Here is a 57,671-nt window from a genome sequence, read left to right on the forward strand (position 1 = left end):
AATTGTTGCAATTGTATCAGTAGGTGTATTGATTGGTTTTGCCATTAAACCGGGATCTAAAAACAATGAACTTGCAACAACATCTACAGTTCAGCAAAAAGATGAAACAGCCTCTGAAGAAATACAGGCAAATAATAATGAAGAAGTCACAAACGAAACAGCAGCAGCAGAAAGACAGTCACGAGGCAACATCAAACCGCTGATCCCAAAACAGAAACAGGTTCAACAGCCAGTAACATTTAAGGATGATGAAAATGATCAAAGGCAAATACCCGTTGAAAACAAAAAAGCTGTGATGACCAAACAAAAACCAGCAGTAGAAAAAGATGAACCGGTAATAACAGGATCAGCTCCGGGTGTGGATATAAATGCATCTACAGGCGAAAGAACAAGAAAAACAAGACAGGGCAACGGAGTTTCAAATCCTGCAGAGAGTTATGAAAAAGAAGAATCCAATGAAGAACCCAAAGTAAATATTGCCAGTTATGTGAATGTAAAGACTAATGCTTACCATGTTGTTGCTTTAGGAGGGATACGCAATCTTGAACTGACCGTTTGGAATGATTCAAAATATATACTGGATTATGTAACAGTAGAAGTAGAATACCTGAAAGCCAACCAGGAAACATTTAAGACTGAATCTGTTCAATTCAGATCAGTAGCTCCGAATGGTACAGTTACCATTCGTATGCCGGATACAAACCGTGGAATGAAAGTAGTTTATAAAGTTGTGAGAGTTGAGTCGAAAGAATTTAAAAACGTTATGGCAGGATTATAACAACCAGCAAAGCATTTTATCATTTTATAGTCACCTAAACCACCACCAACATGAAACGATTCCGCAGAATTGTATTCACACTCTCATTACTTTTTATAATTTGCATTGGCGCACATCTTTATTATCTCACTACATTATCCGCTAAAGAAACGTATCCCGAAGACAGTTATTTAAAAACCGAAACAAATAAAACAGCACTTATCATAGTTGCTCATGATGATGATATGGTGGGCAGTTCCGGCACCATTAGCATGTTATGCGATGATGATTGGGAAATTTCAGAAATGTGTTTTTACCAGCAAGGTGGTTTGTATTTTAAAAAAGACAGCGCTAAAAACCCGATCCGTAAAAAATCATTGGAGAAAGTTGGAGAAATTCAAGGCTTGCACTCAGTTCACCCTGTCGATTTCAATTTCAGGAATGATATGGAGACTGAAAAATCTTATATGCCGATGCCTTACAGTAAATTCAATGAGAATTATAAAACCGATTCTTTAACCGGTTATATAGCTGACTTTATAAATAAATTCAAACCTTCTGTGATCTTTACATTGGATAATATCATGGGAGGTTACGGACATCCTGACCATACTTTGATCAGCCAGCTTGTTGTAAAGTATTGCAAAGATCATAAAAACGATTCGGGGTTTTCAGTTAAAAAAATTTATCAACCTGTGTTTCCACCTTCGCTGGCAAATAATGTAATGAAAGATATGCCTGTTTACAATGAAGCTAAAAAAGTATATCAATGCAGCGGGCCACCCCTACCAGATGTACAGGTAAATATTTATCCTTATGCCCGGAAGAAAAAAGAATCTATGCAGGCTTACACAACTGAACAGAATTCACTGAAAAAAATCTGGCCTTATTATAATTGGTATCCTTCATGGCTCTACTTTAAAATCTTTGACAGGGATTTTTACAGGATACTCGATGTAAAAGAATTGTAATTAAAAAAAAGGGCAAGTAAACTTGCCCCTTTTTTCTAATGTATCAGTACAACCTTTTCGGCGCCCCATTTATTATCACTTGTAATATATTTTACCAGGTAAGTTGAGTTGGCATAAGCCCCGATATTCACATTCCATATCCTGTCTTTATCATTCACTGATAAACGTTGCAGGATCTTTCCATTAAAATCAGCTATATAAATTTCCTTTATTGCTTTATTACTTTCAATTTTAAAATTGCCGCTTGTAGGGTTAGGATAAATTTTTACTTTCTCCGGATTATCCGTTTTTATAAACACTTGCTGTTCTGTTTTTGAATCGGCACAGGCTGGAGCCGCAATCATTTGTTTGATCACTCTTTGTAATAAACTGTTCAGTAGTTCAACATCATAAGTATCCGTTGTTGGCTTAATATGTGGCAGGCCTATCCCACTGTTATCTGTAAGAAATAAATAAGTGCCGTTTGTAGCTAATGCCATACAGCGCATCAGGTACTCGGTAGATTTATTAGTACCACTGCATGCAATAGGAACGATCCGTATTCCTTTAGCAGCTGCCTTTGCAATTAGTATCATCATTTCGTCTTTCGCATAATCATGCGGCGGCGCATCCATTATTAAAAATAAGATCCGGCTCCGGGCATCTTCCCGCCATTGCAGGCTGTCAATCGCAACACGTAAAGCATCATTCACAGCTTCAGGATGATCACCACCACCACTAGCTTTTTGCAGTTTTACAAAATTGAGTAACTTAAGCAGGTCATTTTTTAATTCAATATGTTTTGTCAGATATTCATCATTTAAATCACGATAAAACACAGAACCCACATTCAGGTTTAGATCTTTATTCTGCTCAAATGTTTTCCGTATCACATCTTCCAGTTCTAATTTTAAAAACTCAATTTCATCACTCATACTGCCTGTAGCATCCACTGCAAAAGCGATATCTATTTTATCAGAAACAAAACAAGGTTTTTTGACCTGCATTGTGTTGATACCATTTTGAAAAAAGCCGGGATTCTTTAAGTCTTTAGTTCCTGCAGCAACAAGTTTCAATTTTTGCTCAGTATTTTTTACATCAATATCTCCCCAGAGTTCTGCCTTGCCTGTATTATCAGTTATTGCAGTCCATATTACTCTACCGGTTGTCTCGTCTATCAATTCTACTTTTTCTCCGATCACGGGTGCATGATTATTATTCACCAGTTGAACAGTAATTCTTTTCTTCGGGTTTATTTTCCAGTGATCACTCCAGAGTTTAAATTCAGACTCTGTATAATCTTCCCACATCTTCCATTTGTAAAAATCATTTACTTCTCCTGCAGTAAGAATGTTTGCATAGGGTGCGGCTTTATCATAAATAGTTGTATCGGTGATCCCGATTTTTTTATTGCCTAATACAATTGCTTCATCACTTCTAAAAGAAGATGAACCTCTGATTCGTATTGGGGTACTGGGTGATGATGCATCATACCCATAAACAGTTACTCCGGCTACTTTTCCTTCTAATGCATATTCAAGTTCACCCCTGGGAGCTGGTTTACTTAAATCAGCATAACCCGAGCCAACTGTGGAAGTAGAATACCCAAGTTCTTTAGAGCTTCTTTTTGCGCCAAGTGCTGTTGTTACCACCACTTCATTTAAAGATTTACGGGTATTGAGCAATACAATTTCAAAACTTGGGTCCTTTAATGTCTCTTCTGTTATTGCTACTTTATAAGGTTCAAAACCAACGCCACTGAAATAAAGCGTATCAGGCAATTTTTTAGCAATGATCTTAAAACTGCCATCAGGTTTTGTGATAACTGCATTGCTCTTGTCTTTAAACTTTACTGTAACAGCAGAAGCGGCAAAACCACCTTCGGCTATCACTTTACCACGAATTTCCTGGGCAAAGGAAATTATTGTTACTAATAGAAAAATGCCGGTAAAAAGCAGGGAGTAGATTGTCCGCATAAACAGGATTTGACAGTTAGATGAGAAGAGCCGGCTTTTTACACAAGTGCTGCCAAAAAAATCACAAAAGGGTTCTGGCCGATGGCTTATTTTAGCCCCAAAATCCGGGATTTGAAAAAGATATTACTGTTTGGAGCCGGCCGCTCGGCCACTGTTTTGATCGATTACCTGCTCAAAGAAGCCGAAAAAGAAATCTGGAAGCTGATTGTTGTAGATGCTGATATCAACCTGGCGAAATCAAAAACCGGTGACTCTCCTTTTGCAGAAGCCATCAGCTTCGATATAAATGATGAGACAAAAAGGAAAGAATACATTTCATCGGCTGATATTGTTATTTCATTGCTCCCTCCTGCCCTGCATACTATTGCAGCAAAGACCTGTGTTGAGTTGGGTAAAAATTTATTGACAGCGTCTTATGTTGATGAAGAAATAAAAAAACTGAGATCTGAAATTGAAAATAAAGGGTTGTTGTTTTTATGTGAAATGGGGCTTGATCCCGGTATCGATCATATGAGTGCCATGAAAATGATCGATGAGATACATGAAGCTGGCGGAAAGATCACTTCATTCAAATCACATTGCGGCGGATTGGTTGCGCCGGAGAGTGATGACAATCCGTGGCATTATAAAATAAGCTGGAACGCAAGAAATGTTGCGCTAGCAGGAAAAGCCGGCGCACATTACAAGGAGAATAGCAAAGATGTTCATTTGAAATATGAAGAACTGTTTAATCCTGAAAAGGCTATTGAGTTTCCGGAGATCGGTCGGCTGAGTTATTATCCGAACCGTGATTCTTTGAGCTATATGCCGCTGTATGGTTTAGAGAATGCGCAGACATTTATCCGCACGACTTTGCGTTATCCTGATTTTATGTATGGTTGGAATAATGTAATTGAACTAAAGCTGACAGATGAGACGCAGCAATATGAAACAAACGGCAAAACATTATACGAAGTTTTTAAAGAGCATATGGATAAGAATGGTTTTGGAGAATGGTTGAGTCAGAAACTGACTGAACGGTTCACCGAAACCAAATCTATGCTGGAAAACCTTATGAAGCTGATGGAAGCGGAAGAAGAAGCAGAGAAAGAAGGAATAGAAGCACCTGGAAACTTTATGACTGCTGATGAAAAAGGCAATATTCAAGATATAGAAGTAGATGATGTGAAGAACCGAAGTGCCGCTTATGTTGCAGCAAAAATGCATGAAGCCAACCTCACACTCAAACAATTATTTTTTCTTGGATTGGATGACCAGGAAACAATTATCAATAAAGGTTTATGCAGCGCTGTGGATGTATTGCAGTTTGCTATGGAGAGAAAACTGGTTTTGGATAAAGATGACAAGGATATGATAGTGATGATGCATGAATTGGAGTTTGGAGTTGGGAGTAAGAAGTCAGGAGTCAGCAGTACTTTAATTGTAAAAGGTGATGATAATTTAAGAACAGCAATGGCAAAGACTGTTGGCTTACCATTAGGCATTGCCGCTAAATTGATTTTAAATGGTAAAATAAACCTGAAAGGCTTACATATACCAACACATAAAGAAATTTACGAGCCTGTTCTTAAAGAATTGGAAGAACATGGCATCCGGTTTCATGAAGAAGGGAATTGATCAACCGATTAGCTTCTCAATTAATTCCTTCACACCTTCTGTTGCTGGTTTCTCAATTGCAACGAGGTTCTCAATATCAGATGTATAAGGAATTCGTTTGTCAACAATATACTTTGGAATTTCCCATGGTGCATAGTTTACCAATCCTGCTGCCGGATACACAACCAATGATGTACCTACCACAACAAAAACATCAGCACTATGAACAACGGGTACAGCTTTTTCGATCATCGGCACCGGTTCTTCAAACCAGACAATATGTGGCCTGAGCTGTTCCCCATCTCCTGCCCTATCCCCGATCTTAATATCATCCCTTATTTCATAGATCAGTGATTCGTTTTTTTCACTACGCATTTTAAATATCTCACCATGCAGGTGCATGACATTTGTTGAACCAGCTCTTTCATGCAGGTCATCTATATTTTGAGTTATGATAGTGACGTCAAAATGTTTTTCCAACTCTGCTAAACCGCTATGCGCAGCATTGGGTTGTGCACCCATCACATTTTTACGTCTGTAATTATAAAATTCCAAAACCAATTGCGGGTCTTTTCTCCATGCACGGGGTGTGGCAACATCTTCTATATTATAACCTTCCCACAAACCGTCACTGTCACGAAATGTTTTTAATCCACTTTCAGCACTAATGCCGGCACCGGTAAGAACAACGAGTTTCTTTTTGCTCATTGGTCAAAGATAATTGAACAAAAAATACCATCCGCTACAGCAGATGGCATGCTTATTACGCTGACTTTATTTTCACAGGCTTAACTCTTTTGTAAATAATAACAAGGGTCAGAATTAAAAGCAATAAAGGCCAGATGGAGATCAGTCCAACAAACAACTCACCTACCCAACTCCAGCCTGAAGAAAAAGCACTGCTGATACGAGTAGAGAAAGAAGGTTTATCATTATTGACTGCAGTGGCATTCAGTATTACATAAAAAGTAAGATTAATGGTACTGTAAGAGGCTGAGTGTGTAAGATAATTTACACGGCCAGACGCTGATTCAATATCTTCCTGTACATCATTGATCTCAGATTGCACATTGAGGATCTCTTCCATATTCTTTGCCTGCTTTAGCAGATCAAGATATTTCAAACGTATTTGCCGTTTGGCTTCTATTCTCGATTTTGTATCTACAACTTCAGCAGTTACATCTTCTGAACTGATTCTCTTTTCATTGATCTTTTCAACACCGGTTGTAACAAGCGATAAAGCATTATCAAACTGGTCAACCGGAACTTTTACTACCAATGTATTCTCCAACTTATACTCGGTTTGTGTTTGCTGTTCCTGGGCGACATAACCGCCCAACTGTGTTACTTTTTCCCTGATAGATCTGTAAAAATCATTGTACTTCTTTACTTCGAGATTAAGGTTTGCCGTTTTGATTATCTTTTTGTCCCAGTCTATTTTAGGCACGGGCTGAGTTTGCTTTTTTTGTTTCTCTTGATCATCTGATTTTTTATCTGAAACCTGGAAGAAGTTACTTGTGGCAGAATCTGTAAACCCTGCCAACTGCTGCTTTTTTTCTTCACCTTTATTAACCTCTCTGTCCAGTTGCTGTATGGCCATCGCAGATTTATCGGTTTTTGATTTGCAGGCAAACAGAATTAGTGCCGCTAAAGCGGTAATAAAAATTTTCATGGCGATGCTTAAATGATTTGATAATTAGATGCTGCAAAAAGAAAATTGCATAAGCATCATTCTGCGTTGATACCAGAAACTGAAAAAAGGTAACCTTCAGGAAAATGTAAAATGTAGAATATAAAACTGTAAAATAAAAAAGTATGGGTTGTATACCGATAGACTACTAACCAGCAACAAGCATCCAGAAACCAGCTTACTTCTCCCCTGCCAATTCCATTATTATTTTCCATTCATCATCCGTTACAGGCTGACAGGAAAGACGACCTAGACGAACCAGCGCCATATTTGCAAGACGCTTATCTTTTTTAATTATATCCAGCGGGACAGGATTTTTTAATTTCTTATGCGCTTTCAGATCTACTGCTACCCAACGATCATCATCTATTGTTGGGTCCTGGTAAAACTCTTTTACAACTTTGGCAATACCAACTATATCCAGTCCTTCATTGCTATGATAAAATAAAACCTCATCTCCTTTTTTCATTGCTTTCAAATGTCCTCTTGCCGCATAGTTGCGGACACCCGTCCATGCGGTTTGCTTATCAGTTACAAGTTGATCCCAACTATAAGCAGAAGGTTCAGATTTTACAAGCCAGTATGCCATATGATTTTTTTTAGTTCACAAATCTAAAGAATCCGGTGTTACGTAAGTATAGTATCTCAATTTCAAAAATTAAAAAATTATTCGTTATGAAAATGCTGAAATTATTGCCATTGGCGATCCTGTCACTTGTTTTTTCCTCTGCTTCATTTGCACAGATGGAAAAAGAAAAAACTGTTGAAGTAGGCGGTGCAGCGATGTACTCTAGTAAAAATATTGTAGAGAATGCCGTTAACTCAAAAGATCATACTACACTCGTTGCCGCTGTAAAAGCTGCTGACCTGGTAGAAACATTGAAATCTGATGGCCCGTTTACCGTATTCGCACCTGTAAATAGTGCATTTGACAAATTACCTGCCGGTACTGTTGAAAATTTACTGAAACCTGAAAACAAATCAATGCTGGCTGGTATTCTTACCTATCATGTTGTTGCCGGAAAATGGGATTCGAAGTCAATTGCTAAAATGATAAAAGCCGGTAATGGTACTGCTGAAGTAACTACGGTTGCCGGTGGTAAACTCTGGATCATGATGAATGGAAATGATGTGATGCTGAAAGATGAAAAAGGCGGAATGGCGAAAATAACTATCAAAGATGTGAACCAGAAAAACGGTGTGATACATGTAATCGACGGCGTATTGATGCCAAAATAAATTTATCCCTCTTGAAGATTTCTGAAGCAGTCCCGCAAATGGCGGGATTGTTTTTACCAGCCATTAGCCAGTACATCGGCAATATGCATGGTTTTGATCTTGTGGTTTTTGTTTTTGATATAGCCTTCAAGATGCATGAGGCAGGAAACATCGGTGGAAATAATATAGTCAGCCCCTGTTGCTAATGCATTTTCAACTTTCTGTTCACCCATCGCAATGGAGATCGGCTCAAACTTTACAGCAAATGTTCCGCCAAATCCACAACAGGTTTCCACATCATTCATTTCACTTAGTTCAAGTCCTTTTACATGCGAAAGTAATTTTCTCGGCTCTGTTTTTATTTTGCATTCACGCAGACCTGCACACGAATCATGATAAGTAGCTTTACCATTTAATACAGCACCTACATTTTCTATCTGTAGCACATGTATCATAAACTCGGAGAACTCATAGATCCTTTTGCCTACATCAACCATTTCATGATGCAACGATGAGTTGTCGAGCAGTTTACTGTAATAGTTTTTTACAAATCCAACACAGCTTGCACTGGGTGCTACGATGTAATCACTGCCTTTAAAGTCTTTTACAAATTTGCCACATACTGCTTTCGCTTCATCCCAAAATCCGGCGTTGAATGCAGGTTGTCCACAACAGGTTTGTTTCGTATTATAAGTAACGGTACAACCTGTTTTTTCCAGCACTTTTATCATATTAAATGCTGTCTGCGGATACAACTGGTCAACAAAACATGGTATGAATAATTGTACGTTCATGCAATTGAAATCATTTTAAGTGCTGTCACAGCAGCCTCTTCACCTTTATGCCCGTGCCTTCCTCCTATTCTTTCTTTGGCCTGCTCATCGTTATTTACCGTCAGCACTCCAAATATAGTAGGAACAGGTAACAATAAATTTAATTGTACCACTCCATCTGTTACGGCGTTACATACATACTCAAAATGAGGAGTGTCGCCTTTTATTACACAGCCCAATGCAATGAATGCATCAGGTCTTTCTTTCTTTTTGCAATTCAACCAATGATTTTTTATTGCAAAAGGAATTTCAAATGCCCCGGGAACTGTTATTGTAATAATCTTTTTTACCTCATGCTTTTCCAGTTCATTCCTGCATCCTCTTTCCAATTCATCTACCACAGCAGCATTCCACTCGGTCTTCACCAAAACAATACAGGCATCCTTTTTTTTAGGGATGCCTGTATTCATTAAATTACTTTTTGCTATATCTGCCATATCAATTTTCTGTATTGTAAACTCCCAACTCACCAAGCAGGGCATCTACTTTTTGCGAGTATTCAATTGCAGCAGGAAATTTTTCTTTTATTTCTTTAAGTAACTCAACAGCATCTTTAGGTTTGTTCAGTTTTTTATATGCAGTATATGCAGCGGCATACAAACCTGCAGCGGCACTTGTTTCGTCTTCTTCAAAAGCGGCAGCGCTTTTCTTATAGTTTTCATACGCATCCTGGAACTTGCCGGTTTCTCCATAAGCATCTCCCAGCAAACTATAAGTACGTTGCATTACAGGCTTAGAACTTGTACTGAATTTATTCAGGTATTTAATTGCGTTGGCATTATCATCAAGCCTTATATAACAAGCCCCGGCGTAATAACAAGCAAGGTTAGCATTCTTAGTGCCACCATATTGGCTTATCACTTTCAGAAAACCAGCGTTTATACCATCGCCATTCAGCGCCAGTTTAAAAGAATCAATTCTGTAATACTCTTCTGCCTTGAACATTGCATTAGCTGCTTTCTTTTCTTTAGGTGCTTTAAAAAAGTTTTCATACACCAGCCAGCCACCGCCAATTAATATTATTGCTGCACAAACAATCATTATAGGTTTCTGGTATTTGCCCCAGAAATCTTTTGCTTTTGCAATCATTTGTTCACCGGAATCCATATTCTGCACAACTTGCTTATCTGCCATCTTGAAATTTATTTTTTATAAATGAAGAATTGTTTTTAGTCGGTAATGAAAGGATAATTTTCATCCATGTAAACATCTTTCAGCACTTCGCTGTCATCCGGCCATGGGCTTTCTTCAGCAAATTTTACTGAGTCAGCCACTATCGTATCCACTCTTGCATTGATCGCATCGATATCAGCCTGTGATGCCAGGTTATTAGTGAGTATTGTTTTCAATACCATCTGTATAGGGTCTTTGTCCTTATACTCCTCCACCTCATCCTTGCTACGGTATTTTTGCGGGTCGCTTATTGAGTGACCTTTATAGCGATAGGTTTTCAGTTCAAGCAAAGTAGGACCGCCCTTCTCTCTTGCTCTTTGCACTGCTCTCGATACTCCATCATGCACAGCTTCCGGGCTCATTCCATCAACAGCATCACCCGGCATATCGTATGCATCGGCCAGTTTATAAATGTCAACTACGTTACTGGTACGTTCTACTGAAGTACCCATTGCATAGTTATTATTCTCGCATAAAAAAACAACCGGCAACTTCCATAACATGGCCAAATTGAACGTTTCATGCAAAATTCCCTGGCGGGCTGCACCATCTCCAAAGAAGCAAAGAACCACATTATCGGTGCCTTTGTATTGCTCGGCAAATGCCAGTCCGGCTCCGGTGCCAATCTGTGCACCCACAATGCCGTGACCACCAAAAAAATTCACATCCTTACCAAAAAAGTGCATACTACCACCTTTACCTTTTGCACAACCGGTGGCCTTGCCATAGAGTTCAGCCATACAGCTATTCACCGATACACCTTTTGCAATTGCAAAACCATGGTCACGGTAAGCTGTAATAAAAGCATCCTCTGGTCTGGTGGCTGTCATACATCCAGCAGCAATAGCTTCCTGCCCTATATAGGCATGAAAGAAACCGCGGATTTTACCTTCCATTTTATACTTTTCTTCAGCGATCAGCTCAAACTGGCGGATGAGCTGCATAAGCTCATACCAATAGAGATAAGTTTCTTTAGAAAAACGGGTTGCCACTTGCTTTAAGGTTTGTGTTTTTTCTGCCATAAACTGATAAGTTTAAGCGGCAGCAAAAATAAGGGAAACCCTCCAAATTCAGAAGGTTATAAATGAGCGGAAATTTTGGGGTTGGGTCGGCAGAAATACTACTATTTAACTACAGTGACGACGCTCCGTTCATCGGCATCAATTCTATTCGGCAACAACATTGTCATTTCTCCACAAAAGAAGATAGTCTCCGTGTATTTTGCTTCGTTCAGTACTACTAATGAAGTATTGAAATAAAAAAACAGATAGTTTATATTTACTAAGCTTTTCCAAACTACATCATTGACCACCAGTAAAATTAACAGCAATGAAAGTTTTTATTACTTACAGTCGATCCGATCAGGAACAGGTTAGTTCTTTTGTACGTGACCTTGAAGAGCTGAACCACGATGTTTGGTTTGATCAGGACCTGAGTGGCGGACAAAGTTGGTGGGATAATATTCTTTCCAAGATCAGGGATTGCGAACTTTATATTTTTGCCATTACACAGGAGTCGATTGATTCAACGGCATGCAAAAGAGAAATGAAATATGCTGAATCGCTTCGCAGGAATTCATTGCCAGTATTATTCAGTAATAAAGTTTCAATGGCAATGGCGCCGCGATATATATCGCAGATGCAATTTATCAATTACACTAACCCCGGTGATAAGACAGCATTATTCGCATTGCTAAAAGCCATAAATAATTTACCACCTGTTCAAAGCCTGCCCGACCCACTACCAGCGCCACCTGATGTTCCTATATCTTATCTTGATACAGTAAAAGAAAAAATAGAGGCCCCATCGCTTGATAAACGTGACCAGACAGAACTCCTCGGCGATTTAAAACAAAGATTAAACGACCCGGATACAAAAAGAGAAGACGTTATACATCTGCTGAAAAAATTGAGAAGACATGATGATCTGCTGGCATCTATAGGCGCAGAAATAGATGTAGTGTTGCGTGAAGTACAAACAAATGCACCATCACAGCCACAATCCCAGCAGCGTTACAGCGATGAAAGAAAAAGCACTGCCCAACCACAATCAGCCCCACCTGAACAAAATTTTTCACAACCCAACTCTGGCCTCGCCGTTAATACAGTTGCTAAAAAAGATGATAGCTGGAAAGGCGGCACAATGACAGCATTAGTTATCGGTTCACTCATTATTCCCTTGCTCGGAATTATTTTTGGGATCATAGGGCTTGTAAACGGTGGAGGGAAAAAAAGCCAGGGTGTTATTTTATTGATCGTGTCAGTCGTTGGTATTCTTATTTGGTCATCATTTAGTAGCGACCTGAGTAGCGGATATTGATTGTATTGCTGTAACTACTGGAAACGATCTTTAAAGTAAACAATGTAAATTATTCTCCCGGATGGCTACAGAGTTTTATTTTGCAGTTTCATGCTGCAGTTGCAAAACATATCGCTTATCCAATTCAAAAACTATAGCCAGCAATCCTTCCGGTTTGATAAAAAAATCATTGGAATAGTTGGCAATAACGGCGTGGGTAAAACCAACCTGCTCGACGCCATTTATTATCTCTGTTTTACCAAAAGCTATTTCAGCAGGATTGATGCAGTGAATGTGCAGCAGGGGCAACAAGGTTTCAGGTTGGAGGGTGAATTTAATTTTACTGATAAACCAGAGAAAGCAGTTTGCATTTTAAGAGAAACAGGCAAAAAAGAATTTTCGTTAAACAGCGGGCTGTATGAAAAGCTTTCACAACATATCGGCCGGTACACCTGTGTAATGATTGCTCCGGATGACGCACAACTGATAACCGGCGGCAGTGAAGAAAGGCGCAGGTTTCTGGATGCACTTCTCTCCCAGCTTGATGCAGAATATTTACAGCACCTTATTACTTACAATAGAATTCTACGTCAAAGAAATTCATTGCTTACTTCTTTTGCAGAAACGGGTAACCGTAACCTTGCATTACTGGAAGTATTGAATGAACAACTTGTAAAACCTGCTAAAGATATTTTCCTGAAAAGAAAATCATTTCTCTCAATTTTTATTCCCAAAGCATTAAAGCTCTATTCAGAAATTGCCCAAAAGAATGATGATGTTACTATCAGCTTTGAATCAGACCTGGCTTCTTCTTCTTTTGAAGAACTTTTGAGAGTGTACCAGCCAAAAGATATTGCTGCACAAAGAACCACTACGGGTATTCATAAAGATGACCTGGAAATAAAAATGAATGAACAGCCATTTAAAAATATAGCATCACAGGGCCAGCGAAAGAGTTTATTGTTTGCTTTAAAGCTGACCGAAATGGAGATTTTAAAAAATGAAAAAGGCTATGCTCCTATCCTGCTGCTTGATGATGTATTTGAAAAATTAGATGAAGAACGGATCAACAACCTGCTGAAAAAAGTTTGTACTGAAAATGACGGGCAGGTTTTTATTACGGATACCAATGAAGAAAGGCTGAAAAACCATCTGCAACAAATAGGTTGTGATTTTTCTATTGTTTGTTTGTAATCATGCAAGAGGTGACAAGCAATCTTCAATCTAAACATATAACTTCGCAACATATATGGGAGAACACTCTTTACAGGATGCCATGAAACAATTTTTAAAAGGCAGCAAGATACGCGGCTCTATACAGGCTATGCAGATTGAAGAAGTGTGGGAACACCTGATGGGCAAAACCATTGCCCGTTATACGGATAAGATCCAGTTATTCGGGAATAAACTGATCATTACTACTCATGTAGCCCCGCTGAAACAGGAGTTGAACTTTCAGAAAGAAAAAATAAAGCAACGTGTCAATGAAACATTGAAAGAAAACATCGTGACTGAAGTGATCATTCAGTGATTCAGAATATAGCTACTTCCCTGTCATCGTCAAACACTTCATTGCGCATCAGCATCACTTCCTGTAATAGATCATCTGCAGAAATAATTCCTTTAAACTTATGTTGATCAAAAACAGGAACCTGGCTAATATGATGCTGACACATCAATTTCATGCAATCTTCTACTGTATCATTTGCAGATGCAACCGGTAAGTTTGTATTCATCAATTCATCCACACTTATTTTATCAGCCGTTTTTTTATTCAACATCCCTTTACCTGCAATCTCATGTTCGGTGAGTAACCCGAGAAAATGATCATCATCATCCACCACGATGAGGTAACAGGAATTCTCGCAGTTCATCTTACTCAATGCATCTTTTAATGTACAACCAGACAATATGGAATTGAAATGATGTTGCTTCCTGGCAAGAATCGGTGATATTTTTTCCATAATGATAGATTTTAACTCTATTAAGTTACGGCAAGAATCCTTCCAAGCAACCTGATTTTTATCAACCTTTTTAAAAATGTGAATTAGCTGACACGAACTCTCGGGTCAACCCAGCCGTAGAGAATATCGGCGAGCATGTTTACAAGTATAAAGAAACAGGCAGAAATTAAAATGGAACCCATTACCACAGGGAAATCAAGTTTTTCCAATGCATCAACTGTTACTTTACCAATCCCTTGCCATCCGAAAATATATTCAACAAAGAATGCACCGGCAAGCAACTCGGCAAACCAACCTGTGATGGCTGTAATAACAGGATTTAGCGCATTGTGCAAACCATGTTTCCAAATCACTTGCTGTCTTGTCAATCCTTTTGCATATGCAGTGCGGATATAATCCTGGTTCAGCACATCAAGCATGGCACTGCGGGTAAGCTGTGTAATGATAGCCATTGGCCGGATACCTAATGTGATGGCAGGAAGAATCAGGTTTTTTAAAGCCAGCGTTTTTTCTCCTGTTACTTCATCGATCGTTGTCCAGCTTCCCGTAATATTGAGTCCCGTCCAATCACTCAATACAAAACCAAAAAGATAAGCGATAACAATACCCATAAAAAATGATGGTGCAGAAATACCGAGTATACTTGTGAAAATGGCAGATGTATCCCACCAGGTATTTTGTTTTACCGCAGCCAGCACTCCCAACGGAATACCCAATAAAGTTGCGATCAACATGGCTGTTAGTGCAAGTAGTAATGTACCCGGCAACGCTTGCATCAGAATACTTCCTACATCTCTTTTGGATTGATAGGATTTACGCAGGTAAGGAACTTTAACGCCAAACTTTTTTTCCCCGCCTACAAAAAAACCTTTCAGCTTTTTTGTTTCAATATCATTCTTACTATGAACACAGATCGGTGAAACATCATTGAGATAGTAAATGAACTGTTTTAAAACCGGTTCATCGAGATGTAATTCTTTACGAATATTGGCTTGCGTTGTGGAATCACTGCTTTGTCCCGCGATCATTTTTGTAGCATCACCAAAACCCTGGAAAAGAAAAAAAACGAGTATTATCACTCCCAGCAAAACAAGGAGCCCATATAAAAATTTTCGTGCAACGAATTTGAGCAAAGTTTAATTTTTATTGATAGTATCAGCAGTATTCACACCCGGAGTTATTTCCAACTCTGGCTCTATAATTTCCTCAACTGGTTGTGTCGGTATTTTTTCAAGCACATCTTCCGCTTTTCCAAACTGTCTTGCACTCCATTTGCCTTCGATCGTTCCTTTTTGTAAAATAAAAAGACAAGGATTACTACGTGCCGCTGTTCTCACATTAGTTACATCACATTTAAATATTTGTATTTGAGAAAAAGCAGTTGTTGCTAAAGCTGCAACCGCCTCACTGTATTTGGTAGTAACCATATACAGAGGAATATTTTTTTGTTTTGCTATTTTATAAATAGCAGAGAACCGGCTGCTCCACTCTTTTACAGGTGTAGAAAAATCTTCTGCAAATAATAAAATAGCATATGGTTTACTTAATACAATTTGTGCTGAATCAGTATCACCAGTGCCGGTTAGAGTAAATCCTTTTATCGGCGGCACATTGTTCTTTCCCTTGCGGATAAGTTTATCGTCGCGTTTAATGTATTTGTAAGTATTAAGATCTGCCGGGAGCTTATCAGCAGTAAATTCCACTTGAGTACCCCCTTTTTCATAAACATAAGTAATGACCATACTATCCGGAATTGCATTCGCAGGCATTTTCATTTGCTCCGAAATATTATTTCCTTTTTTAAATGGCAAACAATCGAGTACCGGCAAATAGCTTAACGTATACCATTGTATGCCGAATGAAAGAACGGTTACTGTAAGCATAGCAAGCAGTCCTGTCCTATTTGATAAAGCAGATACAATTTTTTTCCTGAAAAAGAACAACAGTAAAATTAAAACTGTAAGTATAACATCTTTTGTAAATGAAATATCGGGTGTGATAGGCAGGCAATCACCAAAGCAACCACAATTGGTAAATTTAGGTGAGCCATCAGCCTTGGTAGCAAGCCATGCATAACCAGTAAGAAAAGTAAAGAAAACGATCATCAGTAACAACAGCCAGCTAAAGAAGCGCATCTGCCAACCAATAATAACTGCAAAGCCGGCAATTATTTCCAGCGCAATCATTATTACTGCCAGCAGCAATGCATGTTCATGAAAAAAATCAAAAACTGAAATAAAAAATCCTTTCAGGAAAAAAGAAGACCCTGCCAGCCCTTCATTCCACACTTCAAAAAACTCCTGCATCTTATAACCCAATCCATGTGGGTCATTGGCTTTTATAAGACCAGAAAAGATAAAAAGTACACCAACAAATATTCTGACTGCCAGTAATAATTTCTTCATTTGATTTATTTGACCTTTATAACTTAATCATTCAATAACATAGTTAACCAATTCCCACACTTCTTACCTTCGCTCAAATGTACACTCTAAACTGCAAAGGAAGAATACTGGCTATTCAGCATCCGCTGGTGATGGGTATTATTAACATTACGCCTGATTCGTTTTATACTAATAGCAGGGCAACCGGTATTAATGAAATATTAATGCAGGCAGAAAAAATGCTGAATGAAGGAGCCGATATTCTTGATATCGGTGGACAAAGTACAAGACCAGGCAGTGAAAAAATTTCTGCTGATGAAGAATTGACAAGAGTAATTGAACCTATAAGGGCTATTACAGAAAAATTTCCAGCGGCTTTTATTTCCATTGACACTTATTATGCTGCTGTTGTAAAAGAAGCTGTGCAGGCAGGTGCATCGATCGTAAATGACATCAGCGCAGGAAGCCTCGATAATAAGATGATTGATACAGTTGCTAACTTAAATGTTCCGTATGTGCTGATGCACATGCAAGGCACACCACAAACCATGCAAAAAGATCCAACTTATACTGATGTTACAAAAGAAGTACTTGATTTTTTTATACAGAAAAAAAATGAACTGAATAAAAAAGGGATCAAAGATGTGATAATTGATCCCGGTTTTGGTTTTGGAAAAACGATTGAGCATAATTTCGAATTGCTCTGCAATCTTCCTGTATTTAAAATGTTGGATGCTCCTATCCTGTTGGGTATTTCAAGAAAATCGATGATCAGTAAAACGCTGGGTATAAAAACAGATGATTCATTGAATGGCACAACCGTTCTCAATACAATCGGCATGATGAATGGAGCATCAATACTTAGGGTACATGATGTAAAAGCTTCAAAGGAAGCAGTAAAACTTTTTGAAGCTACCAATACCCGAAAATAATTTTTTCTATTTTTTCTTCGGTTGTGGAACTGGATTTGGAGTATTAGATGGGGCTGGAGTTGGAGCCGGCGCTTTTTCCTGTACATCCTCTACCTTAATATCAAATATGAGATGTTCATTGGGGCCAATTGCAGGGGGATTACCTGTTGAACCATAAGCCAATGATGAGGGTATATAAATTTTTGCAACAGATCCTTTTCTTAATAACCTTATACCATCGGTAAATCCTTTTGCCATCCTGTCTACATTTATTGTAAATGATAGCGGGCCTTTACTGATAGTAGCAGAATCCATATTACTCTCAAACACAGTCCCGGAAAATAAACTACCCCGGTACCGTACCGAAACATAATTTCCTGAATCGATAAGATCTCCTGTTCCCGGTTCAATGATCTTTACAAAGGCGCCTGAAGATGTTTCCTGTACTCCTTCAATTTTATTTTCATCCAGGTATTTCTTTACTGCTTCTTTTTCAGCAGGAAGATTGGCGAGTGATGCTTTTTCCCTGTCAGCGTTGGCAGCAGATTCGGACTTGAATATATCCAGTAATTTAATAGTAACGATCAGCCTGTCTCCTTTTTTAATTTCCGGCGGCAACTGCACACCCTTTTTTAAAAAAGTATCCAATGATTGAAATACAATGACACTATCACCTTTCCGCATTTTTGTCCACAATTCTGATATATCATACTTATTACCAAAACCATTTGCTTGCGCATAAGCAGGGTCTTTACCGAATGTAGTATTGTATACACTGTCATTTACTTTATTCTCTATATGAAATTTTATATAGTCACCCGTTTTTACTGAATCTCCTTTTCCATCGCTGAAAATTTTATATACTAATCCGCTGCCGGTTTTCTTATACTCCAGTTTGCCGCATGATGCAAAAGCAATGGTGGTTAAAATAAATATTATAAAAGCTGAATAACGCATAACAAATAATTATTGTAAGAGTTCTTTATTTTCTTTTATTACAAGTTTAAACTTTCTCACTGTTTCGTCCAGCGAATCGGTACTGCGTCCACCGGCTGCGGCAAAATGCCCGCCCCCGTCAAAATATTTTCGTGCAAAGCTATTGCAATCAAAATCACCTTTGCTGCGAAAGCTCCATTTTCTTTCCTCATCCCTGTCGATACACAAGGCTACTAGTTTTATTCCCTGTATTGATTGCGGATAGTTTACTAACCCTTCTGTATCACCGGTCTTGATATAATATTTCAATACATCGGCTTTAGGTACTGCTATAAGCACAGTGTTGTATTCATAAAAGACTTCCATCCGGTTCAACAATACATGCCCGGTAAACCGCAAACGGTTTTCCAGGAAATTATCAAACAATTTATCATGCACATGTGAATGCTCAAGTCCACGTTCCATTAAATGAGCTACAAGCTTATGCACTTCGGCATGGGTTGATGGAAAACGAAATGAACCTGTATCGCCTATAACACCTGCATAAATACATTCAGCAATTTCAATTGTGATCTTATCCCCGTTACCTGAACCTACGATAAGATCATAGATCATTTGGCAGGTAGAACTTTTTACCGTATCACTTATTCCATATTCGAAAATTTCTTTTTGTGGTTCACGGTGATGGTCAATTAAAATTTTTGTACAATTTAGTGACTGCAACTTCTTTTCCATTTGCTTAGTACGATGCAGCGCATTAAAGTCAAGACAGAAAAGCCATTCTGTTTCATCCAATTTTGGCTCAGCTATTGATCTGTTTTTTTCATAATCAACTACTTCCTTCGCTCCGGGCATCCAGTCCAACCAGGCTGCCCAGTTGGTAGGCGAAATAACATTCACTTTATGGCCAAGACTTTCCAGAAAGTGTTTCAGCGCCAGGGAAGATCCCATAGCATCAGCATCAGGTTTCTGGTGCATGACAATTGTACATTTCCGTGGCTGGGCGAGTAAGGGATAAATATTCTCAATGGGTTGCATACAGGGTTGCGAAGATAAGGGATTCTTGTTGCTGGTTTCTTTGTACTAGTTGCTTGACATCTGATATCAGGATATTGAGATATTATGATATTTTAAAAGCACTCTTAGCTATATCAATATAACAATTTAGCAACCTAATATCTCAATATCCTAATATCCCAATTAACCCCTACTTTTGCGGCGCAAAAACAAATACGTACTATGAGCAACAGAACACTTACAATGATCAAACCGGATGCCATGAAAAAAGGTTATGCCGGTGGAATTTTAGACATGATGATCCAGGGTGGTTTTCGTGTAGTGGCTTTGAAACAATTACAACTGACACCTGAAAAAGCCGGTGAGTTTTATGCAGTGCATAAAGAAAGACCTTTCTATGGTGAACTGGTTGAGTTTATGAGCAGCGGCCCCATCATTGCTGCTATACTTGAAAAAGAAAATGCAGTGGCTGATTTCCGTAAACTGATTGGCGCTACCAATCCTGCCAATGCAGAAGAAGGAACTATCCGCAAAAAATATGCATCAAGCGTGGGAGAAAATGCTGTACACGGAAGTGACAGTGATGAAAACGCAAAGATCGAAGGCGATTTTTTCTTTTCAGCTCTTGAGAGATTTTAAAAAAGATTTACTTTAATTGTATTTGCGAAAGTTTTTTGTTAACAAAAGACTTTCGTTTTTTTTATAAAATGCCTGATATGAAATAGTTTAAAAAAATTGTTTTGCCGACCGGGGCTTAGAAACTTTCGCATATTTTTGAGTTGTGCGTCAGCATAGACCGACTCTACGCAAGACAACAAAAAGACTTTAAGCAACTGAAATAACGAATGATATAAGTATGAAACAATTTTTAATTTTTATTGGCGGTATGGTTGCAGGAGCTTTACTCTTGTATGCAATCGGGTTTAGGAAAGAAAGTTCCGTAAGAGAACAACTAGGACGGGAACTAATTGAAACGCTATCACACAACCTTACAAACCAAGAGGCAGAAGTTCAATACATAGAAGTAAAAGGTAAAAAAGGAAATGTGACTTTACACACAGGTATGACAAAAGATTCTGTAAGGATACTTGTAGGCAAACCTGATAATGTTGAATTACGTTCTTACGGGAATGCACTTGAAGACTGGGGTTATAAGATTAGGAATAATTATGTGCCTGACTTAGAAATAAATTTTGAAGCTGGAAAATTAAAGAGCCTGCGACAGAACTAATTACATAAATCAAAACTGAAATATGGAAGGACTGCTTTTAATACTTTTTGCCATTGCAATCTTTGTATTAAAACAGTTTGTTTTTGAGCACAGACGCAAACAAAGGCGTGACTATTATCGCAATGACTATCTAAAATCGGAAGCATGGAAGAGGAAATGTTATGTTGTGATGAAGAGAGATAATTGGCGTTGCGTATTTTGTGGTGGTCGGGCGACACAGGTTCATCATAAGAGATACGCAAAATACAATATTGGGAAAGAACCAATTGAATGGCTTGTTTCAGTATGTAATTCGTGCCATGACAAACAACATCAATGACAAACCGAAAATGCCGAACGCACAATTTTCAATCAGCTGCGGCTCCGGGCTGGACATTATAAAATACCAGCACAGCAGCAAGCTCTGGCCGTTGCCTGCAAGTGTAGAACAGACCCCACTTCTATGACAAAGAAAATAATATTGATAGCTTGTGTTTCTCAAAAGGGTGACAAAAAGGCGAAGGCGAAAGATTTATACATCAGCCAACTTTTTAAAAGCAGTTTGGCATTTGCTAATAAACAAAACCCTGACAAGATTTTTATCCTTTCAGCACTTCACCATCTGCTTGACATTGACCAAGAAATTGAACCATATAACGTAACACTAAGTAAAGTTCCAAAAGCAAAAAGAAAACCAGGACTTAAAATATTGACTTCCGAAGAAAAAGTAAATTGGGGTAAGAAAGTTGTAGAGCAACTTTCCAAACAAACAGATTTGCAGAATGATGAATTTATGGTTTTGGCAGGACAAGAATATATCAAACCAATCATAAACTGTATTCCACACTTTCAAAACCCATTAAACGGACTAAGACAAGGTGAAAGAGTAAAATTCCTTAACAAAAATAGACAATGAAAAATAGTGCTTTAGAATTACATCAACTTTTCAACCAGCAAAAAAGGTTTACGTTTCCGTTTGACAAATTCATTAACGAAATTCCAAAGAATGGTATTTACATTATTTTTGAAAGTGGCGAAAAATATCAAGCCTTTGACAGAATTGTAAGAGTTGGTACACATACAGGAATTAACCAACTACGTTCCAGACTTAAACAACACTTTGTAAAAGAAAATAAAAATAGAAGCATCTTTAGAAAAAATATTGGACGCTGTTTTCTGAACAAAGACAATAGTGCTTATTTAAATCTTTGGGAACTTGACACGACTTCAAGGGTTGACAAAGAAAAAAACTTAAAATTGCTTGACCTGCCTTTTGAAAAGGAAATTGAAAAAATGATTAGCAATTACGTTCAGACCAATCTTTCATTTTGTGTGTTTGAAATTGACACAAAAGATGACCGACTTTTTTGGGAAAGTAAAATAGTTTCAACATTAGCAAAAGCATCAGATATAAAACCAACAGACAAATGGTTAGGCAATCACTCAACCAAGGACAAAATAAAAGCAAGTGGACTTTGGCAAGTGAACGAACTTTATAATGACGCTTTAACTGAGACAGAATTAGAACAACTAAAAGCAAAATTCGGGTGACAGAAAACACCTGCAGGCAACAAAAGTATTTGCAAAATCATTTCACTCAAATCTCTTTTGTCTTTGTGATCTTATTATCAACCGGAGTTACCTGGTATCCTTCTTTCTTTAATAAATTAATTACACCATTCTTTCCGGGTAAATGACCGGCTCCAACAGCAATCACCATTGATTTTTTTGGCAACAGGTCTTTTAATTTAGCAACCCAGTTCCTGTTTCGGTTAAACAATAAAATATCATAATACTTCAGCATGCCGGGTTCTGTTTTTATCATCAGTTCTTCCAACTTAGAAAGATCCTGTGCTTTGTAGGCATCCATCAATGCTTCCGTTTCATTATTCTTTGCCCCTGCTTCCGAACTATCAATAAAAGCCAGTAACTGTGCCGCCTGCATTTTATAAGGTATACTGTCGAGAATGCCCGCCTGGTATTTTATAGTTTCAAGACCGCTTATCTTCTTTTTATTATCTGCCGCTTGCTCCATTACAACCTGCTCGATAGCGATTGCATCATCGCATTCCATACCGCCTTGCTCAAGCAGACCGCTTGCAAGCATAGGTTTAAATTTCTGCAGCATATCAAAAGGCAGCATACTGCTGGTCTTTTCAAAATACTTTTTTACTCTTACAAATTCTTCAGGAGTGTACAGATCTTCAAGAGTTGTATCGCCAAGCATGGTCAAAGAACTCAATGCCCCCATCATTTCAATAATATTGCTCATGTCGATCTCAAGATATACCTCGTCACATTTTGCAATTGCATCTTTAAAATTATTGCTTAGACCCGCATCGGCACCGCAGATCATATGAATAGTGCCATAGAGGTAGGAAGGTTTTTCCAAGCCCTTGCCACTGATCTTCCAAAGTAATGTGTTGTTAGCATTTGAGGATTTGCTCTCGGTTTTTGTTTTTGATGATTGAGAACAGGCTGTCACACATACCAACGCCATCATCATGCCTATACTTATTCGTTTCATGGGTTCCAAGTTTTATGCAAGTTAAATGGATATTGAGAGATTACGATATTGGGATATTGGATATTCAGATATTTTAATTTCGATGACGGCTGAAAGGATAAATTGTTAAAGGGTTTGATTTCCGAATATTTAATATCTCAATATCCAATATCAGCATTTTCACCAAAATACCTCGCTCCAGTGACGAGAGAACTTAATTCCCCATTTTACATTCAATTCATGGGAAGGAATAGACAAACCAAGTTCCTGTTTTATTGCGAGCAAAGGAAGATTTACACCTGCGCCCAATGCAGCAGAAATAGTCCCCTGCACACGGGGATTAATTTCAAGCAGCAGGTATTTTTCTGCGGCAGATTGTTTTACCTGCAAACCAATATTGCCATGCAGTTTTAATTCATGAATGATCTGAGAACAATAGCTGATAATGGATTCATTTTTTATAAACTCACCTTCCACACTTATTCCATTGATCATTCTCTTTCTTGATCGAGGTAAAGCAATTATTGTTTCTCCATGATTGGCAAGACAATCAATAGAATATTCATCACCCGGCAAATATTCGCTTACCAGCAACTCCGGAAACAAACCTGAAGAAAGAATTGCTACCGCTTCTTCAAGTGTCATATATTTTGAATCAGGTTTATGATTTAATAACAGATCAAGCTTATTGATCTTGTTGCTTAGAATTCTAAACCCGCGGCTGCCATTGGATACAGATGGTTTAAAACAAACTTCTTTCTCCGGATAACCTAATTCTTTAACAGCCATTTCAAATTGTTCAACCGTTTCAACAACACGATATACAGGCAGATCAATTCCCCGCCATTCAATAAATTGGTAAAGCCGGCTTTTATTATTTGCTATCTCCAGTGATTCTGCTGATGAAACAAGCAGCTTTACACCATTTGCTTCAAATTCTTTTACATGCTGAGATAATGGAATTAATTCTCTTGTTACCAACGGCATCAGCACATGAATATTTTTTTCCCTGCAAACAGATAAAATTGTTTCAATAAAATTTTCTTTGTGTGCATAAGGGATCGTTACAAAATCTTCTACTAGCCTGCGGCCAACTGCATCGGGGTTTGCATCTGCGGCTATTACCTGGATATTCGGATTCTGAAACAGGCATTTCAAAATACCGGCAGCTCCGGGAGCACCGGCGCCGGTCATTAATACATTGATACCCCTGTCCCCTAAAGGGGAACTTAGATCTATTTTTTCTTTTTTGATTTGCATAGTTTGAAATTCGAAAATAATCAGAAACATCAATCCTATGTTTCCCCTTTAGGGGGACAGGGGGTTAACTACTGCTTCTTCACCATACATCTGGTTCTTAAATTTCAATGAAGGTGAAGAAATAAAATTCCCGATTCCCAATTCACTCCACTTTTCATCCACAGCTTTTATAGTTGTATCATCAGCAACAATAATATTCGGCCAATCACGGTGAAAATCATCCAGCTCTTTTGTTTTTCTTGTTCCATCTAATCCCATACAAGCTCCGGTTGATCTATGGCTTATCACAGAATCTCTTTTCGGATCAAGATTATTGCAAAAACGCCATAAAGCAATTGCCAGATCATTTGCATTCACCGTATGCTCCACATATAAAATTATTTTGATGCCTTCAGTTTCTTTCAATGCGCAAATCTGTTGATGTAATTCTTTTATATGCCCCTTCCTGTTTTTCTCAACAGAAATAATGATGCAGGGTATCTCTTTTAGAAGCAATTCAGCATTCACAGATTTTATTTCTGGAAAACTATTTTTTAAATTTTCAATATTCAAATTCTGAATCCTGAATCCTGAATCCTGGCTACTGTCCTTTTCCTCTTCAAACTTAAAAGTTCCATCAATACACATCTTTCCTCCAAAGCCCAGTTTGCTGCAACTATGATCCAACACATCCATCGGTCCCTGTGAAAAATAAATATCTGTAGCTGGATTCAGATTTTTAAAAACAACTCTTGCTAACTCTTCGTAGTTCTGAATTTTTACATCGCCGCTTGCAAGCACCAGTATTTTATTAAACATCATTTGCCCGGCACCCCACATTGCATTCATTACTTTTTGTCCCTGCCCTGCATAGTCTTTATGAATTTTTGTAATGACGAGATTATGAAACACACCTTCAACCGGCATATCCATATCAGCGATCTCCGGCACCAGTGTCATTTTTATAGGTGCTAAAAAGATCCGTTCAGTTGCTTTGCCAAGCCAGGCATCTTCCTGCGGCGGTATACCAACTATTGTTGCCGGGTAAACAGGATTTTTTTTATGTGTAATAGCAGTAATATGAAACCGGGGATACCAATCGGGTAATGAATAATAACCTGTATGATCACCAAACGGTCCTTCCCAAATCAATTCTTCATCGGGTTCTACATAGCCTTCAATAATGAAATCAGCATCAGCAGGCACTTCAATATCCGGTTGTGTTATACATTTTACAAGCTCCACTTTTTTCTTTCGTAAAAAACCTGCCAGCATATACTCATCTACATTTTCAGGCAATGGTGCGGTAGCAGAATAAGCATAAACCGGATCGCCGCCTAATGCAACTGCAACCGGCATACGTTTATTCATTTTTTTATATTCATTAAAATGTTTGGCAGATACTTTATGCTTGTGCCAGTGCATACCTGTAAGTGTTGGTTCAAATACCTGCATGCGATACATACCAACGTTACGTGTATTTGTATTAGGATCTTTGGTATGAATAACGGGTAATGTTACAAATGGCCCACCGTCTTTTGGCCAACAAGTAATGACAGGTAGTTTTGTAATATCAGGATCTTGCATCACCACTTCCTGGCATTCGCCCCTGCCTTTTTTTACTTTCGGCATCCAGGAAGCAAACTCACTGAGCTTTGGCAGTAATTTTAATTTATCTAATATTCCTTCTTTCGGTGAAGCAAGCATTTTAAATAAACTCTCGATTTCTTTTGCTACATCATCAAGATGATTCACACCAAGTGCCAGGCACATTCTTCTATCACTTCCATATGCATTCATCAGCACCGGAAAATCATAGCCTGTGTTTTCAAACAATAATGCTTTACCTCCACCGGGTTGTTTGCTTATGCGGTCAGTGATCTCGGCCATTTCCAGTTTAGGATTAACATAAGTCTTTATGCGAAGCAATTCGCCTTCTCTTTCCAATGTTTCAATAAACTGTTGCTGATTTCTATATGCCATGCTATGGATTAAAATGCAAAGTTAACTGAGAATCGATTGCTGATAAAAGAAAAGCCGTTCCGACGATACTATCAGAACAGCCTTTGTTAAAGTTCAAATATTTTTAAAATACATTAGTGGGACAGCCCATTTTGGATTTACCTCCGCCGCCGCCTCCTCCACCATTTCCATTTATGCGGAATGTAAAATGTATGCCAGTGAAATAATACCAGTCTTTATTATTGGGGCTTCCTCTTTCAAAACCTTTTGTAGGATAGCTAGGGCTACCAGATACTACTTCATCACCACGGTAACTCATGTCAACAGACAACTGACCTTTTGCGACTAGTAAATCATTCGGGTCTGCATAAAAACCACTTACATCATCAAAATGATCGGTAAATAATTTTCGCATCCCTAATTCAAGACCTATCCGCAAATTATCATTGATAGCATATTTAATACCGCCGCCAAAAGGAATAGCCATTTGAGTGAGCTTATAAGGTTTAGTTGGGTAACCGGCAATTCCCTGCCCTTCTGTACTCAACGGTTGCAAAAAAACTTTGTTCTTTGCTGCATCAAATGCATAAGGATTGTATTTCGTCAATGCCAACCCTATAAAACCATAAGGTGATAATTTTCTTTCATACAAATTGAAAAGATAATATTCACCAACAAGACTGAATTCATGCACCTGTGTTTCAAAAGCAAGATTGCGGGCAACCAGTTCAGGTTTATCACTGAAACGATCGGCACCGCCAACAATTGCATATGTATACCCGGCGCGGAAGAAAATCTGTTCAGTAAATTCATAATTGGCCGTAATCCCAATGGCACCATTGGTTACTTTCTTTGGAAAAATTTTATCTGTAAGATCTCCATTGTATGCCGCAAGCCCGCCAAATACACCGATATGTAATTGCTGAGCTTCTGACGAAGCAAGTACAAACAGACAAATAATTAAAGAATGCAATTTTTTCATGGTCAGTGATTAAAGCCTTTACAAAGGTATCTCTCAATCAAACTTGTCACACAAGGAATAACGAATTTAAAAATTGAAAATTATCCCCCTATGTTAATGACTACAACTAAACTTTTGTGAAAAGCCCTTTGTATTCAATACCTAATCCCGGTAATTCGGAATACGATATCTTACCAAAATCATACCCAATTCCTGCTGCAAGGTCCTCTTCGAGCAATAAAGGGCCATCCATATCCACATAGTCAATAAATGGAAGCAGGTGAGCTACAGCTGCAGAACCGATAGTAGATTCATTCATACATCCCACCATTACTTTCAAATTCAGTTTTCTTGCCTGTTTTATCATTCGCAAAGCTGGTGTCAAACCACTGCATTTAGTGAGTTTGATATTGATACCATGAAAATGTTCAACGCATTTTTCAACATCCTTTTCAAACACACAGCTTTCATCGGCAAACAAAGGCAAAGAAGATTCCTTGTATAAGATTCTCATCCCTTCCCAATCATCTTTTGCCAGTGGTTGTTCCACCATTTCCACACCCAGGTCTTTTAGTTGGGGAATCAATTTCAATGCAGTTTGTATATCCCATGCTGCATTTGCATCTACTCTTAGGATAGAATCCGTTTCATTACGTAAAGCTTTTACAATTGCAATGTCATCTGCTGTACCTACTTTGATCTTATAAATGGGCCACGGCTTTTCTTTCAACTTTGCCACCATTTTTTCAATACTGTCTATACCGATAGTATAATCCGTCAAAGGATTTTTTGAAATATCTCCATTCCATAATTCATAGAGCTTTTTCTTTTTGAGTTTGCCATACATATCCCATGCAGCAATATCCAACGCACAAACAAGAAACGGATTTGCCGGGATCAAATGATGGAGATAATGCCAATAACGCTCCGGTTCTGTGAAAGCAAATTTTTCTGTGAAGATCTTTTTTCGTTCAAAATCTTCAACCATTTTTTCTACCGTAATATTATAGTACCTGATAGCCGGTGCTTCACCATAACCTTTCAGACCGAAATGCTCCAGCTCAATAACTAATGTAGGCTGATGTGTTTTTGTACCTTTTGAAATGGTGAATGGATGACGGAACTTGAGATTGAATGGATGAGCAGTGATCTTCATAACACTTAATGTGCGGATTTAGTAATGTGCGAATGTGCGCATTTTTTTTGGAATGACATTGTTTAAAGTAATTCGCACATTAATCAATTCGCAAATCTGCACATTTATTATCGTCCTGAATGTTCTATGTATCCACGCAGTTCTTCATTAAACTCTTTTTCCTTCAGCAGATCTTCCAGTGTAATATGCATACGGAAATTCCAGTAGTGATTGGGGTCAGCAGGAATATTGATCCGTTCTTCATGAGGATTCTCACGGCGCAAGTCTTCACTCATTCCTAATAAATCCTGCAACTGGAAAATACTCCACATAGCAGGCGAATTAAGATGCTGCAAAACAATTGCACGATTTATCCATGCTTCACAGAAATAAGGAGCCTCGCCCCACTGCTGTAAAATATGATTGTAAAAATGTTGTGTTTTTGCCCTATCCTCTTCCCACCAGCCGCGAATAGTACTCATATCATGTGTAGATGGAGTGATCACAGATAAATACGGCGCATCATTCGGATGAAAAAATTCAATACCTGTTTTTTTAGGCATCCGTTGAATTTCTAAACTCAGCATGCCCAACTGCTCCATTACATCCGGCACACAATGCGGCACCATTCCCAGATCCTCACCACAGATCATCATATTAGTGGTTCGTTTGAGGTGAGGCAATTTCTGCATCGCTTCGCTGTACCAGAAATCATCCTGGCGTTTGAAGAAATAATTTACATACAGTTCTTTCAGTTTTTGCTGTACATCATCAGGCAGACACCTGAATGAAGCAGTATCTTCCATCGCAATGCGAAAATGAAAACGGGTTTGCTGTGAATCCAATTCTTCAAATAAAATAATATTTGAAACAAGATCAAACAATCCTTCTTTGAGTTTTTTGTTTTCATCCGTCAGTTCTTTATCACCAAAATATTCCTCTACCTTTCTTTGAGTGGAAAATTCAGGTTTCAAATTCATTGAACCATCTTCTCCAATTAAAATAAATTCTGACCTTACCTGTTCAGCCAGCTCACCAAAATATTCGTTCAACACATCATCAGTGATAAAAGGTTTACAGTAACGGTCGTAATCAAACGGAATAAAATTTTGTCCGAACTCACCGATATGAATGGCTACGGCCGGAACAAATCTGCCCATTATACCTTCAATACTTTCCGAAGGAATACTCCAAATGCGGAAAAAGCCGAGTATATGATCGATGCGGAATGCATCAAAATAATTACTCATCTGTGCAAAGCGTTGTTTCCACCAGCTATAACCATCTTTCTGCATTCTTTTCCAGTTGTAAGTAGGCAGGCTCCAGTTTTGTCCTTTCACAGCAAAATGATCAGGAGGTGCCCCCGCATAGGTATCGAGATTATATAACTCAGGTTCTACCCATGCATCACATGCATTGCGATAAATGCCTATAGGTATATCCCCTTTTACAACAATTCCTTTTTTATGTGCATAATCAGTTGCTTCTTTCAGTTGAGTGTGTAAATGATATTGAACAAAATAATTAAAGGCAATTGCTTTAAATGAATTGGAACCGGGAGAGATCAGTTTAGCAACTTCTTTTTCATTATAAGTCTTATACATTTTCCATTTGCCGAATTCTATTGTCTTGTTTTTATCACGCAAATAGCAAAACACAGCATACGGAACCATCCAATGTTTATTGTCTTCAAAAAAAGATTTGAAATCATCCTGTTCAAAAACTTCTTCCGCAGCCAGTTCATAAATTTCTTTTAGTACACCCGTCTTTACTTTCATCACCATTTCATGATCCACTCCTGTTTCCTTATTCAGCTTCTTCTTCACCTTATTTAATGACTCCAGTTGATCGGCATAATCTTTACCTGCAACAGTTTCAAGATTGATATAAGCAGGATGCAATGCAAATGCAGAAATAGCAGCGTAAGGATATGAGTCAGATTTTTTATAGGTAGCCGTTGTATCATTGATGGGGAGCAGCTGGATCATTTTTAATCCTGTGGTCTTTGCCCAATCCACCAGCTGTTTCAGATCATTGAATTCACCTATACCCAAACCATCTTTACTGCGTAGCCCAAAAACAGGGATAGCAACCCCTGCCCCACGAAAGGTATTATTAGGCAGATGTACAAATCCATCATGCACAATAGTAGCTCTGCCTTCAATTGGTTTTATATTCAGAAAACGGTTTTGCCCATCTTCAAATTTTATAAAATCATTTTTGGCAATATTGTAAACACCATATTTATAAGTAAGTGGGAATTCGGATGCGGGAACATTTGTATTGATATACCACCAATCACCGAATTTTGAAAGGACCAATGGATTTACTGTATCCCATTTACCCAATTCGTTACCGCTGCCTGCAATGGCTATCACTTCATTCTTCTTAAGTAACGGAGCTTTTACACGAAACAACTGACCGGATTCAAATCCTTTTTTCGTTTTCTTCTCTTTATGAAGTTTATGAAATAATACTTCACTGAATGGTCGGGTAAAAAAAATATTTTCATACTCACCCGTATGGTTCCATGTATCAATGATATCAATAGCTGCTACATTTGAGTTTTGTAAATAAACCTGGCGTGCCGTCTCCCCTTCATTCACAATTATACCTTCAGCGGTTTTGAGGAAATAACTGTATTGAAAATTCTTTTGACCTTGAGTAATATCAAGTTCCAGCTCCCATGCTTCGGAGTTGAGATATTTAAGTGGCAATTCTTTTACATCGAGTTCACCAATGCCAGCCATTGACTTTATGTTCATCCATAAGGTCTGACCTAACTCTGTATGAAAGCGCAGAAAAAAATGAAGATGCATTTTAGTTGGTTCGTTGTGAAAACACTCATTCCTGCGCTGCAATCACAGGGATAACGAAAATAAAAAAATATGCGAATGAACAATGTTTTATATTCATGTTAATTTGAATTTCTATGAGTGCAAACGTTTTCAGCTGGAAAAAACTTTTCTTTTTCTGCCTTGGACTGGCCTTGGCCAGTATGTTTTGCATGAAATGGATAGAATCTGAGTTTATAATTAATGGCAAATTATTTACGATTATAGATCTTGAATTGAAATTGGACAAACAGGAATTGATAAACCTGCTTTCGGGCCTGGATGATAAAACAAGAACCGTAGTCGGCTACCATCTCCATTTTGATTTTCTTTTTATGGCCGGTGTTTTCCCGGGGTTGGCCTGTCTTTGCATGATGGCGAGAGAAAGAACCCGAAATAAACTGGTTCAGTCATTACTTCTTTTATTTGCCTTGCTGCAGTTTTTCGCATGGGGCTTTGATATTTATGAAAACCTGAATCTGATCAAATGGTTGAATGACCCTGCGACAGTTGATGGGATAGATTTCTATCATTTGCTGGTAAGGCTCAAATTCCTTTTTGCTTTCGGAGCTTTACTTGTATCATTGGTTGCTTTTCTTTTTTTTAGAAAAAAAACCACAAATATTCAATCCTGAATCTGCAATTCAGTTCTCTCCCTTACATTTGCATCAAATTTTTAAACATGACCAAGACCAATTCAAAGAACAAAGCATTATGGTGGCTTGTATTTCTCGGATCAACTGCTGCTTTATTGTTTGCAATATATACTCACTGGGAGTGGTTGACATTGATCCTTCCTTTCCAGACAACTGCTTTCGTAAAAGCACTTGACATTATGTAACTATTCACATCTGTTGATATTTAAATGAGTCAGTCACGCCTTTGGCGTGACTATTTTTTTGCCTTCCTCGGATAGATTGAATATTTTTATACAAGAAATTATTTCAAAAACCTTCCTGCCCTGCGGGAAAAATTCCAAACTATGAGAAAATATATTGCTCTTTTTTTCGCCATCTTATTACTCACTCCATCAGTAAATAATTTAACCGCTGCCGTAATAGTCCCGGTGTCCATTACAGCATCCGAACCAACACCTGAAGAAATAAAGGCTGCTGCAGCGAAAGAGTTTAAATCGCTTTCAAAAAAAGAAAAGAAAATGCGGCTGAAACATCTTAAAGCCGAATTGAAAACTTTAATGGCTCTTAAAGAGCAGGGCTATGAAACTGACACAAACACTTTTCTTTTATTGATACTTGCCATTTTATTACCTCCCCTGGCTGTATACCTACACCAGGGAGAAATCAATACTAAATTCTGGATCACATTAATTCTCTGGTTACTGGGTTGGGTTTTCTGGGGAGCATTAGCATGGGTACCAGCATTACCTGCAATTATATATGCAATACTTGTTATTTTAGGCAGCGCATAAATCAATTTTATTTTTTTAGAGCCATCCATTTAACGACGGATGGCTTTATTTTTTCTGCTCTTCCTTATTAGCATTTATTAATCACTTAAATTCATTCTCAAATATATTTTATGAATAGAGGCAGAAGAGATTTTATCCGCAACAGTTCGTTTACTATCGCAGGTTTAGGTTTACTACAAAGCGATCTCTTTTCAGTATTAAAAGACAAAGGGCTGCTTGGTATTCAGTTGTATTCTGTAAGAGATGCTATGAGAATCGACCCGATTGGCACATTGAAGCAACTGGCAGAAATGGGATACCAGTATGTTGAACATGCCAATTATATAGACCGGAAGTTTTATGGCTTCCCAGCTAAGGAGTTTAAAAAAATACTACATGACCTAAGGTTGAAAATGCCGAGTGGACATACGGTAATGGATAAAAACCATTGGGATGAAACAAAGAAGGATTTCACCGATGCATGGAAATGGACCGTTGAGGATGCAGCTGAAATGGGGCAGGAAATTGTTATCAGCCCATCGCTGAATGAGAGTATGCGTAAAACTGCCGATGACCTGAAGCAGTACATGGAAATATTTAATAAAAGCGGGGAGCTTTGTAAGAAATCGGGTATGAAATTTGGCTATCATAACCATGATTTTGAATTCAGTACAAAGCTTGGCGACAAAACTGTATACGAATTGATATTGGAAAACACGGACCCCAAATTAGTGGTCCAGCAGCTGGATACCGGGAATATGTACCACACAGGTGCCCGTGCACAGGATTGGCTGAAAAAGTATCCCGGACGTTTTAGAAGCATGCATGTGAAGGATGAGATAAAAACGGATAAAGGAGAAAAGGACGGCCAATATGAAAGCTGTATACTGGACAAAGGAATTGTAAATATTAAAGAAGTACTGGAGCTTGGCGAAAAAGTTGGCGGCACAAAGCATTTCATTATCGAACAAGAAAGCTACCAGGGTAGATTACCGTTGGACTGTATGAAAGATAACCTCATCATTATGAAAACATGGGGCTATTGATCCGGGTTTAATAAACACATATGTAGAAAAGAAAATATGAACATATTGAGGATTAGGAAGTAATTTTATAAAAATTTATTCAATGAACTTATTTGTCGCTGGCCTCCCCTATGATTTAGATGATGCAGAACTGGAAGAAATTTTTGAAAAGTTTGGAAAAGTAGTTTCAGCAAAGGTTTCTATGGACAGGGAAACAGGTAAAAGCCGTGGCTTTGGATTTGTAAAAATGGAAAATGCTGCCGATGGCCAGGAAGCTATCGAAATGCTTAAAGGAATTTTTCTTGGCAAGAAAGAACTGATCGTAAAAGAAGCTGAGGATAGACCAGGTGGTGGCGGTGGGCAACGTCCGGGTGGAGATAGCCGTGGTGGCGGTGGTGGTTTCAATAGAAGACCACCAGGTGGAGGATACGGTGGTGGTGGTGGATATAGCGGCGGCGGAGGCAATGACAGAAGAAGATATTGAAGTAAGACCGGGAAGAGAAACACCTGATACAAAAAAGGATTAAAAAAGAAAATATTGATTCCTGTTATACGCAAGTGTAACAGGTTTTTTTTGCTTGTTACAAAAATATTTTGCGCAACCAAATTGTTGCATATATTTGCAACCTAATAGTTGCACGAAAATTTTAAATCTATGAGACGTGATGTTTTCCAGGCAATAGCCGACCCGACACGAAGAGCCATATTGGTATTGGTAGCAACACAAGCTATGACACCAAATGCAATGGCTGAAAAGTTTGACACTACAAGGCAGGCTGTATCTAAACATATTAAAGTGCTCACTGAATGTGAACTGGTAAAACAACAGCATAACGGCAGGGAGATCTATTACTATTTAAACGCAAAAAAAATGAAAGAAGTCGCTGACTGGCTTGAACCATTCCGCCAAATATGGGAAAGCCGCTTTAACCAACTCGATACTCTTTTAGCAACGCTCAAAAAGAAAGGCAATGCAAAATAATAAGGTCCGCATTGAAAGAATTTTTGATGCACCGGTAGAATTGGTATGGCAGGCATGGACAAAACCTGAATTGCTGATGCTTTGGTTTGGATCTGATCCAAATGGAACAGTACAGAAAGCAGAAGTTGATCTAAGAGTTGGTGGTGCTTATGAAATTAATTTCAAAGATTCTGATTTAACAGAACATGCATGTCATGGTATATTTATTGAGATAGTTAAAAAAAGTAAGCTTGTATTCAGTTGGGAATGGAAAAGCGAACCGGGTCATATTTCGCAGGTGGAAGTAAACCTGTTTGCTTTCGGAGAAAAAACCAAAATGATCTTTGAACATAAAAACTTAAATCCTGATTCAATTCATAACTATGAAAGCGGCTGGATTGGTGGCTTCAATAAAATTGATAAAGCATTAAAAACAAAACAATGAAACAAACGACTTACAACGTTGCCCCAGGCGGCAATCAAATGCATGCAGAAAGAGAATTTGATGGCTCACTTGAACAGGTATGGAGTGCATGGGCAGAACCTGAGCTTTTGGATCAATGGTGGGCTCCTCTCCCATATAAAGCTGTAACTAAGACGATGGATTTCCGTGAAGGTGGTCGCTGGCATTATTATATGCGTGGCCCTGCAGGTGAACAGCATTGGTGTATGCTCAACTATTTTAAAATTGAACCACAAAAACGTTTTACAAGTGATGATCTGTTTTGTGATGAAGAAGGAAATCCTAATAAGGAACTTCCAACAATGCTATGGGATGTAATGTTTGCGGGCACTGGTGCATCCACTAAAGTATCAGTAAAAATAAATTTCAAGAGCAAAGAAGACCTGGATAAAATTGTAGAGATGGGCTTCAAAGAAGGATTCAGTATGGCACATGAGAACCTGGATAAGCTATTGGAGAAAGCAAAAACATTAGTTTGATCTACAGGAAGACAACACTCCTCTCCTTGATAATATCTTATACTTCGTGTGGAATCATTACGAAGTACTGCAGGTATAATAAAGGTATCATTCGATACCTTTATTATACTTAAAAATGAAACAAGCCTGGAACAAAACCAAACACCTGGTGACTGCACTGATTTATATCATTGGCATACTGGTTTTTGTAACTCTGTTTGATATTGTTGTTGCTGTTCTCAACGGCCGGTTTTATTCTGATGCAGCCTTTGTTGCTTTATTCGGAGTATCAGGTGTATTTGCTGCTTTCCTCGGTTATGGTGCCGGGATGGATACTGCCGAGACAAAAAATAAAATCACACGTAGAAGCCTTGGATTGTTACTCGCCATTACAGGCTTGTTATTTATTTTTTTCTTTTCAGAAATTGAAGGCGGTGAATACAGAATACCATTTAAAGCCTATGGCATTACTATAGTAGCAACAAGTCTGTTTCTTCTTAGTGGAAAATTTGATGATTACTAAACATGGATTGATCAAAGAAAAAACTAATCCCTGAATTCCTGGCTGATCATCAAACCATAAAATCCGCCATCCAATACCCCAATTCCCAACCGGTGAAAATGAGGACTTAAAATATTTGCTCTATGACCGGGAGAATTCATAAGGTTATTATGCGCTATTTCTAAGGTTTGTGCTAATGCAAGATTTTCCCCGGCATCCAGGAAACGAACATTTGCATCCCGCATTCTTTGAAAAGGATCTTTACCCTCAAGATCATTATGAGAAAAATATCCTTTTACAAACATATCCTGTGAATGTGCTCTTGCTACCTGTGTCATTTCCGGATCGGCCTGCAATATTTGTAATCCATTTTTTTGTCTTTCCTTATTTACCAGTACCAACATTTCTGCTTCCAGGTCTGCCCTCACCTTAGCTCTATCAAATTTGTATGGAAGATTGACTTTTTCATGTGATTCAGGATGTTGAATCGTAAGACTGTTCATTGTTTGCCTGATCGCATCATTCATTATAGGCGCCAGTTTCCGGTTGGCCCAGTCTGCCTGCATTGCAAGTTGTGGTCCGAAACGACTCTCACGAATATTATTCGTAAGGCCATCTCTAAGAGGAAATGAAAGCAACAATGCGGAAAATATTATTGCATAAATGCCTCCATTGATAATGCCGGGAATGATACCCAGGAATTTGTTGATACCATTTTCATTTGCCGCTGCTGGAATGTTGCGGGCAATAAGATTTCTAATAAATCCAATAAGTATCCTTGCAACTAATGCTGTTAAGAGAAAAGCAAGCGGTAAACGCCATACACCGAGATTGCCAATTTTATCAAGCCCGATCGCTGTATAGGGATAAAAAAGATAAGCAAGTACAAAACTGCTTAGCCATGTAATAAGATCTAATACGCCGAGGATAAAGCCACGGTAAAAACCAAGAATTACCGCTATGATAATTATAAATAGAATAATAAAGTCTATCCAATTCATATAAAAGGATCAAAAATTAAATCCGGCGAAAATCTTACAAAAAGCCCGCCGGAAATGTTGAGTGTTGTCACGGTGAGCAACGGGTAAGACTTTCCTATGCAATATGATTTAAAAACAAAGGCAAACCCGATTTCCATTCATTATCGATATAGAGTTCAAAAGAATAGCGACCGGGTTTTTCAAATTTTGTTTGTCCAAAATTAAAAACAAGGGTAGCAGCAGTGTATTGCCCGTTTTGTGGTTGCGTAACATTCATTTGTGCTTCTATGGGTTTTAGCACCTCCTTTCCCATCAATAAAACGTAACCGCATATCACGAATACCAATTTCTTTTTCTGAAAAACGAAGCCTGCATGCAACTGAAAAATTTCCATGAACATAAGGAAACTGCTTTGAATTGATTGAGTCAAATGTTCCTACTACAGTTAGCTTGCTATTATTGTCCTGTGCAAAATCACAAAGAGTAAAAATTTCTATTTCCATATTAATTAGTTTATTGACCACATAAAATAAAAGCCCCTAAATTTCTTCAGAGGCTTTCTATCAAAATCGATTTTAAAAATCCTAATTCTTATTTCTTCACCTCTTCATGCGGAATATCTTCTACATTATCTTCTTTCTTCTTATCATCAAAAGCCGATCCAGTATCCTGTCCATCGCCTTCTGCCTGTGGCGGTGCTTGTTCCTGTGAAGCTTTATACATATCCTCACTTGCTGCCATCCATGCATCATTCAGTTCTTTCATGCTTGTATCAATAGCTGCTAAGTCTTCTGCCTTATGTGCTTCTTTTAATTTAGCGGCTGCAGTTTCAATTACTGTTTTCTTTTCAGCCGGTATTTTATCACCGTATTCTTTTAATTGCTTCTCCGTTTGGAAAACCAAGCTATCAGCAGTATTCATTTTTTCTACTTTCTCTTTTTCTGCTTTATCGGTTGCTTCATTTGCTTTTGCTTCAGCTTTCATTTTTTCCACTTCTTCTTTGCTTAAACCAGAACCTGCTTCAATATGTATCTTCTGCTCTTTACCTGTGCCTTTATCTTTTGCTGTTACATGCAATATTCCGTTTGCATCAATATCAAATGTTACTTCGATCTGCGGTATACCACGTGGTGCCGGCGGAATGCCATCCAGGTTAAATATACCCAGGCTCTTATTATGTTTTGCCATGCTGCGTTCACCCTGCAATACATGTATCTGTACTCCGGGCTGGTTATCGCTTGCTGTGCTGAATGTTTCTGATTTCTTGGAAGGTATGGTTGTGTTAGATGGGATCAATGGAGTCAACACACCACCCATTGTTTCAATACCGAGTGTAAGCGGAGTTACATCGAGCAGTAACACATCTTTTATTTCACCGGTTAATACAGCGCCTTGCACACATGCACCTACTGCAACTGCTTCATCCGGGTTGATACTCTTGTTTGGCTTTTTGCCAAAAAATTTCTCCACCAGTTCCTGCACTTTAGGGATACGTGTACTACCACCTACTAGAATTACCTCATCCACTTCAGATGGTTTCAAACCCGCATCTTTCAATGCTTGTTCACAAGGTTTCAGGCAACGCTCAAATAATTTATCAGAAAGCTGTTCAAATTTTGCTTTGCTTAATTTCTTTACTAAGTGTTTAGGCACACCATCAACTGCTGTGATATAAGGAAGGTTGATCTCTGTTTCTGAAGATGAACTTAATTCAACCTTTGCTTTTTCAGCAGCTTCTTTCAAACGCTGTAAAGCCATCGGGTCTTTGCGCAAATCAATTGCTTCATCATTTTTAAATTCAGCCGCCAGCCAATCCATGATCACTTTATCAAAATCATCACCACCGAGGTGTGTATCACCGTTGGTTGATTTTACTTCAAACACTCCGTCGCCGAGTTCCAATACAGAAATATCAAACGTACCACCGCCGAGGTCAAACACTGCTACTTTCTGGTCTTTGTGTTTTTTATCCAGCCCAAAAGCCAGCGCTGCGGCAGTCGGTTCATTGATGATACGACGAACATTCAAACCTGCAATTTCACCGGCTTCTTTGGTAGCCTGGCGCTGTGCATCGTTGAAATAAGCAGGCACGGTTACTACGGCCTCATTCACTTCATGTCCCAGGTAATCCTCAGCCGTTTTCTTCATTTTCTGAAGGATCATGGCGCTGAGCTCCTGTGGCGTATATAAACGGCCATCTATGTCAATACGTACGGTATTATTGTCACCCTGTACTACCTTATAGCTCCAGTGGCTTTTTTCCTCATCCACCTCATCAAAACGGCGGCCCATAAACCGCTTAACACTCGTAATGGTGTTTTGCGGGTTGGTGATAGCCTGGCGTTTGGCCGGGTCACCCACTTTACGTTCGCCATTTTTCAGAAAAGCCACTACAGAAGGGGTCGTACGGCGGCCCTCATCATTGGCGATCACTACTGGCTCGTTACCTTCCATTACGGCAACGCAGCTATTTGTTGTTCCAAGGTCAATTCCAATTATCTTTCCCATTTGTATATGAATTTTAAGTTCAGGTCTTGATAGTCAATGATAGTGCCATTGGCATTCGTAGTGCTAAATTGTCAGAAATAGCGGTGGATAACGGTTTAAATCGGTCAGGCTTTGAGTTTTGCAGGCGGATGGCTTTTCCCCATTGATTCACATTTTATCTTAATCAACACTAACTTTGGAATAATGGAATGGCTTTGGATCATAGTGGGAATAATTCTTTGCATAGTGGGTATTGCAGGAAGTCTTTTACCCTTATTGCCCGGTCCGCCTATCGCCTATGCAGGATTATTGATTCAACAATTGAGAGACCCAAATCCTTTCACTACAAAGTTCCTTTTAATATGGGCTGCCATCGTAGTAGTTAGTTTAGTTCTTGATTATCTCATTCCTATTTGGGGAACCAAAAAATTCGGGGGAACGAAATATGGAGTATGGGGTTGTACACTCGGTTTTCTCGCTGCTTTTTGGATGGGGCCCTGGGGTGTTATCATCGGGCCATTTGCCGGCGCATTTATTGGTGAAATGATCGGCGGCCAGGATTCAAAAAAATCATTCAAAGCTGCCCTGGGTTCTTTTGCAGGGTTTCTCCTTGGTTCATTTCTAAAACTGGTGATCTGTTTCTTTTTCTTGTTTTATATAATCAGAACTATACCTATATAAATCAAAGCAAGAATCAATAACCCTTTGAAAAGTTCATCTCTTACCTTAGCTTTCACAACCCAAATAAAACTGTATGGCCAATACCATTTCCCAAAAATTAAAAATAAAAACCGGTGATACTTTGCTTACGGTAAATGAACCTTCTGAATTTCAAAAAGGATTGATCGGGCTGCCTAAAGGAGTGAAAATAGTTGAATCAGGAAAAGAATATAACCAGGTGCATTGGTTTGTCCTTAACCGGGCACAAATGGAAAAACAGATGAGTAAAGTAATGAAGCTTTTGAAACCGGCTGTGATGGTCTGGGTATATTATCCGAAAGGAACATCGAAACTTCAAACAGACCTGAACAGGGACAAAGGTTGGGATTGTTTACTCGCTGAAGGAGATAAACTCACCTGGATAAGTTTGATATCTTTTGATGATACATGGAGCACATTTGGTTTCCGTGCAAAAACAGAAGCGGATAAAAAGAAAGAAACAAAACCGCGGCAGGAAAGAGAAATATTTAAATGGGTAAACCCTAAAACGAAAGAAGTTAAACTTCCGGATGATCTGGCAGCAACATTAAAGAAAAACAAAAAGGAAGCGGATTATTTCAATTCACTTTCATTCACCAATAAAAAAGAATATATCGAATGGATCGTAACTGCGAAAAGAGAAGAAACAAGAAATGAGCGAATAACCGAAACGATCGAAAGACTCGCTAAGCAATGGAAGAACCCGAGAAACATATAGGTGAATGATGAATTGTGAATGGGCAATAGAATTATTGGAAACAAACCATTCACTATTCACCATTGCCAATTCACAAATAAAAAACAAGAAATCATGCACATCATCACCTACATTCATTTTCCCGGCGAAGCCGAAGCAGCAATTAATTTTTACAAAGAAGTATTAGGAGCCGAAGTAATTATGAACTCAAAAATGGGTGATGGCCCGATGGAAGTACCGCCACACCTGAAAGATAAGATCATGCATGCACGGCTAAAGATTGGTGAAACCATTCTTTATATCTCCGATACTTTTGACGAAAGTAGAATTGTAAAAGGCAGCAATACTTCACTTTCAGTGCATGTAGATACTCCCGCTGAAGTAGATCCTTTATTTGCCAAGCTTTCTGAAGGTGGGCAGGCAACGATGCCACCTAGCGATGTATTCTGGGGCTCCCGGTTTGGTATGCTCACTGATAAGTTTGGTATTCATTGGATGGTGAATTGTGAATTAAATAAATAAATTTGTATCGTCTTGCAAACACTCACCAACGATACTTACCTGCGGATAGTAAATGCCAAACTGTATATTGACGAAAACTATCATGAGTCAATCGATCTTGAACAGGTTTCAAAGAAAGCATTTATCTCCAAGTTTCATTTTCACCGTTTGTTCCGTCGTATTTATCAAAAGACACCGCTTGAATACATTACAAGAAAAAGAATAGACAAAGCCAAAGAGCTACTATCAGAAAATAAGCCAGTGGGAGAAGTATGTAATGAAATTGGATTTGAAAGCATTACTTCATTCAGCATCTTGTTTAAAAAAGAAATTGGGTTTGCGCCACAGTACTATCGCAATATGGCATACAAGAAAAAGATGGAACAAAAAGCCCAACCGAAGAAAGCGATTCCTCATTGCTTTATTGAAAATTATAAACTGGATAGATCGTGAATGGTGAATAGTGAATTGTCAATAGTTAATAAATGTTTCGAAATTCACAATTCACCATTGACCATTCACAGTAAAGCAAGAATCAATAAGTCTTTACGCTTTTCGAATCCTATATTTACTTTCTAAATTTTATTTTATGGTAACCAAACTTTCTCATACTTCTTTCTTCGTCACCGACCAGGAAAAAGCGTATGATTTTTATGTAAATAAACTTGGCTTTAAAGTCAACACTGATGTTAAAATGGACAATGGGATGCGTTGGCTTACACTCAATCCGCCGGAACAACCAGATCTTGAAATTGTATTGATGAATGCAGCAGGTGATCTAAGTCAAATGGGTTGGGATGATAATACACAAAAAGCATTAAAACTGCTGCTTGAAAAAGGTGTTATGGGCGCAGGTGTTTTACATACACCTGATTGCCGGGCCACCTATGAAGAGTTAAAAGCTAAAGGTGTGAATATTACGGAACCCAAGGAACAATTTTACGGTATTGAATGTATTGTTAATGATGGATGCGGTAACTGGTTCAGTATGACACAGCCTAAGGAAATGCCCGCAGGCGGATGGCAGTAATTTCCTTAATACTTCAATAAATTTTTGCGATGCCATACTAATTGTATGGCATCACTGTTTATATTGCTGAAAAGAAATCCAACCGATGAACGGAGCGCCGCAACAAAAGATCCATAGTAGCACTAGAGATGGTATAATAAAGATCATTTTCTTTTTACTAACCAGTGGCGGGTTGTTTTCATGCTCGCCGAAGATCAATCCCGATAAACCTAATCTCAGCCGCACCAATTTTAAATTTGATTCATTACCCGAATCGCAGATCAATATTCCTGTGCAGGTAAACCTGAATCCTCTGTTTGCTTATGCAGAAAAAAATGTTGACACGGTTTTCACTTCTCCTAATTACCCGAATGACTGGATCTATGAAGGTTGTGATACACGATATAAATATAGTTTCCGGCGCAGCCCATTGCAATTGAAAGCTGCAGTGAACACTTTGCAGTTGGGATTTACAGGTTACTATAAAATTACCGGTAGTACCCGTGTATGTATGAGCAGTACTGCTGTTTCGCCCTGGACACCGCCCTGCCGCTGTGGTTTTAATGAGGATGAACGAAGGGTGAATATATTATTTACAAATGCAATAACTGTAACCCCTGATTTCAAGATCAACCTCAATATAAAACGTGAAGAACCTGTTGCACTCGATAAATGTGAAATGTGTTTTTGGGGACAAGACATTACAAAGATGGTAATGAAAGGATTGAGATCGGAGCTTGATTTTGCAAAGGATGAACTGATAAAAAATTATGGCATTACTGATATCAGATCAAAAGTACAATTGCTGTGGGATGAGTTATGCAAAATATATACGCTGCCGGGATTAGGATATTTACAATTGAACCCCCAACGTATGCAGGTAAACAACCTGCTTGCTCAGGGGGATTCTTTGAAAATTTTTATGGGTCTTTCAGCGAAACCTGTAGTAAGTTTTGAAAAACCAATAGAAGTTCTTTCTACTGTTCCTTATTTACAAACGGTGAACGGGCAAAGCGGTTTTAATATTTTCCTTGACGCGGTGTTGAATTATGATTCATTGAATTCATTGCTGAATGCAAATATCAATGGGCGGCAGTTTGATATTGATAAAGGACCTGTGAAAAAGAAATTTGTAATAAAGCAATGCAAATTGATGGGTGCAGGCAATGAAAAAATAATTGTAAAGGTTGTGTTTGGTGGTGATGAAGAAGGTACCGCTTATCTCGTTGGGAAACCTGTATATGATGAACAAACAAAAATGTTTGAAATAAAGAATATGGAATTTGATATTAAAACCAAGGATGCCTTGCTTAAAGCAGCCGATTGGTTATTTAACCGAAGAATTTTAAGTGTGATCAGCCAATATACCCGGTTCGATCTTTCGCAATACATCAATAATGCAAAAACAATGATGAATGCACAACTGAATAAGGAATGGATTCCAGGGATACGTAGTGAAGGAGTCGTGAATGATTTAAAACTAACCGGCATTTTTCCTTTGCAACAACAATTAATAATAAGAAGTAACTGCAGCGGCTATCTTGCCGTAAAAGTGCAGACAATACCCTTCAGCTTTTAATCCGGTTTTGAAATTTCCTCTACAGGTGTAGCCCTAAATGTAAAGTAGCGCTGAAAAATATAGCTGAAAGCAATCAGCAAAACAGTAGTAATGATCTGCGCAAATGTGGGATAGATAAAAAGTATTTCAACAAAGAATTTCAGCAATGCATAGTTAAGAAAGAGATTAATAAGATATAAAAGAAAATATCTTACGATCTGCACTTTACCTTTCATCCGGGAATCAGTGAAGACCACATATTTCATAAGGAAGAAACCAAAAGGAAAAGCGATAAAGAAAGACATGAACAACGCTCCGCTGTAAGGCTTGAATTCATAAAAGCCAAGATCAAGGTTCTGTTCCCTGAGTACGAACTTGAAAAAGACATACCAGGCCGTAAATCCAACAAATGTATTAAGCCCTCCACAGGCTGCATAACGAAAGGTCTGCAGGTTCATTAAACTGCGGAAAGGCGGATAGAAAAAATCTACCACTGGTATCACAAGGTCTCTTACATTATGAATATGTCGGCGCATAAAGGCGCAAAGATAATCCGAAAGTTTATAGTTTTTGGTTTATGGTTTATAGTTAATGGTGCAGTAAATTTGCCGGCTAACTACAACTAATGTCAATCGTAAATAAAATAAAGGATTCAGTACAGGTATCACTGGCACAATTGTATAACCAAAAGGTTCCTGTTGAGGGTATAACAGTAAATGAAACAAAGCCGGAATTTGAAGGTGATTACACCGTTGTTCTTTTTTCATTTGTAAAGTCTTTAAAAAAAACGCCGGAACAATTAGGAAATGAACTGGGTGAAAACCTTGTGAAAAATAACCGCGAATTATTTACAGGCTTCAATGTTATAAAAGGCTTTCTGAACCTCACCGTTGCAGATCCATACTGGACAGATTTTCTTCAAACAAATTTCGGTAATAGTAGGTTTGGCAGCAAACCTTCGAACGGCAAAAAGGTAATGGTAGAATACTCCTCTCCTAATACTAATAAACCACTTCACCTCGGGCATCTCAGGAATAATTTTCTTGGATGGAGTGTGGCTGAAATTCTGAAAACAAACGGTTACGAAATAATTAAAAGCTGTATGGTAAATGACCGGGGCATTCATATTTGCAAAAGCATGATCGCATGGCAGCTTTTCGGAAATGGCGATACTCCTCAATCAACAGGCATTAAAGGAGATCATTTTGTTGGGGACTATTATGTAAAATTCAATGATGAATATAAAAAACAGGTAGAAGAATTAGTAACAGGTGGAATGACAAGAGAACTGGCGGAAAAAGAAGCTCCTATCATGAAATCTGCACAACAAATGCTGGTAGATTGGGAAGCGGGCAAACCTGAGATAATAGATCTATGGGAAAAAATGAATAGCTGGGTGTATGAAGGATTTGATATTACTTATAAAAGGATTGGAAGTGATTTTGACATTATATATTATGAAAGTCAAACTTACCTGTTAGGCAAAAAAGCTGTGGAAGCAGCTCTTGCAAAAGGAGTTTTTGTAAAAGAGGATGATAATAGTGTGTGGATCGATTTAACCGCCGAAGGTCTCGATAAGAAAATTGTTCAGCGAAAAGATGGTACATCGGTATATATAACCCAGGACATTGGGCTGGCACAGCAGAAATATGATAAATATAAAATTGATCAGAGTATTTATGTGATTGGTGACGAACAGAACTATCATATGAAAGTGCTTCAGCTAATTTGTAAGAAACTGGGACTTCCCTATGCCGATGATATTTACCACCTGAGCTATGGAATGGTGGAATTGCCAACTGGTAAAATGAAAAGCCGCGAAGGCACTGTTGTGGATGCAGATGATATAGTAGATGAAATGGTAATGGTTGCAAAAAATAAAACCGAAGAACTTGGGAAAGTAAAAGACTTTACCACAGATGAACTGAAAGAGCTTTATGATACGATCGCATTGGGTGCATTGAAATTCTTCCTGCTTCGTGTTGATCCTAAAAAGCGAATGGTTTTTAATCCTGAAGAGTCAATCGACTTTCATGGATTTACAGGACCATTTGTGCAATACACTTATGCAAGGATAAAGTCTATTTTAAGAAAAGGTTTAGAGATCAGGGATCAAGGGCCAGGACCCGGAAGTTTATTTCCATTAGAAAAAAATTTACTAATCAAGCAAGAACAATATCAAACAATACTTGAGCAGGCAGCCGCAGAACACAATCCATCTGTAATTGCCATTTATGCATTTGAACTGGCAAAGCTTTTTAATTCGTTCTACACAGAACATTCAGTAATGAATGCAGAGAGTGAAGAAAAAAAACAATTACGTCTTCAGCTAAGCCAGATGACCTCAAATATAATTGCATCGTCCCTGCACTTAATGGGAATAAGAGTTCCTGAAAGAATGTAAGACAGTTATTCAGTTCGCAGTCAACAGCCGGCAGTTTTTACAGTTTACACTATCATAGTTACCTGATTAAAAAAGAAAAACCGGAAAGCGAAGACTTTACGGTTTAAAAGTATTTGACTGTTGATTGCAAATTGCTGACTGATCGGCTGCACTACATTCCCATAATCTGCTTCTTCTGCTTCAGGTTACTAAGCGAAGGATCCATTTCAATGGCTTTATCACAAAGTGCAACGCCTTTCTCTTTCTCTCCTTTTTTCTGGTAGGACATACCAATCATATAAAGTGCTGAAGCGTTTTCCTTGTCATACTCAAGCATTCTATCCCAGTAATCAATAGCCATTTGATATTTGCCTTTAAAATAGTAGCCTTCAGCAATCATGTTCAGGATATTCAGATCGCTGGGGCGTTTAATAAGAATTTCATTCAGGATACTTACACCTTCTTCAAGCTTACCTGCGTTCAGGTAAGCAATACCGAGGTTCTCCAGGTAATCATTATCTCTTTTGTAGCCTTTCTCTGCAGCAAGCAGAATATATTTTAAGGCGTTCTGATCATCATGTATAGCATAACAAATCAACCCCATCTCATACATCCAGAAATTCTTTGTTGAATCCATTTCGATCGCTTTTTTGAAATAAGGGATCGCCAGTTTATAGTTCATCATATCGGCATAGCTATGAGCTATGAGATAAGGAATCTCTGCATTAGCCGGATCTTCTTTTGCTGCTGAGTTTAAATATTTGATGGCTTCACCATAATTATCATCATCATAATGTATACGTCCAATATAATAATCTACTTTTTCAGCAGGATCCAGTTCTTTCAATTTCCTGGCATATGGAATAACATCTGATTTCAATTTCAGGTTATACGAGAGCATCATCAGTTGTTTGTAGTTAGCTGCTGTTGCATCACCCAACTCAACCAATTTTTTAAAGTTTTCTCTTGCCTCATTATATTTTCGTAAGTCAAGACAGCTATTGGCCAGTTCAGTAACGATATTTTTATTGCTGGCCTCGTAACGGATAGCTTTTGAAAAATTCTTATAAGCTTCCATCTTACGGCCATTTTGTTTTTCCAATAATCCTTTCTGGTAAAAATATTCGGCACTGTCTGTGTTAACAGGTATAGCTTGTACCACTGAAATAGAGCTGATCTGTGTGGCTGATGTTTGGCTGAAGCCTGCTAATGTTGCAAGCATGGCCATTGCAGTGAGTAAGTAGCGGTTCATAGGGTTTGTTTTAAATTGGACTACAGTATTGAACTGGTTTCTTAACACAAGATAAAATTTCATTAATACTAATCAAAGCAAATCGTAAGGATAAAAGTAATCGCAAAAATCATTCCTTGTATAAGATTTTTGACAATTTATTGCTCCAAACCAAGAATACTGTTGCCTTATTTGCCAGCTAAATGAAACTCATCTACATTGATAAAACGGCCATTGATTTAGAATATTTTACGCCCAAATCTTTTATTAATGCTTTAGGTAAATTTTCTCCGTACAAATCCGGAAAGATCCTCATCGTTATTAGTAAAAGAAGCTGATTGGATTGTAATCACTAATCTGAACTTCGTTGGAGATAACTTCCTTTACTTTTATAAAATGCTGCAATGCAATACTTATTCGACTAACACTTGATACAATAAGTGCTCTCCAACTGGTTGTTACTTAAAATAAAAGGCGATAATGGGCAATTTAAACCTACCTTCGTCCCGACAATTTGAGTTTTATAGCTCCTGTAATCGAACATTATTTGTTTTCAGATACTCCTTCTTTTACTCTGCATTTTTCTCAAGTATTTCTTATTTCTAAATTTTTACAATGAACATTTATGTTTCAAATCTGAGCTATGCAACTTCAGATCAGGATTTAATGCAATTATTTACCCCATTTGGCCAGGTTTCATCTGCCAAAGTAATTATGGACAAGTTTTCTAACCGCAGCAAAGGCTTTGGTTTTGTTGAATTATCCGACTCAGGAGATGCTGAAAAAGCTATCAAAGAACTTAATGGCACCATGAATGATGGCCGCCCCCTGGTAGTAAATGAAGCAAAACCAAAGAAGGATAAATGGTAAAAATCGTTACCTTTCAATAACTATTTTAAAAGCCGATCGATTCATTTTAATTATTTAAGCTTTTTTTCTTATGACATCTGATAAAATTGAAGAGTATATTGAACAAAAGAAAAGGAAAGATATTCCGGTAAATATTCATTTTAAAGACCGGAATACCGTTGCAGGAGTTTTTATCCAGGCTATTGATTACGAAGAACTGAAATCAAAAAATTTCTGGCGCATCGTAAGCAGTGCTAACCTGGATGAATGGAAAAAGACAAAGAATACAGGACTGGCACGTATTTTCAATGGGCTATCTTTTACCCGCCTTACCGATGAAAAGCCATAGCCGTTTATTTGATTTTTTATTGACGTTTAAAATAAAAACTTAATTACCGACAATGTTCAGACAGACCTGGAAAATATACCTCCCCGTAATAAACATATTAATCAAGAAATCAGCCACGGGTGAACAATCGCTTTCGATGAATCACACCGATTTTGAAAGAGCAGCCGGCGGCCGGAAAATAAAATTCAGTTTCTCCGCTATTGAAATTAATAACGGACGTATTCCTATCTCATCCAAACTCATGCCGCTTGCAAGTGATCTTGTAATGCTGCTGCAGGAAGATGATCAAAGTAAAAAATTACTTGCCAACCGGAAGTTTGAATTTGCAATGAGCAATGATTTTATGCTTGCGATCAGGGATATTACTGTTGCGGTTGAAACCAATTAGATATTGACCGATAACAGAACTTTTTACAATAGCCATCGGGCTATTTTTTTTGGATAAAAGCCAAATTAATCATTTAAGGAGTTAACTTTAATACAAGAATTTACTCAATCCATCACTAATCGTATTTTGAATATGCATCGTTCAGTTATTACCGGAACAGGTTCATATATCCCTCCTTTTATACAGTCCAATAAAGATTTCGCAAAGCATCTTTTTTACAGCGAAGACAAAGAGGCGCTTGATAAAGATCCTGAGGAGATCATTGAAAAATTCAGGCTGATCACAGGCATAGAAGAAAGACGATATGCCACCGATGAGTTGAATACATCAGACATCGGATATTATGCCGCCAAAGCGGCTCTCGATGATAGCGGTACTGACCCGGAACAGATCGATCAACTAATTGTGGCGCATAATTTCGGAAATGTGTTTAAACATACTATTCAAACTGATGCAGTGCCATCCCTGGCAAGCCGTATCAAACATGCTTTAGGGATAAAAAATCCTAACTGTGTTGCATATGATATTTTATTTGGCTGCCCGGGTTGGGTGCAGGGTTTAATTCAGGCTGATGCTTTCTTTAAAGCAGGCGTGGCAAAAAAAGCGCTGATCATAGGAACAGAAACTTTGTCCCGTGTAATAGATATGTATGACCGTGACAGTATGATATTCAGCGACGGTGCAGGTGCAACTGTTATAGAATTTAATGAAGTAGCAGCTGAAGGACCAGGTATACTCGGTGCCGCAGCGCAAACACATTCTTTAGAAGAAGTTGATTATATTAACATGGGTATAGCCTATAATCCGGGTAGCGATCCTCGTGTACGTTATATAAAAATGAAAGGCCGCAAGGTTTATGAATATGCTATGAAATTTGTTCCTGCTGCCATGAAAGAATGTCTTGAAAAAAGTAATGTAGAAATAAAACAGGTGAAGAAAGTTTTCATTCACCAGGCAAATGAAAAAATGGATGATGGAATTATTAAAAGACTTTACCAACTGTACGGCATAAAAGAAATACCAAAAGACATTATGCCTATGAGCATACATTGGCTTGGCAACAGTTCTGTTGCAACAGTGCCTACTCTATATGATTTGGTGATAAAAAATAAAGTAACCGGTCATGAATTAAAACCCGGCGATATCGTTTTGTTCGCTTCCGTTGGTGCCGGCATGAACATAAACGCTGTTTGCTATCGCTGCTAAGTCGTTTGTACCAATTATCAACCTAGTATTTTCACATTCACTGCAACCGGGCCCCGGGGGCCGCCTTCAGTTTCAAAACTTACTTTATCGTTCTCTTTTACTGGTCCAGGTAAATTATTGATATGTACAAAAACACTTTCCTGGGTAACCATGTCTTTAATGAATCCAAATCCTTTTTCCTGGTTGAAAAAAGTGATTTTACCGGTCCGTTCCTGCGGTTCTGATTCCACATACTTTGGAACACCAATTTCGATATCCTCTGCTTTTATTTCCACTTTACGTCGTGGATCTGGTGGTTTTGAAGAAATATTTCCATTTTCATCCACATAGGCCATCATGTCATCAAGGCTCTTACCTTTCGATGCATTATCCTTTCGTTCCTGCATTTTTTCTTTTTTGTCCTTTTTTTCTTTTTGTTTTTTCTTTTCCCGTTCCTTTTTATTCCATGATTCAGCCATGTATAAATAAATTTTTAGTGATTAAATTATCCGCTGGTTATTGAGAATTGCGAAAGCTAATGAGAGAGAAAATTTTGCTTTTTGCCCGGCAGATTTATATAAAGGTAGTCTTTTTCAGGCAGACCCCTTTTTCAAACTTATCTACCGCATAAGATGTGAGTAATTTCTTAAATAAAAGATCATGGCAGGGTTAAGTTGCCTGCAAAACACATTCGGTATAAGTTCCGATTTCGGCCGCGGTAACCTGCTTCAGTTGCTCACGAAGCTCATCAACCGCTGAATTCTTTACAAAAAACTCCAGGATGCATGCATACTGGCAGTTTTCATAATATGCTTCGTAAATATTAAGCTTTACGTCTGGCATCAACTGGTTGTAAGATGAAAAATCATGCGGTCTGTCAATAAGAAATACAAAGACTTTAGATTCATCCGCTTTTGCTTTTTTCAATTGTTCTTCCTGTATAAGCAGGTAACCTCCGGCTTTTTTTGCCCGGATTTCCACTTCAGCAATTTTTGCAGATCTTTTGGGTCTGAAAAAAACAAAGCTGAATTCGTCAGTTACAGAATAATGCTGAGCTATATATTTAAACCCATTTTTTGCAGGCGTCTGCTGAAGCGTCACTTTCACATCATGATTTTCGGAACGAACAAATCTTTCCCATTCACTAATAAACTCACTGCTTTCCAATACTGTTTCAAAAAAAACGAACTGTACAATTTTGTCTTCTGGCATTTCGGGAAGGTAGGCTTATTATTTCGCCCCACCTATTTAAACAATTGCCGTTCGTGTTATTGATAGATCATGAACTTCCTTAAAATAAAAAACCAGGCCACTATAAAATGACCTGGTTATATTTTTTTAATCACCTGTTTTTTTATTCGCAAGTCAACCCGGCAACTGAAGGAGCTATTTCAACTCCGTTTGCATCTTTCACTGACCAGCTACCTGTGATCACTCCACCGGTATTAGTTGAATTCCACCTGATCCTTATTCTTACTCTTTCACAAGCTGACATACTTCCTTGAATTTTTATTATCCTGTTGCTGCTTCCTCCTGGTGTAGATTGTGAATAGGTTAGATTTTCACCGCCTTCTAAAAATTCAATATCAGCATTTGCACCAGTAAAATTTGTAAGGCCTCCCTGCATTTTTATATAACTCATATCACTTTCTGCGGTTAAAGTATATATCGCTTCACGTTCAGTACCGCATGATATTGCATCACCTTCAAAAGTTGTAGCACAACGGGCTGCACAAATTTCAAATAGGCTATACCAGCAGTTCATGTTAATTGGTGAGTTCTGTCCTTCCTGGTGAATGCCAATAGAAAGTACATCACACTTTTTCCAGCCAGTAGGCAATGGGAAAGTAAATTCAGCTGTTGCGCCGCTTGCTAAGGTTGGAACAGATCGAACGACTCCGTTAACTGTAGCACTAACAAGATCTGAAGCATTTGTATTCTTACCGCTTTTTACATAAGTAACTTTTACTACCAGGTCTGTTGCAGTATTATAAGCTACATACGTAACTGTTTTCGTATGAAAGTCAGAATTAGGTCCACCCCAGCTTGAGCTGCACATTGCAGAACGTTCAACAAAAGGACCGGCCGGATTAATACAATCGGATGAACAGTCCATTAAACGTTGTGAAGTAGTTATTTCCTGGGTTGCATTTATTGATGGTACGATGCCAAATGCATCGGCCGAATCATTTGTACCGAGGTCTGTTTTTTTACAGGAATAAATAATTAAAGATGCGAGAACCAACCCCTTTGCAAGGGTAGAGAAACGATTAGCTTTCATGAGTATGGGTTTACGAATTAAAAATTAAATACGGAAATATTCAGGGTATTTTTCAGGTGGGATATTGGTAGATCAAACAAGTGAATCGCAGGACAAAAGTAGCAGCATCTACGATGTATGCAATAGGAAATATACGGATTGATTAAAATTTTTGCTTCTGCAAAGGTTTGCAAAAAGATTTTTCCGTCATGCCGATCAAGTCAGCTAAGGCTGCAATTTCCCAATGACAGACAATATCAACATAAATACCCCAAATCGCCATTTTTCCCCTTCAACCCCTATCTTTGCCGACCTCCAAAGAAAGGCTTTGGGGCATATTATAACTCAACGTTTTACCTAATATCAGATTATGGACAAATTGATTTACCTCGTTCCTGTTATGGGTGCCATTGGCTTGCTTTACACACTTATAAAATTCAATTGGGTGTCGAAGCAGGATGCCGGCACCGATCGTATGAAAGAAATCAGCAATTATATTGCTGAAGGTGCTATGGCTTTTTTAAAAGCTGAATGGAAAATACTTACCTATTTCGTTATTATAGTTGGACTACTGCTGGGTGTTATGAGTATGAGTAATACACACAGTCACTGGAGTATTTCGCTTGCATTTGTATTTGGCGCTGTATGTAGTGCACTCGCAGGTTATATCGGTATGAAAGCGGCTACTAAAGCCAATGTACGTACAGCACATGCGGCACGTACAAGTTTAAGCAAAGCATTAAATGTTTCTTTTACCGGTGGAGCAGTAATGGGACTCGGTGTTGCTGGTTTAGCTGTAATGGGTTTAGGTGGTTTGTATATCATTTTAAAAATGGTATTTGCTCCTGAAGCAGCGGCTAACAGCGAAGAGATGCTGAGAACAATTGAAGTATTAACTGGTTTTTCTTTAGGCGCTGAATCAATTGCATTATTTGCCCGTGTAGGTGGAGGTATTTATACAAAAGCTGCTGACGTAGGCGCTGACCTTGTTGGTAAAGTAGAAGCAGGTATTCCTGAAGATGATCCACGCAACCCGGCAACTATTGCAGATAATGTAGGTGATAATGTTGGTGATGTTGCAGGAATGGGTGCCGATCTTTTCGGCTCTTATGTTGCGACTGTATTAGCAACAATGGTATTGGGACAGGAAACAATTTCAATAGATAATTTTGGCGGCTTCGCACCTATCCTGTTGCCAATGATGATCGCAGGTGTTGGTATCATCTTCTCTATCATCGCTACTTTTTTTGTACGCATCAGCGAAAATGCAGGTGTAAACACAGCTACAGTTCAAAAAGCATTGAACATGGGTAACTGGGGCTCAATTGTATTAACGGCAATTGCATGTGGCGGATTGGTATATTATATCTTACCCGAAACAATGATTTTACGTCATCATGAATTTACCCGCAATGGTGTACTCGGCGCTATCGCAGTTGGTTTGACTGTTGGTACGCTAATGAGTATGATTACAGAATACTATACTGCAATGGGCAAACGCCCTGTTAATTCTATTATTAAACAAAGTGGTACCGGGCATGCTACCAATGTTATTGGTGGTTTGGCTGTTGGTATGGAATCTACATTTTTACCAATACTTGTTTTGGCTGGCGGTATCTATGGTTCGTTTGCATGTGCAGGTTTATACGGTGTGGCAATTGCTGCTGCAGGTATGATGGCAACAACCGCAATGCAATTAGCAATTGATGCATTCGGTCCTATTGCAGATAACGCCGGTGGTATTGCTGAAATGAGTGAGCTACCAAAAGAAGTTCGTGAAAAAACGGATGTACTGGATGCAGTGGGCAATACTACTGCTGCAACAGGTAAAGGTTTTGCAATTGCTTCTGCTGCTTTAACAGCATTGGCTTTGTTTGCAGCATTTGTTGGCGTAGCAGGCATTACAGGTATTGATATTTATAAAGCAGATGTATTGTCTTGCTTATTTGTCGGTGGAATGATCCCATTCATTTTCTCTTCATTGGCTATTCGTGCCGTAGGCCAGGCTGCAATGGCAATGGTAGAAGAAGTTCGCCGCCAGTTTAAAACCATTCCGGGTATTATGGAAGGAACTGGTAAACCTGAGTATGATAAATGCGTTGCGATCTCTACTGATGCATCTATTAAAAAAATGATGCTGCCAGGTGCTATTGCAATTCTTTCTCCATTGATCATTGGTTTTATATTTGGACCAGAAGCATTGGGTGGCTTTTTAGCCGGCGCAACAGTAAGTGGAGTATTGATGGGAATGTTCCAGAACAATGCTGGTGGTGCATGGGATAATGCAAAGAAAAGTTTTGAGAAAGGCGTAGAAATAAACGGACAGATGTATTATAAAAAATCTGAACCACACAAAGCATCGGTAACAGGTGATACTGTTGGTGATCCTTTTAAAGACACTTCAGGTCCTTCAATGAATATCCTCATCAAACTGATGTCGATCGTTTCATTGGTTATTGCTCCTACCCTTGCAAGTCTTCATCATACTAAATCAGGAGTTGCAGAAAATAAAGTTTACATACAAGAAATTCGTCAAACCAATACTGATAATACAGCAACTGCTGAATTTAAAAAAGATCCACTTGCAGAAGCATTGGAAAAAGATGGATTAATCTCCGGTGACTATAGTCTTGAGATAAGAGGGGGTTCAATAATTTTGAACGGAAAAACGCTTTCTGATTCTATATTTAAGAAATATATGCATCTCATACCAATTGATACACTTTCGATTCATTAAGTAAAAAGAACAAAGAAGAGTCCCGCTGAAAAGCGGGATTTTTATTTCAATATGATTGCTCCTAATGCAGGTAAGTTCACAGTAACCTTATAAAGTTTGCTTTTTTTATCTACCAACTCAGAGCGGATATCAGGATTATAAATATCACCTGTACCCCAGTATTTTTTTGAATCACTATTGAAGAGTTCTTCTGTATAAGCTTTTCCTTCTACATGCACATCCCAGTCATTTCTTGTAACTGGAGTAAGATTTAGTATAATTAAAAGGTCATCTTTTGTTTTCTTGCCTTTACGTCTATATACTACTACACTCTCTGCCCTGTGATTCAGATCTACCCATTCAAACCCATACAAATTAAATTGGTTTTCGTGTAAAGCAGGTTCTGCTTTTAATAAGGCGTTTAAATCAGTAACACAATCCTTCAATGATCTATGTGAATCATGTTGTAGTAAATGCCAATCGAGTTCGCTTTTGTAATTCCATTCACTTGTTTGTCCAAACTCACAACCCATGAATAATAATTTAGCACCGGGATGTGTCCACATATATGTATATAACAATCGCAGGTTCGCAAATTTTTGCCAGTCATCACCCGGCATTTTATAAAGCATCGGGCTTTTGCCATGCACTACTTCATCATGACTGAAAGGCAACATAAAATTTTCATCATAATAATACATCATGCTGAATGCAAACTTATCCTGGTGATGCTGACGAAACAATGGATCGAATTTGAAATAATCAAGCGTATCATGCATCCATCCCATCATCCATTTCATACCAAAGCCTAACCCTCCGGCAAATGTTGGCTTGGAAACTCCAGGCCAGTCTGTTGCTTCCTCAGCAATAGTTTGTGTATCGGGAAAATCACGGAAGATCGTTTCGTTCAGATCTTTTATGAATGCAATGGCTTCCAAATTTCCATCACCGCCATGTTCGTTAGGTTCCCACTGTCCATGCGTTCTTGAATAATTTAATTTCAGCATAGATGATACCGCATCTACACGTATGCCATCGATATGAAATTTATCAAACCAATATCTTGCACTGCTGATAAGAAATGATTTTACTTCTCCCCTTTTATAATTGAAAATATAACTGTTCCAGTCAGGATGAAATCCTTTGCGCATATCTGCATACTCGTATGTATGCGTACCATCAAACATAAATAGCCCATGTGTGTCGTATGGAAAATGCGAAGGCACCCAATCGAGTATCACACCAATTCCTTCCTGGTGAAAGGCATCAATGAGTTTCATCAATCCCTGGGGATCACCAAAACGTGAAGTAGCTGCAAAATAACCGCAGCACTGATAACCCCAGCTTCCATCGAAAGGATGTTCCATTACAGGCATCAACTCCACATGGGTAAAACCCATTTCTTTTACATAAGGCACCAGCCGTTCTGTTATCTGTGCATAGGTGTTGTAAGTTTCTTCATCCGCCGGATCCGGTCGCTGCCAGCTTGCCAGGTGCACTTCATACACACTCCAGGGAGCATCGAGTGAATTATGCTTTTTTCTTTTCTTCATCCACTCCTTGTCATTCCACTCATAAAATAAATCCCAGGTTATACTGGCTGTATCAGGTCGTTTTTCCCAGAAGTTGGCAAACGGATCGCCTTTCGCCTGTTCTCTTTTTTTATAGCCAACAATATGATATTTGTAAACTTCTCCGAGTTTGAAATCAGGAATGAACCCTTCCCAGATGCCACTATTATCCCAACGGGCATAGAGTTCGTGCATATGCGGGTACCAATGATTAAAATTGCCGACAACAGAAACAGAGCTTCCATTTGGTGCCCATACACAGAAATAAATACCCCATATACCGTTTACTTCTACGGAATGTGAACCAAATTTTTCATAAAGGGAATAGTTGGTGCCTTGCTGGTAGTTCTTCACATCTTCATCCGTAAGCATTGAATAATTCCACACCGCTTTTGAGGTATCTATAAAATTTTCTTCCTCATATTTTTTCTTATCTGGCTT

General features: G+C 38.4%; 60 protein-coding genes (2 of these 60 running past the window's edge). 32 read left to right on the forward strand and 28 right to left on the reverse strand.

Going from position 1 to position 57,671, the window contains the following annotated elements; translation table 11 throughout:
- On the forward strand, positions 1-778 hold the 3' portion of the coding sequence (locus E6H07_15600; protein TMI62828.1) for a DUF4339 domain-containing protein. It extends 695 nt beyond the left edge of the window; only the last 778 of its 1,473 coding nucleotides appear in the window; its start codon lies beyond the left edge, outside the window; its stop codon occupies positions 776-778.
- Positions 779-828: 50 nt separating this feature from the next.
- Positions 829-1,728, forward strand: a complete 900-nt coding sequence (locus E6H07_15605; GenBank protein ID TMI62829.1) for a hypothetical protein — start codon at positions 829-831, stop codon at positions 1,726-1,728.
- 35 nt (positions 1,729-1,763) lie between these two features.
- Here the strand turns inward: E6H07_15605 and E6H07_15610 are convergent, their stop codons facing one another.
- Complete coding sequence (locus E6H07_15610; GenBank protein TMI62830.1) at positions 1,764-3,683, reverse strand: VWA domain-containing protein; 1,920 nt, start codon at positions 3,681-3,683, stop codon at positions 1,764-1,766.
- Positions 3,684-3,764: 81 nt separating this feature from the next.
- On the opposite strand from E6H07_15610, the gene E6H07_15615 reads away from it, so the two are divergent.
- Complete coding sequence (locus tag E6H07_15615; GenBank protein TMI62831.1) at positions 3,765-5,300, forward strand: saccharopine dehydrogenase; 1,536 nt, start codon at positions 3,765-3,767, stop codon at positions 5,298-5,300.
- Here E6H07_15615 and E6H07_15620 read toward each other — a convergent pair whose 3' ends face one another.
- The 3 genes from E6H07_15620 to E6H07_15630 form a co-directional block, all read right to left on the reverse strand.
- Positions 5,301-5,987, reverse strand: a complete 687-nt coding sequence (locus tag E6H07_15620; protein ID TMI62832.1) for an NAD-dependent deacylase — start codon at positions 5,985-5,987, stop codon at positions 5,301-5,303.
- A 55-nt stretch (positions 5,988-6,042) separates the two neighbouring features.
- A complete protein-coding gene (locus tag E6H07_15625; protein ID TMI62833.1) occupies positions 6,043-6,951 on the reverse strand; it encodes a DUF4349 domain-containing protein in 909 nt (302 codons plus the stop codon).
- A 196-nt stretch (positions 6,952-7,147) separates the two neighbouring features.
- A complete protein-coding gene (locus E6H07_15630) occupies positions 7,148-7,558 on the reverse strand; it encodes an EVE domain-containing protein (protein TMI62834.1) in 411 nt (136 codons plus the stop codon).
- 86 nt (positions 7,559-7,644) lie between these two features.
- Here E6H07_15630 and E6H07_15635 point away from each other — a divergent pair, with 86 nt between their 5' ends.
- Positions 7,645-8,208 carry a fasciclin domain-containing protein gene (locus E6H07_15635; GenBank protein TMI62835.1) on the forward strand — a complete coding sequence of 188 codons (564 nt, stop codon included), beginning with the start codon at positions 7,645-7,647 and terminating at the stop codon, positions 8,206-8,208.
- A gap of 53 nt (positions 8,209-8,261) precedes the next feature.
- Here the strand turns inward: E6H07_15635 and E6H07_15640 are convergent, their stop codons facing one another.
- Genes E6H07_15640 through pdhA form a run of 4 tightly spaced genes read right to left on the reverse strand, consistent with a single transcriptional unit; the run spans position 8,262 to position 11,185 of the window.
- Positions 8,262-8,981: a (Fe-S)-binding protein gene (locus tag E6H07_15640; GenBank protein TMI62836.1), complete on the reverse strand. Its 720-nt coding sequence runs from the start codon at positions 8,979-8,981 to the stop codon at positions 8,262-8,264.
- The gene (locus tag E6H07_15645; GenBank protein ID TMI62837.1) at positions 8,978-9,457 is read right to left on the reverse strand and encodes a 6,7-dimethyl-8-ribityllumazine synthase; all 480 of its coding nucleotides are present in this window, start codon (positions 9,455-9,457) and stop codon (positions 8,978-8,980) included. The genes E6H07_15640 and E6H07_15645 overlap by 4 nt, the downstream gene beginning before the upstream one ends.
- A 1-nt stretch (position 9,458) precedes the next feature.
- Positions 9,459-10,154: a hypothetical protein gene (locus tag E6H07_15650; protein TMI62838.1), complete on the reverse strand. Its 696-nt coding sequence runs from the start codon at positions 10,152-10,154 to the stop codon at positions 9,459-9,461.
- A gap of 35 nt (positions 10,155-10,189) precedes the next feature.
- Positions 10,190-11,185, reverse strand: coding sequence for a pyruvate dehydrogenase (acetyl-transferring) E1 component subunit alpha (gene pdhA, locus E6H07_15655; protein TMI63088.1), 996 nt, complete (start codon positions 11,183-11,185; stop codon positions 10,190-10,192).
- A gap of 337 nt (positions 11,186-11,522) precedes the next feature.
- Here pdhA and E6H07_15660 point away from each other — a divergent pair, with 337 nt between their 5' ends.
- The 3 genes from E6H07_15660 (at position 11,523) to E6H07_15670 (ending at position 14,022) form a co-directional block, all read left to right on the forward strand.
- Positions 11,523-12,512, forward strand: coding sequence for a TIR domain-containing protein (locus E6H07_15660; protein ID TMI62839.1), 990 nt, complete (start codon positions 11,523-11,525; stop codon positions 12,510-12,512).
- Between the two features lie 90 nt (positions 12,513-12,602).
- Positions 12,603-13,685 carry a DNA replication and repair protein RecF gene (gene recF, locus E6H07_15665; protein TMI62840.1) on the forward strand — a complete coding sequence of 361 codons (1,083 nt, stop codon included), beginning with the start codon at positions 12,603-12,605 and terminating at the stop codon, positions 13,683-13,685.
- Positions 13,686-13,740: 55 nt separating this feature from the next.
- The gene (locus E6H07_15670) at positions 13,741-14,022 is read left to right on the forward strand and encodes a DUF721 domain-containing protein (protein ID TMI62841.1); all 282 of its coding nucleotides are present in this window, start codon (positions 13,741-13,743) and stop codon (positions 14,020-14,022) included.
- A 1-nt stretch (position 14,023) separates the two neighbouring features.
- Here the strand turns inward: E6H07_15670 and E6H07_15675 are convergent, their stop codons facing one another.
- From E6H07_15675 to E6H07_15685, 3 genes are all read right to left on the reverse strand, one after another.
- Positions 14,024-14,455 (reverse strand): CBS domain-containing protein, encoded by a 432-nt coding sequence (locus E6H07_15675; GenBank protein TMI62842.1) that lies wholly within the window; start codon positions 14,453-14,455, stop codon positions 14,024-14,026.
- Positions 14,456-14,538: 83 nt separating this feature from the next.
- A complete protein-coding gene (locus tag E6H07_15680) occupies positions 14,539-15,588 on the reverse strand; it encodes an ABC transporter permease (protein TMI62843.1) in 1,050 nt (349 codons plus the stop codon).
- Between the two features lie 3 nt (positions 15,589-15,591).
- On the reverse strand, positions 15,592-16,860 hold the full coding sequence (locus E6H07_15685) for a DoxX family protein (protein ID TMI62844.1): 1,269 nt from the start codon (positions 16,858-16,860) through the stop codon (positions 15,592-15,594).
- Between the two features lie 77 nt (positions 16,861-16,937).
- On the opposite strand from E6H07_15685, the gene folP reads away from it, so the two are divergent.
- Positions 16,938-17,771, forward strand: coding sequence for a dihydropteroate synthase (gene folP, locus E6H07_15690; protein ID TMI62845.1), 834 nt, complete (start codon positions 16,938-16,940; stop codon positions 17,769-17,771).
- Between the two features lie 6 nt (positions 17,772-17,777).
- Here the strand turns inward: folP and E6H07_15695 are convergent, their stop codons facing one another.
- Both E6H07_15695 and E6H07_15700 read right to left on the reverse strand, forming a co-directional pair.
- Positions 17,778-18,707 carry a hypothetical protein gene (locus E6H07_15695; protein ID TMI62846.1) on the reverse strand — a complete coding sequence of 310 codons (930 nt, stop codon included), beginning with the start codon at positions 18,705-18,707 and terminating at the stop codon, positions 17,778-17,780.
- Positions 18,708-18,716: 9 nt separating this feature from the next.
- On the reverse strand, positions 18,717-19,724 hold the full coding sequence (locus tag E6H07_15700; protein TMI62847.1) for a bifunctional oligoribonuclease/PAP phosphatase NrnA: 1,008 nt from the start codon (positions 19,722-19,724) through the stop codon (positions 18,717-18,719).
- 201 nt (positions 19,725-19,925) lie between these two features.
- On the opposite strand from E6H07_15700, the gene E6H07_15705 reads away from it, so the two are divergent.
- The 4 genes from E6H07_15705 (at position 19,926) to E6H07_15720 (ending at position 22,464) form a co-directional block, all read left to right on the forward strand.
- Positions 19,926-20,342 carry a nucleoside-diphosphate kinase gene (locus E6H07_15705; GenBank protein TMI62848.1) on the forward strand — a complete coding sequence of 139 codons (417 nt, stop codon included), beginning with the start codon at positions 19,926-19,928 and terminating at the stop codon, positions 20,340-20,342.
- Positions 20,343-20,559: 217 nt separating this feature from the next.
- On the forward strand, positions 20,560-20,934 hold the full coding sequence (locus E6H07_15710; GenBank protein ID TMI62849.1) for a hypothetical protein: 375 nt from the start codon (positions 20,560-20,562) through the stop codon (positions 20,932-20,934).
- Between the two features lie 442 nt (positions 20,935-21,376).
- Positions 21,377-21,829, forward strand: coding sequence for a hypothetical protein (locus E6H07_15715; GenBank protein TMI62850.1), 453 nt, complete (start codon positions 21,377-21,379; stop codon positions 21,827-21,829).
- Entirely contained in the window at positions 21,826-22,464 is a 639-nt protein-coding gene (locus tag E6H07_15720; GenBank protein ID TMI62851.1) for a hypothetical protein, read from the forward strand. Before E6H07_15715 ends, E6H07_15720 begins: the two co-directional genes overlap by 4 nt.
- A gap of 46 nt (positions 22,465-22,510) precedes the next feature.
- Here the strand turns inward: E6H07_15720 and E6H07_15725 are convergent, their stop codons facing one another.
- The 6 genes from E6H07_15725 to E6H07_15750 all read right to left on the reverse strand — a co-directional run bounded on the left by E6H07_15725 (position 22,511) and on the right by E6H07_15750 (position 31,535).
- Positions 22,511-23,440, reverse strand: coding sequence for a TraB/GumN family protein (locus E6H07_15725; GenBank protein TMI62852.1), 930 nt, complete (start codon positions 23,438-23,440; stop codon positions 22,511-22,513).
- Between the two features lie 159 nt (positions 23,441-23,599).
- Positions 23,600-24,709: an ATP-grasp domain-containing protein gene (locus tag E6H07_15730; GenBank protein ID TMI62853.1), complete on the reverse strand. Its 1,110-nt coding sequence runs from the start codon at positions 24,707-24,709 to the stop codon at positions 23,600-23,602.
- An 18-nt stretch (positions 24,710-24,727) separates the two neighbouring features.
- Positions 24,728-26,641, reverse strand: a complete 1,914-nt coding sequence (locus tag E6H07_15735; GenBank protein TMI62854.1) for a menaquinone biosynthesis decarboxylase — start codon at positions 26,639-26,641, stop codon at positions 24,728-24,730.
- Between the two features lie 103 nt (positions 26,642-26,744).
- Positions 26,745-27,602, reverse strand: coding sequence for a hypothetical protein (locus E6H07_15740; GenBank protein TMI62855.1), 858 nt, complete (start codon positions 27,600-27,602; stop codon positions 26,745-26,747).
- Positions 27,603-27,708: 106 nt separating this feature from the next.
- Positions 27,709-28,737, reverse strand: a complete 1,029-nt coding sequence (locus E6H07_15745) for a dipeptide epimerase (GenBank protein ID TMI62856.1) — start codon at positions 28,735-28,737, stop codon at positions 27,709-27,711.
- A gap of 107 nt (positions 28,738-28,844) precedes the next feature.
- The gene (locus tag E6H07_15750; GenBank protein ID TMI62857.1) at positions 28,845-31,535 is read right to left on the reverse strand and encodes a 4-alpha-glucanotransferase; all 2,691 of its coding nucleotides are present in this window, start codon (positions 31,533-31,535) and stop codon (positions 28,845-28,847) included.
- A gap of 113 nt (positions 31,536-31,648) precedes the next feature.
- Between E6H07_15750 and E6H07_15755 the strand changes: the two genes are divergently transcribed.
- From E6H07_15755 to E6H07_15790, 8 genes are all read left to right on the forward strand, one after another.
- Positions 31,649-32,185 (forward strand): hypothetical protein, encoded by a 537-nt coding sequence (locus E6H07_15755; GenBank protein ID TMI62858.1) that lies wholly within the window; start codon positions 31,649-31,651, stop codon positions 32,183-32,185.
- A gap of 560 nt (positions 32,186-32,745) precedes the next feature.
- Positions 32,746-32,979, forward strand: a complete 234-nt coding sequence (locus tag E6H07_15760; GenBank protein ID TMI63089.1) for a YqaE/Pmp3 family membrane protein — start codon at positions 32,746-32,748, stop codon at positions 32,977-32,979.
- 110 nt (positions 32,980-33,089) lie between these two features.
- Positions 33,090-34,004: a sugar phosphate isomerase/epimerase gene (locus tag E6H07_15765; protein TMI62859.1), complete on the forward strand. Its 915-nt coding sequence runs from the start codon at positions 33,090-33,092 to the stop codon at positions 34,002-34,004.
- Between the two features lie 82 nt (positions 34,005-34,086).
- Positions 34,087-34,467, forward strand: coding sequence for an RNA-binding protein (locus E6H07_15770; GenBank protein ID TMI62860.1), 381 nt, complete (start codon positions 34,087-34,089; stop codon positions 34,465-34,467).
- A gap of 171 nt (positions 34,468-34,638) precedes the next feature.
- Positions 34,639-34,965 (forward strand): winged helix-turn-helix transcriptional regulator, encoded by a 327-nt coding sequence (locus E6H07_15775; GenBank protein ID TMI62861.1) that lies wholly within the window; start codon positions 34,639-34,641, stop codon positions 34,963-34,965.
- Complete coding sequence (locus E6H07_15780) at positions 34,955-35,389, forward strand: SRPBCC domain-containing protein (GenBank protein TMI62862.1); 435 nt, start codon at positions 34,955-34,957, stop codon at positions 35,387-35,389. The genes E6H07_15775 and E6H07_15780 overlap by 11 nt, the downstream gene beginning before the upstream one ends.
- On the forward strand, positions 35,386-35,886 hold the full coding sequence (locus E6H07_15785; protein ID TMI62863.1) for an SRPBCC domain-containing protein: 501 nt from the start codon (positions 35,386-35,388) through the stop codon (positions 35,884-35,886). The genes E6H07_15780 and E6H07_15785 overlap by 4 nt, the downstream gene beginning before the upstream one ends.
- A 115-nt stretch (positions 35,887-36,001) precedes the next feature.
- The gene (locus tag E6H07_15790; protein ID TMI62864.1) at positions 36,002-36,388 is read left to right on the forward strand and encodes a hypothetical protein; all 387 of its coding nucleotides are present in this window, start codon (positions 36,002-36,004) and stop codon (positions 36,386-36,388) included.
- 23 nt (positions 36,389-36,411) lie between these two features.
- Here the strand turns inward: E6H07_15790 and E6H07_15795 are convergent, their stop codons facing one another.
- The 3 genes from E6H07_15795 to dnaK all read right to left on the reverse strand — a co-directional run bounded on the left by E6H07_15795 (position 36,412) and on the right by dnaK (position 39,855).
- The gene (locus tag E6H07_15795) at positions 36,412-37,368 is read right to left on the reverse strand and encodes a hypothetical protein (GenBank protein ID TMI62865.1); all 957 of its coding nucleotides are present in this window, start codon (positions 37,366-37,368) and stop codon (positions 36,412-36,414) included.
- 94 nt (positions 37,369-37,462) lie between these two features.
- Positions 37,463-37,747, reverse strand: coding sequence for a hypothetical protein (locus E6H07_15800; protein TMI62866.1), 285 nt, complete (start codon positions 37,745-37,747; stop codon positions 37,463-37,465).
- A 191-nt stretch (positions 37,748-37,938) separates the two neighbouring features.
- Entirely contained in the window at positions 37,939-39,855 is a 1,917-nt protein-coding gene (gene dnaK / locus E6H07_15805) for a molecular chaperone DnaK (protein ID TMI62867.1), read from the reverse strand.
- Between the two features lie 183 nt (positions 39,856-40,038).
- On the opposite strand from dnaK, the gene E6H07_15810 reads away from it, so the two are divergent.
- The 6 genes from E6H07_15810 (at position 40,039) to E6H07_15835 (ending at position 44,319) form a co-directional block, all read left to right on the forward strand.
- Positions 40,039-40,515, forward strand: coding sequence for a DUF456 domain-containing protein (locus tag E6H07_15810; protein TMI62868.1), 477 nt, complete (start codon positions 40,039-40,041; stop codon positions 40,513-40,515).
- A gap of 73 nt (positions 40,516-40,588) precedes the next feature.
- A complete protein-coding gene (locus tag E6H07_15815) occupies positions 40,589-41,251 on the forward strand; it encodes a hypothetical protein (protein TMI62869.1) in 663 nt (220 codons plus the stop codon).
- Between the two features lie 93 nt (positions 41,252-41,344).
- Entirely contained in the window at positions 41,345-41,752 is a 408-nt protein-coding gene (locus tag E6H07_15820) for a VOC family protein (protein ID TMI62870.1), read from the forward strand.
- Between the two features lie 12 nt (positions 41,753-41,764).
- Complete coding sequence (locus E6H07_15825) at positions 41,765-42,184, forward strand: helix-turn-helix transcriptional regulator (GenBank protein TMI62871.1); 420 nt, start codon at positions 41,765-41,767, stop codon at positions 42,182-42,184.
- Positions 42,185-42,320: 136 nt separating this feature from the next.
- Entirely contained in the window at positions 42,321-42,761 is a 441-nt protein-coding gene (locus E6H07_15830; GenBank protein ID TMI62872.1) for a VOC family protein, read from the forward strand.
- 85 nt (positions 42,762-42,846) lie between these two features.
- On the forward strand, positions 42,847-44,319 hold the full coding sequence (locus E6H07_15835) for a DUF4403 family protein (protein TMI62873.1): 1,473 nt from the start codon (positions 42,847-42,849) through the stop codon (positions 44,317-44,319).
- Here the strand turns inward: E6H07_15835 and E6H07_15840 are convergent.
- Positions 44,316-44,834, reverse strand: coding sequence for a GtrA family protein (locus E6H07_15840; GenBank protein ID TMI62874.1), 519 nt, complete (start codon positions 44,832-44,834; stop codon positions 44,316-44,318). The two genes, E6H07_15835 and E6H07_15840, sit on opposite strands and share 4 nt — an antisense overlap.
- A gap of 89 nt (positions 44,835-44,923) precedes the next feature.
- Between E6H07_15840 and E6H07_15845 the strand changes: the two genes are divergently transcribed.
- Positions 44,924-46,702, forward strand: coding sequence for an arginine--tRNA ligase (locus tag E6H07_15845; protein ID TMI62875.1), 1,779 nt, complete (start codon positions 44,924-44,926; stop codon positions 46,700-46,702).
- 151 nt (positions 46,703-46,853) lie between these two features.
- Here E6H07_15845 and E6H07_15850 read toward each other — a convergent pair whose 3' ends face one another.
- Positions 46,854-47,996: a tetratricopeptide repeat protein gene (locus E6H07_15850; GenBank protein ID TMI62876.1), complete on the reverse strand. Its 1,143-nt coding sequence runs from the start codon at positions 47,994-47,996 to the stop codon at positions 46,854-46,856.
- Between the two features lie 531 nt (positions 47,997-48,527).
- Between E6H07_15850 and E6H07_15855 the strand changes: the two genes are divergently transcribed.
- The 4 genes from E6H07_15855 (at position 48,528) to E6H07_15870 (ending at position 50,704) form a co-directional block, all read left to right on the forward strand.
- The gene (locus E6H07_15855; GenBank protein TMI62877.1) at positions 48,528-48,782 is read left to right on the forward strand and encodes an RNA-binding protein; all 255 of its coding nucleotides are present in this window, start codon (positions 48,528-48,530) and stop codon (positions 48,780-48,782) included.
- 70 nt (positions 48,783-48,852) lie between these two features.
- Positions 48,853-49,110: a short-chain dehydrogenase gene (locus E6H07_15860; GenBank protein TMI62878.1), complete on the forward strand. Its 258-nt coding sequence runs from the start codon at positions 48,853-48,855 to the stop codon at positions 49,108-49,110.
- Between the two features lie 52 nt (positions 49,111-49,162).
- Positions 49,163-49,498 carry a hypothetical protein gene (locus E6H07_15865; protein TMI62879.1) on the forward strand — a complete coding sequence of 112 codons (336 nt, stop codon included), beginning with the start codon at positions 49,163-49,165 and terminating at the stop codon, positions 49,496-49,498.
- Between the two features lie 132 nt (positions 49,499-49,630).
- Complete coding sequence (locus E6H07_15870) at positions 49,631-50,704, forward strand: ketoacyl-ACP synthase III (protein TMI62880.1); 1,074 nt, start codon at positions 49,631-49,633, stop codon at positions 50,702-50,704.
- A gap of 17 nt (positions 50,705-50,721) precedes the next feature.
- On the opposite strand, the gene E6H07_15875 is transcribed toward E6H07_15870, so the two are convergent.
- From E6H07_15875 to E6H07_15885, 3 genes are all read right to left on the reverse strand, one after another.
- Entirely contained in the window at positions 50,722-51,162 is a 441-nt protein-coding gene (locus E6H07_15875) for a cold shock domain-containing protein (GenBank protein ID TMI62881.1), read from the reverse strand.
- A gap of 190 nt (positions 51,163-51,352) precedes the next feature.
- Positions 51,353-51,895: a hypothetical protein gene (locus E6H07_15880; GenBank protein ID TMI62882.1), complete on the reverse strand. Its 543-nt coding sequence runs from the start codon at positions 51,893-51,895 to the stop codon at positions 51,353-51,355.
- A 142-nt stretch (positions 51,896-52,037) separates the two neighbouring features.
- Positions 52,038-52,964, reverse strand: a complete 927-nt coding sequence (locus E6H07_15885; protein TMI62883.1) for a hypothetical protein — start codon at positions 52,962-52,964, stop codon at positions 52,038-52,040.
- Between the two features lie 349 nt (positions 52,965-53,313).
- Here E6H07_15885 and E6H07_15890 point away from each other — a divergent pair, with 349 nt between their 5' ends.
- A complete protein-coding gene (locus E6H07_15890) occupies positions 53,314-55,680 on the forward strand; it encodes a sodium-translocating pyrophosphatase (GenBank protein ID TMI62884.1) in 2,367 nt (788 codons plus the stop codon).
- Between the two features lie 41 nt (positions 55,681-55,721).
- Here the strand turns inward: E6H07_15890 and glgB are convergent, their stop codons facing one another.
- Positions 55,722-57,671: the 3' portion of a 1,4-alpha-glucan branching protein GlgB gene (gene glgB / locus E6H07_15895; protein ID TMI62885.1), read on the reverse strand. The gene runs 66 nt beyond the window's last position; the window shows 1,950 of its 2,016 coding nt (coding positions 67-2,016); its start codon lies beyond the right edge, outside the window; the stop codon is at positions 55,722-55,724.

It is taken from the genome of Bacteroidota bacterium, from assembly GCA_005882315.1.
Classification (GTDB): Bacteria; Bacteroidota; Bacteroidia; order Chitinophagales; family Chitinophagaceae; genus VBAR01.

Excerpts from the sequence above, each read along its gene's own strand:
- E6H07_15835 (TMI62873.1), top strand. The coding sequence starts at position 42,847 with ATGAACGGAGCGCCGCAACAAAAGATCCATAGTAGCACTAGAGATGGT.
- E6H07_15715 (TMI62850.1), top strand. The coding sequence starts at position 21,377 with ATGACAAAGAAAATAATATTGATAGCTTGTGTTTCTCAAAAGGGTGAC.
- E6H07_15795 (TMI62865.1), bottom strand. The coding sequence starts at position 37,368 with ATGAATTGGATAGACTTTATTATTCTATTTATAATTATCATAGCGGTA.
- E6H07_15650 (TMI62838.1), bottom strand. The coding sequence starts at position 10,154 with ATGGCAGATAAGCAAGTTGTGCAGAATATGGATTCCGGTGAACAAATG.
- E6H07_15770 (TMI62860.1), top strand. The coding sequence starts at position 34,087 with ATGAACTTATTTGTCGCTGGCCTCCCCTATGATTTAGATGATGCAGAA.
- E6H07_15755 (TMI62858.1), top strand. The coding sequence starts at position 31,649 with ATGAGTGCAAACGTTTTCAGCTGGAAAAAACTTTTCTTTTTCTGCCTT.
- E6H07_15640 (TMI62836.1), bottom strand. The coding sequence starts at position 8,981 with ATGAACGTACAATTATTCATACCATGTTTTGTTGACCAGTTGTATCCG.
- E6H07_15700 (TMI62847.1), bottom strand. The coding sequence starts at position 19,724 with ATGCAACCCATTGAGAATATTTATCCCTTACTCGCCCAGCCACGGAAA.
- E6H07_15725 (TMI62852.1), bottom strand. The coding sequence starts at position 23,440 with ATGAAACGAATAAGTATAGGCATGATGATGGCGTTGGTATGTGTGACA.
- E6H07_15695 (TMI62846.1), bottom strand. The coding sequence starts at position 18,707 with ATGCGTTATTCAGCTTTTATAATATTTATTTTAACCACCATTGCTTTT.
- dnaK (TMI62867.1), bottom strand. The coding sequence starts at position 39,855 with ATGGGAAAGATAATTGGAATTGACCTTGGAACAACAAATAGCTGCGTT.
- E6H07_15775 (TMI62861.1), top strand. The coding sequence starts at position 34,639 with ATGAGACGTGATGTTTTCCAGGCAATAGCCGACCCGACACGAAGAGCC.
- E6H07_15660 (TMI62839.1), top strand. The coding sequence starts at position 11,523 with ATGAAAGTTTTTATTACTTACAGTCGATCCGATCAGGAACAGGTTAGT.
- E6H07_15615 (TMI62831.1), top strand. The coding sequence starts at position 3,765 with ATGGCTTATTTTAGCCCCAAAATCCGGGATTTGAAAAAGATATTACTG.
- E6H07_15880 (TMI62882.1), bottom strand. The coding sequence starts at position 51,895 with ATGCCAGAAGACAAAATTGTACAGTTCGTTTTTTTTGAAACAGTATTG.
- E6H07_15790 (TMI62864.1), top strand. The coding sequence starts at position 36,002 with ATGAAACAAGCCTGGAACAAAACCAAACACCTGGTGACTGCACTGATT.
- E6H07_15740 (TMI62855.1), bottom strand. The coding sequence starts at position 27,602 with ATGAAAAAATTGCATTCTTTAATTATTTGTCTGTTTGTACTTGCTTCG.
- E6H07_15705 (TMI62848.1), top strand. The coding sequence starts at position 19,926 with ATGAGCAACAGAACACTTACAATGATCAAACCGGATGCCATGAAAAAA.
- E6H07_15870 (TMI62880.1), top strand. The coding sequence starts at position 49,631 with ATGCATCGTTCAGTTATTACCGGAACAGGTTCATATATCCCTCCTTTT.
- E6H07_15670 (TMI62841.1), top strand. The coding sequence starts at position 13,741 with ATGGGAGAACACTCTTTACAGGATGCCATGAAACAATTTTTAAAAGGC.
- recF (TMI62840.1), top strand. The coding sequence starts at position 12,603 with ATGCTGCAGTTGCAAAACATATCGCTTATCCAATTCAAAAACTATAGC.
- E6H07_15625 (TMI62833.1), bottom strand. The coding sequence starts at position 6,951 with ATGAAAATTTTTATTACCGCTTTAGCGGCACTAATTCTGTTTGCCTGC.
- E6H07_15685 (TMI62844.1), bottom strand. The coding sequence starts at position 16,860 with ATGAAGAAATTATTACTGGCAGTCAGAATATTTGTTGGTGTACTTTTT.
- E6H07_15865 (TMI62879.1), top strand. The coding sequence starts at position 49,163 with ATGTTCAGACAGACCTGGAAAATATACCTCCCCGTAATAAACATATTA.
- E6H07_15830 (TMI62872.1), top strand. The coding sequence starts at position 42,321 with ATGGTAACCAAACTTTCTCATACTTCTTTCTTCGTCACCGACCAGGAA.
- E6H07_15890 (TMI62884.1), top strand. The coding sequence starts at position 53,314 with ATGGACAAATTGATTTACCTCGTTCCTGTTATGGGTGCCATTGGCTTG.
- E6H07_15605 (TMI62829.1), top strand. The coding sequence starts at position 829 with ATGAAACGATTCCGCAGAATTGTATTCACACTCTCATTACTTTTTATA.
- E6H07_15765 (TMI62859.1), top strand. The coding sequence starts at position 33,090 with ATGAATAGAGGCAGAAGAGATTTTATCCGCAACAGTTCGTTTACTATC.
- folP (TMI62845.1), top strand. The coding sequence starts at position 16,938 with ATGTACACTCTAAACTGCAAAGGAAGAATACTGGCTATTCAGCATCCG.
- E6H07_15875 (TMI62881.1), bottom strand. The coding sequence starts at position 51,162 with ATGGCTGAATCATGGAATAAAAAGGAACGGGAAAAGAAAAAACAAAAA.
- E6H07_15645 (TMI62837.1), bottom strand. The coding sequence starts at position 9,457 with ATGGCAGATATAGCAAAAAGTAATTTAATGAATACAGGCATCCCTAAA.
- E6H07_15750 (TMI62857.1), bottom strand. The coding sequence starts at position 31,535 with ATGCATCTTCATTTTTTTCTGCGCTTTCATACAGAGTTAGGTCAGACC.
- E6H07_15810 (TMI62868.1), top strand. The coding sequence starts at position 40,039 with ATGGAATGGCTTTGGATCATAGTGGGAATAATTCTTTGCATAGTGGGT.
- E6H07_15885 (TMI62883.1), bottom strand. The coding sequence starts at position 52,964 with ATGAAAGCTAATCGTTTCTCTACCCTTGCAAAGGGGTTGGTTCTCGCA.
- E6H07_15710 (TMI62849.1), top strand. The coding sequence starts at position 20,560 with ATGAAACAATTTTTAATTTTTATTGGCGGTATGGTTGCAGGAGCTTTA.
- E6H07_15745 (TMI62856.1), bottom strand. The coding sequence starts at position 28,737 with ATGAAGATCACTGCTCATCCATTCAATCTCAAGTTCCGTCATCCATTC.
- E6H07_15620 (TMI62832.1), bottom strand. The coding sequence starts at position 5,987 with ATGAGCAAAAAGAAACTCGTTGTTCTTACCGGTGCCGGCATTAGTGCT.
- E6H07_15735 (TMI62854.1), bottom strand. The coding sequence starts at position 26,641 with ATGGCATATAGAAATCAGCAACAGTTTATTGAAACATTGGAAAGAGAA.
- E6H07_15635 (TMI62835.1), top strand. The coding sequence starts at position 7,645 with ATGAAAATGCTGAAATTATTGCCATTGGCGATCCTGTCACTTGTTTTT.
- E6H07_15800 (TMI62866.1), bottom strand. The coding sequence starts at position 37,747 with ATGTTCATGGAAATTTTTCAGTTGCATGCAGGCTTCGTTTTTCAGAAA.
- E6H07_15820 (TMI62870.1), top strand. The coding sequence starts at position 41,345 with ATGCACATCATCACCTACATTCATTTTCCCGGCGAAGCCGAAGCAGCA.
- E6H07_15855 (TMI62877.1), top strand. The coding sequence starts at position 48,528 with ATGAACATTTATGTTTCAAATCTGAGCTATGCAACTTCAGATCAGGAT.
- E6H07_15610 (TMI62830.1), bottom strand. The coding sequence starts at position 3,683 with ATGCGGACAATCTACTCCCTGCTTTTTACCGGCATTTTTCTATTAGTA.
- E6H07_15730 (TMI62853.1), bottom strand. The coding sequence starts at position 24,709 with ATGTTTCTGATTATTTTCGAATTTCAAACTATGCAAATCAAAAAAGAA.
- E6H07_15850 (TMI62876.1), bottom strand. The coding sequence starts at position 47,996 with ATGAAATTTTATCTTGTGTTAAGAAACCAGTTCAATACTGTAGTCCAA.
- E6H07_15845 (TMI62875.1), top strand. The coding sequence starts at position 44,924 with ATGTCAATCGTAAATAAAATAAAGGATTCAGTACAGGTATCACTGGCA.
- E6H07_15840 (TMI62874.1), bottom strand. The coding sequence starts at position 44,834 with ATGCGCCGACATATTCATAATGTAAGAGACCTTGTGATACCAGTGGTA.
- E6H07_15780 (TMI62862.1), top strand. The coding sequence starts at position 34,955 with ATGCAAAATAATAAGGTCCGCATTGAAAGAATTTTTGATGCACCGGTA.
- E6H07_15860 (TMI62878.1), top strand. The coding sequence starts at position 48,853 with ATGACATCTGATAAAATTGAAGAGTATATTGAACAAAAGAAAAGGAAA.
- E6H07_15815 (TMI62869.1), top strand. The coding sequence starts at position 40,589 with ATGGCCAATACCATTTCCCAAAAATTAAAAATAAAAACCGGTGATACT.
- E6H07_15720 (TMI62851.1), top strand. The coding sequence starts at position 21,826 with ATGAAAAATAGTGCTTTAGAATTACATCAACTTTTCAACCAGCAAAAA.
- E6H07_15675 (TMI62842.1), bottom strand. The coding sequence starts at position 14,455 with ATGGAAAAAATATCACCGATTCTTGCCAGGAAGCAACATCATTTCAAT.
- E6H07_15630 (TMI62834.1), bottom strand. The coding sequence starts at position 7,558 with ATGGCATACTGGCTTGTAAAATCTGAACCTTCTGCTTATAGTTGGGAT.
- E6H07_15760 (TMI63089.1), top strand. The coding sequence starts at position 32,746 with ATGGCTCTTAAAGAGCAGGGCTATGAAACTGACACAAACACTTTTCTT.
- E6H07_15785 (TMI62863.1), top strand. The coding sequence starts at position 35,386 with ATGAAACAAACGACTTACAACGTTGCCCCAGGCGGCAATCAAATGCAT.